Source organism: Thioalkalivibrio denitrificans, from assembly GCF_002000365.1.
Lineage (GTDB): Bacteria > Pseudomonadota > Gammaproteobacteria > Ectothiorhodospirales > Ectothiorhodospiraceae > Thioalkalivibrio_A > Thioalkalivibrio_A denitrificans.
Map to the genome: position 1 here is coordinate 1 of NZ_MVBK01000028.1, position 50,604 is coordinate 50,604.

Sequence of the window (50,604 nt, forward strand, 5' to 3'; positions counted from 1 at the left end):
TCGCGATCCTTGGTGCAATGTCCGGGTTAACGGCCCGTCACACTTGCTTCATAGGGCGGCCCATGGCCGCCGCCGGGTGCCGGGGGATGCCGCCGGATCGGCGGGCACGGCCCGCCCTATAACCGCCGGGTGCGATCCCACAGGACGGATGGCAGCCTGTGGTGCTCAGACTGGTAGAATGCACGACCTATGAGTGTCAGCGAGACATCTGCGATGAACGAGTTGCCCCGTTCGCCCGAGGCCGCGGCGGGCCTGAGCCTGTCGCTGGTGGTGCCCATGTACAACGAGGAGGAGAACGTGCCTCCCCTGCTCGAACGGGTGCACGAGGTGCTCGGCGACTACCCGTATCCCTGGGAGATCGTCCTGGTGGACGACGGCAGCGCGGACGCCACCAACGAACGCATGCAGGAACAGCGTGAGCGCTTTGGCCGCCACGTGCGCGTGCTGACCCTGCAGCGCAATTTCGGCCAGACCGCGGCCATGCAGGCGGGCATCGACTGTGCCCGCGGCAGCGTGGTCGCGCTCATGGACGGCGACCTGCAGAACGATCCCGCCGACATCCCGGCCATGGTCAGCCGCCTGATCGACGAGGATCTGGACATGGTGGCCGGCTGGCGCAAGAACCGCCAGGACGACTTCTGGCGGCGCAAGATCCCCTCGCGTATCGCCAACAAGCTGATCCGCTCCATTACCGGCGTGAACCTGCATGACTACGGCTGCAGCCTGAAGGTGTTTCGCGCCCACGTACTCAAGGGCGTGCGCCTCTACGGCGAGATGCACCGCTTCATTCCGGCATGGTTCGCGACCCAGACGGCACCGCGGCGCATCCGCGAGCACGTGGTCCAGCATCATGCACGCTCGCGGGGGACCTCCAAGTACGGGATCTCGCGTACCTTCCGCGTGATCCTCGACCTGCTCTCCGTCTACTTCTTCATGCGTTTCAAGGCGCGCCCGGGTCACTTTTTCGGTTCCATCGGTCTCGTGTTCGGCGGTCTCGGCGCCTTGATCCTCGGCTACCTGTTCGTGCTCAAGGTGTTCATGGGCATGGACATCGGCACGCGTCCGTTGATGTTCGTGGGTGTGATGTGCGTGCTGGTCTCTGTGCAGTTGCTCACCACCGGTGTGCTCAGCGAACTGATGGCGCGCACCTATTTCGAGTCGGGCGAAGCGCGCTCCTACGTCGTGCGCATGGGCGCCCTCGAGGAGGTCGGGGAGGCCGACTGGTATCGGCGTGATGTCTGAGGCGCAAGCGCGGCGCAGGGAGCGCCGCTACTGGGCAGCGGCACTGGCGGTGACCGCCCTGTATACCGCGTACCGCCTGATTCTGCTGGCCACCTTTCCATACGATCTCTACGGCGACGAGGCCCAGTACTGGACCTGGGCGCAGGCGCCCGACTGGGGCTACTTCTCCAAGCCGCCGGTCATCGCCTGGCTGATCACGTTCACCACGGCCTTCTGCGGCGATTCGCACTTCTGCATCAAGCTCGGCTCGCCGCTGCTTCATGCGGGCACCGGGCTCGTGCTCTTCGCCGTGGCGCGGCGCCTGTTCGATGCGCGTACCGGTTTCTGGGTGGCGGCCCTCTACGGCCTGATGCCCGCCATCTCGCTGTCCACCATGGTGATCAGCACCGATGCCCCGCTGCTCTTCTTCTGGGCCGTGGGGCTGTACGCCCTGCTGCGCGCGCTCGGGGAGGGCGCGTGGCGCTGGTGGCTGCTGGCGGGGCTGGCCCTGGGTCTGGGCATGATGAGCAAGTACAACATGGTCATCTTCTTCGTCTCGGCCCTGTTGTTCGTGCTCGCCACGCCCCGCCACCGGCACTGGATCACCTCGCCGCGGCCGTGGGTCGCGGGCGTGCTGGCGGGTGTGGTCTACCTGCCCAATCTACTTTGGAACGCCGCCACCGGTTTCGTCAGCTATCGGCACACCCAGGACATCTCCCGGGTGGATGAGGCGCGCTGGTCCTTCGACGGCCTGATCGATTTTGTCGTTTCCCAGTTCGGCGTCTTCGGCCCCATCCTGTTCGCCGTGCTGCTCTTCCTGCTGGTGCTCCGGCTGCCGGGCCTGTGGTCCCAGGAGCGCCCCCGCTTCCTGCTGGCCTTTGTCCTGCCGTGGCTCGCCATCGTCGCGGCCATCAGCCTGGCCTCAAGGGTGCACGCCAACTGGGCGGCGCCCATCTATCTCACGGCCCTGATCCTGGTCTGCGCCTGGCTGCTGGAACGGGGTCGTGTGGGACGCCTGCTGCTGGCGGCAACAGTGGCGATTCATCTGCTCATCGCCGGCGGGCTCTACCATTACGACACGCTGGTGCGTGCGGCGGGCGTGGAGCTGACAGGCCGCACCGATCCCTTCAAGCGGGTGCGCGGCTGGTCGGAACTGGGGGCGGCGGTGGAGGCCGTGCAGGCGCACCATCCGGATGCGCTGCTCATGACCCAGGAGCGCTTCCTGACCGCGCAACTGATGTATTACGTCGAGCCGCGCATGCAGACCGTGGTCAAGTGGAACCCGGACGGCGTGGTCCGCGACCACTACGACCTGATCACCAGCCTCGAGGGGCGCGAGGGGCAGGACTTCCTCTTCCTGCGTCGGCCGGGTCCGTTGGCCGGCGACGTGGCGCAGCGGTTCCGGGCCCACGAACGGGTGGCGCAGATACGCATCGACGTGCACCGCGACTGGGGCCACCACTACGACGTGTACCTGCTCGAGGATTACCAAGGGGCGGGTGAGGATTGAACCACGAAGCAACAGAAAGAGCGTTCTCTCGCAAAGACGCGAAGCACGCCAAGGAAGCCAAAATGGATTTCCTGAAGAACAGAGAAATTCGTAGGTTGGGGTGAGCTGCGCGAACCCCAACAGCATTGGCAGGGATGAAGCATCGCATGTTGGGGTTCGTTCCTCACCCCAACCTACCTGATTTCAGATTCTCTTGGCGTGCTTTGCGTCTTCGCGAGAGAAAACGCTTTTTGTCCTTTTTTCTGCGAGCGTGTGGTACCGGACCAACAGAAAAAAGGCGGTACGCCATGGGCGTCCGCCTCGTTCCTGGCGCAGCGATTTTGGCGCCGTGTCAGCGCGGTGCGTCGCGTCCGTAGTGCTCCACCAGATGGTCGATGATCTTTTCGCGCTGCTCGTCGGTGAGCCAGGTCATGCCGTAGTCCTCCATGTCGTCCATGACCCACTCCCAGTCATGGCGCGCAAGGCGCTGGGACTTGGGCAGCGTAATGGAATGGCAGGCGGCACAATGCACCTCGAACAGCTGCTTGGGGGACATCTCGTCCGCCTGCGCTGTCGGGATCAGGGTGCCGGACGGCGCGGAGGATGCCACCAGCCAGCCGGTCACCAGTGTTGGGATCAACAGCCACAGGGAGAGATGGCGTCGCTTGAACATATTGCCGGGTTCCTTGTTCATTGGGGTTGGTCAACAAGACGGCGGCCCGCTGAACGGGCCGCCGTCTTATATGGCTTGAGGCGCTAGTGTCGTGTCCCGCAAATATCTACGGGACACGACACTAGGCCGGTTCCACCATGATCGGTATGCGGTGCACCAGGTTGCCGTCGTAACCGCGCGGGTTCCATGGTTGCGCGATCGGTTGGGTGTTGCCCTTGTTGTCGACGCCGCGGGCCCAGATCTCGTAATAGCCTCGACCGTCGAACTTGACGTCCGTCTCCCACTGCTGCCACGAGTACTTGTTGTGGGGCCTGCCAAGCTTCGCCTTCTTCCAGTTCAGGCCGAAGTCGGTGGATACCCACATTTCCTCGACCACATCTTCCCCTGCCCAGGCCTGGCCGGTGACCTTGATGGTCTGGCCCACGCGGAACTCGCTGTCTGCGGCAGGTCCGGTGATCACCGACTTGATGCGCCACGGGCCGCCGACCACCATGTCCTCTTCCGGCGGACGGGCGCCGGGAGCCACGGGATACTTCGGCACCCGGTAGGAATAACCTGTCATGCCGCGCCCGTCGTGTTCGCGATCGCGGACCACGATCCTGTTGAGCCACTTGTGGGAGGTGCTGCCGTACCAGCCGGGCACCACCAGTCGAACGGGATAACCGTGTACTGCGGGGATGTCCTCGCCGTTCATCTTGAACGCGACCAGGGTGTGCTCCTCCATGGCCTTGTCGATGGGAATACCCCGGGAGAAGGGCGGGCGGTCGCCGAGAATCGGTTCTTCGCCGTAGTGTGCGGTGTACACGGCGGTGTCCTTCAGCCCCGCTGCATTCAGCAGTTCACGCAGGGGAACGCCGGTCCACTCGGAATTGCCGATGGCGCCGTTCTTCCACTGGTTGCCCCGCGGAGCCGGGTCGAAATAGGCGCGTCCGTTGCCGCCACATTCGATAGGCAGGCGGTAGGTGACAGTGTTCATGGCCTGGAGTTCGTCCAGGGTAAAGGAGACAGGATTGTTGACCTCACCCTCGATTTCCAGCTTGTAGCCCTGGGGGTTCTTGCGCAGGGCACGCTCGGAGACCAGGTCGTTGTTGCGAATGAAGTGGCGTTTGATCGGGGTGACCGCGTCACCCATCAGGTGCGGGGGTGTTTCGGCGTTCAGGGGGCGCTCGTTGTGGACGATTAGGCCTTCCTTCGAAGCCTCGCCGAGTACCTGCTTGGCCTGCTCGTCGGCAACGCCTTCCGCGTCGCTGGCCCAGGCCATGGGAATCATGCCCCGGCCGAACAGGCCCTGCAGGGCGGCCTCGGTTCCGGCCCCGAAGCCCAGCAGCGCCAGCGCGGCGCCGCTCTTGCCGACCTTGCCGAAGAACTGACGGCGCGAGGATACCTCGTCAAAGATATCCAGATCCTGGGGGCTCGCGCCGTGGTCGCGGGTATAGCCCCGCAGCCAGTCCCAGGTCTGATGATCCGTTTTTTTCATGTGAATAACCCTCCAGCATCGTTAACGATGTTTTTCTCACCTTTGGTGGGCCGGGCGACAGCGGAGTCGCCCGGATTCCTGGACTCGAGATGCTTAAGCATTTGCTGATGGACGGTTTGGATTTGGACCAATTCCAAGTCCCGACCATTGAATGATGCTGGAAGGAAGCGGTTTATTCCTCTGGAGGACCGGATTTCTGTGAACTGCTCGACATGTCAGGGCGTAAGGCGTCCTCGAGTGCGGCGACCCTGGCCTCCAGTTCCGCCAGTCGCTCCCGGCTCCGGGCGAGCAGCTTTGCCTGCACCTCGTACTCCTCCCGGGTGACCAGCTCCATGCGCTGCAGCGCACCGGCGAGTCCTGCCTTGAGGTTTCTTTCGATGTCGCCCTGCATGTGGCGCACGGATTCGGGCATGAGTTCGGAGAGTTTTCGAATGAGTTCGTCCAGGGGCTGCGTGTCACGCATGATGTGATTCCTCGCAACGGGTTTTTCGACGGGGCTGTGTGTTTCCTGCCTCCAGACTAACAGCACGCATCAAAAAAAGGGTACGACCCGGACCGGACGCGATCGCGTCCAGGGGGAGTGCCCGCAGCCGGTGCGTTTCCACCGTTGCGCGCACCCCTTTGATGCATGCGGCCCTGTGAAACCGCAACAGGGGTAACGAAAACGCAACAGATCGAGGCTTCATTCAATGTGGGCACGATAAATGCAATGGCCTGATCCAGTGATTGATCACCGATCACACCCGTAACCTCACGAGACTGGAGATTGGCCATGCATTCCAAGTTCAAGAAGACTCTGATCAATTCCGCCGTGACCGGCGCCCTGATGATGGGCGCCGCCGGCATGACCACGGCCAAGGCCGAAGTCACCTTCAACGCCGGCGTGTTCAGCGACTACATCCTGTGGGGCACGACCGCTTCCGGCAACAACGCGGTGGTCCAGGGTGGCATCGACTACGAGGATGCCTCCGGCTTCTATGTGGGTTCCTGGATTTCCACCCTCGGTGACGGCGAGGGTCAGGAGGTTGATCTGTACCTGGGCTACGAATTCGAGGCCGGCGGTCTGGAGTTCGATGTGGGCTATGTGTACTACTACTATCCGGGGCTGGATGATGCCGACTACGGGGACATATACGCCTCCGTCGGCTTCGGCCCCGTCTATGCCTCTGTGAACTACGCAATCCACGCGGACGACAGTGATTACGAGGGCAGTACCGTCTACGCCATCGGCGGCGGCTTCGAGATCATGCCCAGCATCTCCCTGGATGCGGAACTCGGTTATACGGAGCAGAAGGGTGAAGATGGCAGTGACAAGTGGACCTTCTGGACCATCGGCCTGACCAAGTCCACCAATATGGGCGATATCTCCATCACCTACGCCCAGACCGACGAGAGTGATCTCGATCCGCTGTTCGTGGTCGGCTACAGCATCAGCTTCTGAGCGAAACCGGACAGTTCTGTTCGAAAAAGGGCGGCGCCAAAGGCGCCGCCCTTTTTTTGTTCCGCTCACGCAGCGGGTGGACTTGCGCCACACGTTGCGATCCCGTCCGCGCCATTTAAGGGCGACCGCACCAGAACGGGGCAGCGTGGGCCTGTACGCCTCATCGCCTGATCCCGCCGAGACGCCGCAAACCGGCATGGCATCAAGCGTTTCAGCCAATGGCACACGCCTTGCTTTGACTCGATTGCGAGGGGGGTCTTCCCCATCCGGTTTGAGCAACGCTCAGGAGCAAACCCAATGAAACTAGTCACTGCAATCATCAAGCCGTTCAAGCTCGACGATGTGCGCGAAGCCCTCTCGGAGATCGGAGTCCAGGGCATCACCGTCACGGAGGTCAAGGGCTTCGGCCGGCAGAAGGGCCACACCGAACTCTATCGGGGTGCCGAGTACGTCGTGGATTTCCTCCCCAAGGTGAAGCTGGAGGTGGCCGTGGACGACCCCATGGTCGACCAGGTCATCGAGGCGGTCAGCAAGTCGGCCAACACCGGCAAGATCGGTGACGGCAAGATCTTCGTCTTTCCGCTGGAGCAGGCGATCCGCATCCGTACCGGCGAAACCGGCACCGACGCACTGTAAATCACAAGGCTAACAACAGTTAGCGGAGGACGCACAAGTGGAAAGTCAAGTCATAGAAGTTGCCTACGCACTGGATACCTTCTACTTCCTGGTATCCGGCGCGCTGGTCATGTGGATGGCCGCCGGTTTCTCCATGCTGGAGGCCGGTCTCGTCCGCAGCAAGAGCACGGTGGAGATTCTCACCAAGAACATCGCGCTCTATTCGCTCGCCTGCATCATGTACATGTTCATCGGCTACAACATCATGTACGGCGACGGCCTGAACTCGGTGATTCCCGGCCTGAGCTTCTTCATCGGCGGTGACAACACCGTGGAAGAGGTTCTGGCCAGCGACGGCGAGATCTACTACTCCGGCATGTCCGATTTCTTCTTCCAGGTGGTGTTCGTGGCCACCGCCATGTCCATCGTCTCAGGCGCCGTGGCGGAGCGTATGAAGCTCTGGGCCTTCCTCGCCTTCGCGGTGTTCATGACCGGCGTCATCTATCCCTTCCAGGGTTACTGGAGCTGGGGCGAAGGCTGGCTGGACGAGCTGGGCTACCTGGACTACGCCGGTTCCGGCATCGTGCACATGACCGGCGCCGTTGCGGCACTGGCCGGTGTCATCCTGCTCGGCGCGCGCAAGGGCAAGTACGGCCCGAACGGTGAGGTGAACGCCATCCCCGGCGCCAACCTGCCGCTCGCCACCCTGGGTACCTTTATCCTCTGGATGGGCTGGTTCGGCTTCAACGGCGGTTCCGAGCTCAAGGTCTCCGACATCGAGTCCGCCAACGCCGTGGCCCAGGTGTTCACCAACACCAACCTCGCCGCCGCCGGTGGCGTGCTGACCGCGATGATCGTCACCCGTCTCGTCTACGGCAAGACCGATCTCACCATGGGTCTGAACGGTGCCCTGGCGGGCCTGGTGTCCATCACCGCCGAGCCGCTCATGCCCTCACCGCTGCTTGCCGTGATCATCGGCGCCATCGGCGGTGCCATCGTGGTGTTCTCCATCATCGGTCTGGACAAGCTGCGGATCGACGATCCGGTGGGTGCCATCTCCGTGCACGGCACGGCCGGCATCTGGGGCGTGTTCGCCGTGTTGCTCTCCAACCCGGACGCCACGTTCATGAACCAGCTGATCGGCATCGTGGCCATCTTCGCCTTCGTGTTCATCGCCAGCCTCATCGTCTGGGCCATCCTCAAGGCGCTGATGGGCATCCGCATCAGCGAGGAAGAGGAATACGAAGGAGTCGACCAGTCCGAATGCGGTCTGGAGGCCTATCCCGAGTTCACCGTGAAGTAACTCTCCTGCCCCTCTCACACAGGGTGTGCTGTTTGGCGGGTGCTTCGGCGCCCGCTTTTTTATTGGGAGTTGGCATAGAGCAGCTCAGTTGCGTCCATGTGACAAGGCGCCGGACTCCTACAGGGCGAATCCAAGCGGTGTGATCGGGAAACAAGGTCAGGTGAGTCAGTGAGGGAGTCGGACGAACAGCCGGCCTTCCGCGTCCAGGCTGAAGCGGGGCATGTCGCGATGACTTTCGCGGTTGAGCAGGTCCAGCAGCCAGCGGGTGTCGTCCGCGTCGGCCCGGTGCAACGAAAAGCGGGCCATGCGCAGCGGGGTCATCCACATCTCCGGGGGTGCGTCCGTGCCGGGCGCGAAACGCAGGAAGTACATGAGCGTCAGCTCCGGGCGGAACTCCTCGTGCCCGCCGATACCCTCGTAGTCGTTGATGAAGTCGCCGCAGCCGTAAAGGATGGGCCGGCCGCGATAGAGCTCCATGCCGCGGGGATGATGCGATGAATGTCCGTGGATCAGATCGGCCCCGGCCTCCACCAGGCGGCGCGCGAATGCCCGGTGCCCGTTCGGGATGCGGTAGCCCCAGTTGCCGCCCCAGTGGATCGACACCACGGCCAGGTCACCGGGGCGCTTCTCGGCCCCGATGCGCTCGGCCAGTACTTCGGCACCGCGCGCCGACGCCTTGCGCGCCAGCCAGACGCCGGGTCGTTTCGGTCCCGCAGCCCAGTCGGCGGGGATACCGCTGTCTGTAGACCCGATGCTCCAGACGAGTACGCGGTTGCCCGGCACCGGTTCCAGACAGGCCGGGCGCATGGCCTCCGATTCGTCTTGGCCGGCGCCGCAACGGGCGATGCCGAGGCGGTCCAGCACGCGACAGGTATCGTCAAGCCCCTCCCGGCCCCAGTCCAGCACGTGGTTGTTGGCGAGCGCACAGCAGTTGATGCCTGCCGCCTTCAGGCAGGGCGCATTGTCCGGGTGCATGCGGTAGTTGATACCCTTCGTCGGCCAGGGCGCGTCATGACGGGTGATGGCGGTTTCCAGGTTGACGAGACGCACCTCGGGCGCGAAGCGGGTCAGCTCTTCCAGCGCAGCGCCCCAGATATAGGGGAATTCCACGGGTCGCGGGATCGCGCCGTTTGCCGCCTCGGCAAGGGAGACGTAGTCCCGCGCGTCATGCACGTACGACTCGTAGAGTTCCGGGCTGCAGGGATGCGGCAGCGCCTGGTCGATGCCCCGTCCGGTCATGACGTCGCCGCAGACGAACAGCGTCACCGCGCCGCTGGCGCCTCGCGCGTGGCCCATGTTGGTCATGCCAGTTCCCCCGGCCGCGTCAACTCTCTTCCAGTCTAGCTCGGGCATTGCATCAAGGATCGCGGATGATTGTGGCCTCCGGGCCTGTCTCCCTTGCTCATAGGGCGGCCCGTGGCCGCCAGTTGACGGCGGGCACGGCTGACGGCGGGCACGGCCCGCCCTATGCTTCTCCTTCCAGAGACAACGCGAGGCAGGCCGGGAAATCCCGTTCAGTCGTGGTCCCCGGCGGGATGCGCGGGTTGGACCACCGGGCGAGGGGCTGAACGTGAAGGATGCGGAATGTGTCGCTTTTCTCCAGTGGGCGTTGCCCCGGCTGAAGCTGCGCTGGCCGGGATTCCGCCGTGTACGCCGGCAGGCGTGCAAGCGCATTCAGCGGCGCATGACGGCCCTGTCCTGTCCGGACGTGGCGGCCTATCGGCTGTATCTGGACGAACATCCCGAGGAATGGGCCAGGCTGGATGCGTATTGCCGGATCACCGTCACCCGGTTCTACCGCGACAAGCGCGTATTCCAGACGCTCATGGACGACGTCCTGCCGGAACTTGCCCGGGCGGCGCTGACGCGTTCCGCCCGGACGCTTCGGGTCTGGTCCGCCGGATGCGGCTCCGGTGAGGAGCCGTACACGCTGGCCATCGGATGGCAGCTCCAGCTCGCCCAACGATTTCCCGACCTCGCCCTGGATATCCTCGCCACGGATGCCGATGACGGCCTGCTGTCGCGGGCGTCCGAGGCGTGCTACGCGTGGAGTGCCGTGCGCAACCTTCCGTCGGGTTGGCGATCCGAAGCCTTTCAGGCGCGTGACGGGCGCTACTGCCTCAGGCCCGCATTCAGGACCGCGGTTCGTTTCCGGTGCCACGACCTGCGTACGCCGCTGCACGAGGGTGGATTCGACCTGATCTGTTGCCGCAACCTGGCCTTCACCTATTTCGACCACGATCTGCAGCTTCGCGCTGCGCAGACGCTCCATGAGCGCCTGTTGCCCGGCGGCGTGCTTGTGCTGGGCGTGCATGAGCGGCTCCCGGAAGGCGGGCCCGATTTTTCCGTCATCTCGGAACGCCTCGGCCTCTACCGCAAACCTGTTGTTTGAACCACGAAGCGCACGAAGGGCACGAAGAAAGAATGATGGGCCATCGGGTCCGCAATTTCTCTGATATCGCTGGCCCGCACTGCCGTTCGGCTGCTTCGTTGGCGCAGGAGAAATGTCTCTCGCGAAGCCGCGAAGCCCGCAAAGAAAAGATCAGTTCATAATTCTTTTGTTTTCTTGGCGAGCTTCGCGGCTTTGCGAGAGTCCCTGCATTTATTGTCAACGAAGCCACCAAACGGAAAGGCGGATCGGCAACATCAACCGGAGCCCGGATCTCCACACCCCATCATCCTTCCTTCGTGCCCTTCGTGTGCTTCGTGGTTAAGCGCCTATGTCGAACCCAAGGTTGCGGGTGCCAAGGCGAAGGTGGATATTGAGTGCGGGGTACATGAACCCCGCCTCCGGGTTTCGGACGGTGTCCATGACGCAGGAAGTTCACATCGACGGCACCATGGGCGAGGGCGGTGGCCAGGTGCTGCGCAGTTCACTGACACTCGCGCTGCTGACCGGTCGTCCGGTTCGCCTCACCCGCATTCGTGCCCGCCGGGATCGGCCCGGACTGGGTTTTCAGCATCGCATGGCGGTACATGCCGCGGCGCGCATCAGCCGTGCGCGAGTGGACGGCGACCGGGTCGGCTCACAGGACCTCGAATTCGTCCCCGGCCCCGTGGTCCCCGGAGACTATCACTTCGATATCGGCACGGCCGGCAACACCTCCCTGGTGTTGCAGACTGTGCTGCTTCCTCTGGCGCTGGCGCCGGGCGCGTCGACCGTCGGCGTGACGGGCGGCACCCATGTGCCCCTGAGCCCGTGCTTTCACTATCTGGACTGGCACTGGCGGACCATGCTCTCGCGTCTGGGCCTCGGTTTCGACCTTCGCATGACCATGGCCGGGTTCTATCCCCAGGGCGGCGGTGAGATCCATGCCGCGATACGCGGTGACGCACGCATCGACGCGCTGGATCTGCGCGACCGGGGGAGGCTGCTCGAAGTGCACGGTCTCTCCGCGGTGGCCAACCTGCCGGAGGAGATCGCCCAGCGCCAGCGCGGCCGTGCGCTTCGAGGGCTGGCGGCGATTGACTGTCCCGTGCACATTGCCATTGAAAGCCTGCCTGCCCGTTCACAGGGGACGGTGCTGGTGTTGCTGGCCCGTTTCGAACACAGCCAGGCCTGTTTCTTTGCGCTGGGTGCGCGGGGGAAACGCGCGGAGCGGGTGGCTGACGAAGCCGTGGAGGAACTGCTCGCGTTTCTTGCCACCGACGGAGCCGTGGACCGCTGGCTTGCGGACCAGCTGCTCTTGCCCCTTGCGTGCGCCGGCGGGCCATCTGTATTCCGCACCGGTGAGGTCACCCTGCATCTGTTGACCCACGCGGAGGTCATCCGAAGATTCCTGCCGGTGACAATCCGCATCGATGGCGAGCCGGGAGCGCCAGGCACGGTGCATGTGAACTCGTGATTCCCCGCCATGAAGCCGCTCTTTCACACCCAGCTTGTCAACGGCACTCGCGGAGATCCCGCGCTGTATATCGACTTCCAGTTCCGCCGCCGCGCCCTGATGTTTGATCTGGGTGACGTTAGCCGCCTGGAGCCGCGGCGCATCCTGCGCCTGAGCGATGTGTTCGTCTCGCACGCCCACATGGATCACTTCATGGGCCTGGACCGCCTCGTGCGCCTGATGCTCGGGCGCGGCAAGCATCTGAGGCTCTACGGGCCGCCGGGGTTCATCGACCGGGTGAGGCACCGGCTGCACGGCTACACGTGGAACCTCGTGCGCAACTATGCGGAACCGTTCATCGTCGAGGCCCTTGAACAGGACGCCGACGGCGGGCTGCGGCGAAGCCTCTTTCACGCCCGTGAGGCGTTCCGGCAGGAGGACCGGCCCGCGCCGTCCATGCCCCCGGGGACACTGCTCGACGAGGAGGAATTTCGCGTGCGCGCCGTCCCGATCGACCATCACATTCCCTGTCTGGCATTTGCACTGGAGGAGAAGGCGCATCTCAACGTCTGGAAGAACCGGCTGGAAGACATGGGCCTGCCCACCGGGCCCTGGCTCAACCATCTCAAGCACCTGGTGCGCCGTGGCGCCCCGGACGACACACCGGTGGAGATCGCATGGCATGACCGCGCCGGTGAGCATCGGGTGGTCCATGCCCTCGGCAGGCTGCGGCAGGAAGTGCTTCAGGAGGTGCGCGGGCGCAAGCTGGTCTACGTGGTGGACGCCGCCTTCCATGAGGCCAACCGTCGGCGAATCGTCGAACTCGCCCGGGAGGCGGACCTGTTCTACGTGGAGGCGCCGTTTCTGAACGAGTCGGCGGAACGTGCTTCCGACACGGCCCATCTGACGGCCGCCCAGGCGGGTCTCCTGGCCCGGGAGGCGGGGGTGAAGCGCGTCATCCCCTTTCATTTCTCCGCCCGCCACACGGGCGACGAGGCGAGGATCCGGGCACAGGTGATGGCGGCGTTCAGAGAGCGTCCCGCCGGCTGAAGCCCAGCCCGCATATCTCACCACCCTTCTACTGTGGCCGCCGATCTGCGCGCTGTGACGGGGCGTGCTCCCTCCGGCCGGCTCGACGTAGTGTCGACTACGCCCGCGCCGTCCTCCAGTCCGCGCACCCCGTCACAGCGGCATCTCGGCGCCCTCGCTACGAACGGTGGTGAGATATCCGGGCTAGCCGTGCCGGCGCCTGGGTGAGCACCGGGAGTTGTCACAACCGGGCACCCCGGAACGATGGATGCCCCCCAATGCTCGCTTGACAAGGTCATTCGGATAATTCCTAATGAGAAACAAAGTTTCCCCTTGAGAATTCCTGTGAGCCAGCACACGTACCGCCTCATCGTGTCCTGCCCCGACCGGGTGGGTATCGTCGCCGCTGTCAGCGGTTTTCTCTCCCGACATGGCGGCTGGATCATCGAGGCCAGCCAGCACGCGGACCAGGGCCTGGGCTGGTTCTTCATGCGCTACGAGATCCGTGCCGACTCGCTGCCCTTCGACGACAAGGGCCTGCGCGAGGCCTTCGCGCCCATCGCCGAAGACTTCGGCATGCAGTGGCAGGTGACCGACGCGCAGGTGCCGAAGCGCGTGGTGGTCATGGTCAGCAGGCTCGACCACTGCCTCACGGACCTGCTCTACCGCTGGCGCAGCCAGGAGATGTTCTTCGACATCCCCTGCGTGATCTCCAACCACGAAGACATGCGCGACTACGTGGAGTGGCACGGCATCCCCTTCCACCACGTGCCCGTGGACCGGAACGACAAGGCGCCGGCCTTCGCCGAGGTGACGCGCCTGGTGGAGGCATGCGAGGCGGATGCCGTGGTGCTGGCCCGCTACATGCAGATCCTGCCGCCCGACATGTGCGCGCGCTATGCGGGGCGCATCATCAATATCCACCACAGCTTCCTGCCGTCCTTTGTCGGCGCCAAGCCGTACCACAAGGCCTTCCAGCGCGGCGTGAAACTGATCGGCGCCACGAGTCACTACGTCACCGAGGAGCTGGACGCCGGTCCAATCATCGAGCAGGACGTCATCCGGGTGCGCCACGACGATTCCATCGAGGAGCTGATCCGCCTCGGGCGCGACGTGGAGAAGGCAGTGCTGGCGCGGGGCCTTCGCTATCACCTGGAAGACCGGGTGCTGGTTCACGGCAACAAGACGGTGGTCTTCGACTGATGCCGTTGCGCCTGCTGAAAAACGCGTTCAGCGACGCGCCGGACCCGCGTTTCTTCACGACGCCCGGCACCCTTCGCGACAGCTACGACGTGGTGATCATCGGCGGCGGCGGGCACGGCCTGGCCTGCGCGTACTATCTCGCCCGGGACCACGGCATCACCAACGTGGCGGTGCTGGAGCAGGGCTACATCGGCGGTGGCAACACGGGGCGCAACACCACCATCGTGCGCTCCAACTATCTCACCCCCGAAGGCGTGAAGTTCTACGACGAGAGCATCCGCCTGTTCAGGGATCTGGCCGAGGATTTCGACCTCAATATCTTCTATTCGGAGCGCGGCCACTTCACCCTCGCCCACACGGATGCCGCCGTGCGCACCATGCGCTGGCGCGCCGAGGTGAACAAGCACTTCGGCATCGACAGCGAGCTGGTGGACCGCGACTTCATCGCCGACGCCGTGCCCATGCTGGACCTGGACTGCGGCGGCGAGCATCCGGTGCTGGGTGCGCTCTACCACGTGCCCGGCGCGGTGGTGCGCCACGACGCCGTGGCCTGGGGCTACGGGCGCGGTGCCGACCGGCGCGGCGTGGAGATCCACCAGAAGACCCGTGTCACCGGCATCCGCGTGGAGCAGGGCAAGGTCACCGGTGTCGAGACCGACAAGGGCTTGGTGAAGACGGGCCGGGTGATCTCCATGGTGGCCGGCTCCACGCCCCGCATCACCGACATGGTGGGCATCACCACGCCCATCGTCATCCACCCCCTGCAGGCCTGCGTCACCGAGCCCATGAAGCCGTGGCTCGACACCATCATCGTCTCCGGCAGCCTGCACGTGTATGTCTCGCAGTCATCGCGCGGCGAACTGGTCATGGGCGCGGCGCTGGACCCCGCCATCCTGCATTCCACGCGCTCCACGCTGGACTTCGTGGAGGGCCTCGCTGACCAGATGCTGGATCTCTTCCCCTTCCTGTCGCGCGCCAAGGTGATGCGCCAGTGGGCGGGCATGGCGGACATGACGCCGGACTTCGCGCCCATCATGGGCAGAACGGCCATCGACGGTTTCTACATCGACGCCGGCTGGGGCACCTGGGGATTCAAGGCCACGCCCATCTCCGGCAAGACCATGGCCTGGACCGTAGCCAACGACCGCGACCACGAACTCATCGAACCCTTCAGCCTCGCCCGCTTCGACCGCTTCGAACTGGTCGGGGAACGGGGGGCGGCTTCGGTTGGGCATTGAGGGTTTTAAAACCATTCGACGCAAAGGCGCAAAGTCGCAAAGGGACGCAAAGTAGATGAATAGTTGTTTGAGCACTGGAGCCACGGTTCGCTACACCTGCGGCCAAAGCAGCGTGTCATCTCTCGCTTTTACCCCGTATTCACTTTGCGTCCCTTTGCGTCATAGCGCCTTTGCGTCGCGGTAGGTTTGTGGTTTTGAAAAACAAAGCACTTGACGCAAAGACGCCATGACGCAAAGGGACGCAAAGTTAATGAACGTTTGTTCGTGTGCTGTGGCCATATTTTGTTGCTGTGGCCGTTGTAGCCCTATGCCATCTTCTGCTTTTACACCGATCATCTTTGCGTCCCTTCGCGCCTTTGCGTCTTTGCGTCGCGGTGAACAACGATGAAACTCATCCACTGCCCCAAAGTCGGCACCCGCCCCGCGTCCGAGTTCGTCTACGGCGGCCTGTGGCGTCCCATGCCGGATCCGGACGCGTGTTCGGATACCGAGTGGTGCCACTACGTCTTCCATCGCGACGGTGCCCCCGGGGTGCAGCGGGAATGGTGGTGCCATGCGCCCACGGGTATGTGGTTCGTGGCCGAGCGCGACACGATGAAGGACGAGTTTCTGCGCACCATGACCGTGGCCGAGGCCATGCGGGAGGCGACCGATGGCTAGGCGCCTTCCGCCCCAGCCGGGGGAATGGATCGACCGCGAGCACACGGTGCGCTTTACCTTCGAGGGGCGCGAGTACCCGGCCTTCGCGGGCGACACCATCTCGTCGGCGCTGCTCGCCAACGGCGTGCGCGTGCTCGGACGCAGTTTCAAGTACCACCGACCCCGGGGCGTGTTCTCCGCCGCCAACCACGACACCAACGTGCTGTTCCAGTCGGAGACCGACTTCAACATCCGGGGTGATGTCACCGCCGTCGAGGACGGCATGAAGCTCGCCGCCGTCAACACGGCCGGCGGGGTGAAAAGGGACCGCGGGCGCATCATGGACAGCCTCTCGCCCATGCTGCCGGTGGGCTTCTACTACAAGACCTTCCACCGTCCCCGCGCCCTGTTCCCGTTCTGGGAGAAGCGCATCCGCAGCATGGCGGGTCTGGGCCGTGTGGATACGGCATGGAACGGCGGACGCGTGCCGAAGCGCCATGCCTTCTGCGATCTGCTGGTGGTGGGCGCCGGGCCGTCCGGGTTGTCCGCGGCAGTCGCCGCGGCCGAGGCCGGCGTCAACGTCTGGCTGGTGGACGAGAACGCGCGCCCCGGCGGCAGCTTCAACGACCAGGAAGCCAATCTGCAGCGCGACGAACTGCTCCACCGGGCGCATGAACTCCATAACCTCACGATCCTGACCGACACCGTCGCCGCCGGCTGGTACGCGGACCATTACATCCCGCTGGTGACCCCCGAAGCGCTGATCCGTCTGCGTGCCCGCGCGGTCATCGTCGCCGCGGGTGTGTACGAGCAGCCCGCCGTGTTTCGCAACAACGATCTTCCGGGCGTGATGCTTGGAAATGCGGCCCGACGCCTCGTGCATCGCTACGGCGTCGCCCCCTGCGAGTCCACGGTGATCCTGGCCGGCAACAGCGATGCCTATCGCAGCGCGCTGGAGTTGCAGGCCGCCGGCGTCGCCATTCGCGCACTGCTGGATCTGGAGGATCCCGGGACGCGGGCCGATCTGTTCGCCGACGTGCAGGCGGCGGACATCCCGGTCTACGGGCGCTGCGCCGTCCACAGCGCCGAGGGCAACGGCATCCTGGAGGCGGTGACGGTCTGCGAACTGGACGGCGAGGGCCGCGCGAAACCGGACACCGCCCGGCGCATCGACTGCGATGGCCTGCTCATGTCCGTGGGCTATGCACCCGCCGCCGCCCTGCTGTATCAGTCCGGGGCGGGCATGACATTCGCCGGGACGCCCGGCCAGTTCGTGCCGGAGTCGCTGCCGCCCGGTGTGTTTGCCTGCGGGCGGGTCAATGGCGTGTTCGGTCTTCAGGCGCGCCTTGACGACGGCCTCGCCGCGGCAGGCGAGGCACTCGCGTATCTGGGCAGGAGCGGCGTGCAGCACGCGCGCCCCGGCCGTGGCCGCGAACGCATGTCCCACCCCTGGCCCGTGTTCCCGCATCCGAAGGGCAAGGTGTTCGTGGATCTCGACGAGGACCTGCAGCTCAAGGACCTGGAGCGTGCCGCCGCCGAGGGCTTCGACAACATCGAACTGCTCAAGCGCTACTCCACCGTGGGCATGGGCCCGAGCCAGGGCAAGCATGCCAACATGAACGCGGTGCGCATCCTCGCGCGCCTGACCGGCCGCACCATCGACAGGACCGGCACCACCACCGCACGCCCGTTTCATCATCCGGTACCCGTGGGCCATCTCGCGGGACGCCGCCTGCGCCCCGAGCGGCGCACCGCCATGCACGGCTGGCACAAGGCACACGGCGCCGTGTTCATGCCCGCTGGACACTGGCTGCGGCCGAAGTATTACGGTCCCGGTCCGGAGGAGGAGGCCATCCGCGCCGAGGTGCTCGCGGTACGCGAGGGCGTGGCCATGGTGGATGTCTCCACGCTGGGCAAGGTGGAGGTCATCGGACCCGACGCCGCCCGCTTCATGGATCAGCTCTACACGCTGAAGCTGTCCACCGTGAAGATCGGCCGGACCCGTTATGCGCTCATGGTGGACGAGGCCGGCGTGATCATCGACGACGGCGTGTGCGCCCGCTGGGCGGACGACCACTTCTACGTCACCACCACCACCACCGGCGCCGAGATCATCTTCCGCCACATGCAGCGCCTGATCGGTGAGTGGCAGCTGAACGTGGACGTGATCAACCGCACCCACCAGATGGCCTCCATGAACATCGCGGGCCCGCTGACGCGCGAGGTCCTCCAGCCGCTCACCGATCTGGATCTTTCGCAGGAGGCCTTTCCCTATCTGGGCGCGCGCCAGGCGTTGGTGGCCGGTGTGCCCGCCTGGCTGTTCCGCGTCGGCTTCGTGGGCGAACTGGGCTACGAGATCCACGTGCCTTCGGCCCAGGCCCGCCACGTGTGGGTGTCGCTCATGGCGGCGGGCGAGGCCTACGGCATCCGGCCCTTCGGCGTGGAGGCCCAGCGTCAGCTGCGTCTGGAGAAGGCGCACCTGATCGTGGGGCAGGACACCGACGGCACCTCCAGCCCCTTCGACGCCAACATGAACTGGGCGGTGAAGTTCGACAAGCCGTTCTTCCAGGGCAAGCGCAGCCTGGAAATCCTCAAGGAACGCGCGTCCAACCGGTTGCTGGGTTTCAGGCTGCCGGGCAATCACCCGGGTCCGGTCCCGGAGGAATGCCATCTCGTGATCCACGACGGCGACATCGCCGGGCGTGTCACCAGCATCGGCTACAGCCCGTCGCTGGATGCCTGGGTGGGTCTCGCCATGGTGGATCGTGCCCTCGAGGATGCCGACACGCTTTCCATCCGCGCGGCCGGTGCGGTGATGGTCGACGCGCCCGTGGTGCCCACGCCCTTCTACGACCCGGAGGGCCTGCGCCAGAAACTGGAAACGGCGCATGAACCGGTCGCGAGAGAGGCGAGCGCATGAACCGCCTGAGTCCGGCCCACGACATCCTGCCGCGCGAGCGCTTCGACTGGGGTGAGGTACGCGGCATGGCGGTGCCGCTCAAGGCACCGCAGCGGCCTGCCACCTGGGTAGCTGATCTCAGCCCCCTCACGCGGGTGCTGGTCAAGGGCGGCGATGCCGCCGGCTGGCTGGCCGCGCGGGGCCTTCCGGTGCCCGAGGACTGGTTCGTGTGCCGCGATCTGGCGGAACTGGGCGACGATGTCTTTATGGCGCGCACCGGCAGCGGGGAGTTCCTGCTCCACGACGGCCCGGGCGGCGCACTGGCCGAACGGCTCGGTCCGCTGCCGGAAGGCCTGGAGAACGGCACCCGCGTGCTCGCGCGCGACGACCAGGAAGTCGCCCTGGGCGGCGAACACGCCGCCATGCTCATGGCGGAATTCTGCGCCCTGGATCTCTCCACCACGGGCGATGCACTGCTCTACACCCGCGTGGCCGGCGTGGGCGTCTGGCTGCGCGTCGAAGCGGGGCCTGTCTACCGCATGGGCTGCGAACCCAGTTACGGCGAATTTCTGTTCGAGACCCTGATGCACGGGGTCCGTGAAATGCAGGGGGAAGTCATCGGCTTTTCCGATTTCTACACCATCCGGGAGGATCCAAAATGACACCACAGGAAGCGAAGACCTACCTCGAGAGTCACCAGGTGAAATACATCCTGGCCCAGTTCGTGGACATCCACGGCGTGGCCAAGACCAAGTCCGTGCCCGTGAGCCACCTGGAAGACGTGCTCACCGACGGCGCCGGGTTTGCCGGCTTTGCCGTATGGGGCCTGCGCATGGGGCCGCACGAGGCGGACTACATGGCGCGCGGCGATCTGAGCACGCTGTCCATCGTGCCCTGGCAGCCGGGCTATGCGCGCATCGTGTGCGACGGCTTCGTCAACGGCAAGCCGTACATGATGGACACGCGCAACATTCTCGCGGCGCAGGTCAAGCGCCTGAAGGAACGCGGCTGGACCATGAACACCGGCCTCGAGCCCGAGTTCAGTCTGCTGCGCCGCGACGGTAACGGCGGCGTGGTGCCCGCCGATGACTCCGACCGCCTGGACAAGCCCTGCTACGACTACAAGGGCCTGTCCCGCTCCCGCGAGTTCCTGGAGCGCCTGGTGGAGTCGCTGCAGGCGGTGGACTTCGACGTCTACCAGGTGGACCATGAGGACGCCAACGGCCAGTTCGAGATCAACTACACCTACTCGGACTGCATGACCTCCGCGGACCGCTACGTGTTCTTCCGCATGGCCGCCGGGGAGATCGCCAACCAGCTGGGGCTCATCTGCTCCTTCATGCCCAAGCCCTTCTCCAACCGCACGGGCAACGGCATGCACATGCACATCTCCATCGCCGACGAGACCAACCCCAACCTCTTCGAGGAGCCGTCCGATCCGCGCGGCCTGTCCCTTTCAAAGACCGCCTATCACTTCATGGCAGGCCTGATGGACCACGCCCCGGCGCTCACCGCGCTCATGGCCCCCAGCGTCAATTCCTACAAGCGCCTCGTGGTGGGCCGCGCGCTCTCCGGCGCCACCTGGGCCCCGGCGTTCATCTCCTACGGCGACAACAACCGGACCTCCATGGTGCGCGTGCCCCAGGGTCGTCTGGAACTGCGCCTGGGTGACGGTGCCTGCAACCCGTACCTGGCGGCCGCCGCCGTCATCGTCGCGGGTCTGGATGGCGTGGACCGCAAGCTGGATCCGGGCGAACCGCAGAACTTCAACTTCTATGACTTCAGCCCCACGGAGCTGGCCGAGAAGGGCATCGAGACCCTGCCGCAGAGTCTGCACGAGGCCATCGAGGCCCTGCGCAAGGACACGCTGTTTGCCGAGCAGCTCGGCCAGGCGTTCATCGACGAGTTCGTCGGGCTGAAGAACATGGAGTGGGTGGAGTATTCCCGTCACGTGTCCGACTGGGAACTCAGCCGCTACGTGGAATTTTACTGATCGAGGAGATTGTCCCCATGTGCGGGATCGTAGGACTGTTGCTCAAGAATGCGGCGCTCAACGAGAACCTGGGCCGGTTTGTCACGCCCATGCTGGTGAGCATGGCGGAACGCGGTCCGGACTCCGCGGGCCTTGCCGTGTTCACGGACCGGGACCTGGGCGAGAAGTACAGCCTGTTCGCGCAGGATGCGCAGTTCGACTGGGACGCCCTGGAACGCGTCCTGGACGAGGCCCTGGTGCCCACGCCGCGTATCGAGGCGAAAGGGCGCTACGCGCGCCTGTCTCTGGACGTGGAGCCGGACACTTTGCGGCGCTGGATGGCGGAACACTTTCCCCATCTGCACGTGCTCAGCGCCGGGCACTTTATGGACATCTACAAGGACGCCGGCCATCCGGCGGAGATCGCCGGGCGCTATGACTTCCCCGCGCTCACCGGCAGCCACGCCGTGGGCCACACGCGCATGGCCACGGAGTCCGCCATCACCCCGGCCCACGCCCATCCCTTCACCGCGGGCGAGGACTTCTGCCTGGTGCACAACGGCTCGCTGTCCAACCCCTACAAGATCCGCCGCAGGCTGGAGCGCAAGGGCATCCGCTTCGAGACCGACAACGACACCGAGGCCGCCTGCCGATTTCTCGAGTGGCGCCTGCGCGAGGGCGATGGCCTTGAGACCGCGCTCGCGGAGGGCTTCTCCGTGCTGGACGGTTTCTACACCCTGCTCATGGCCACCCGCGACGAACTGGCCCTGGTACGCGACTCGTTCGCCTGCAAGCCCGCCGTGGTGGCCGAGACCGACGACTACGTGGCCATCGGTTCCGAGTACCGCGCGCTTGCCCACCTGCCCGGGGTGAAGGAGGCGTCGTTGTTCGAACCCCGGCCCGAGGAGATCTACACGTGGAGACGATAACCGACACCGACAAGACCGTGCGCGTGGACCTGGACGAGTCCAGCGTGCGCGACCTGAACCAGTTCCTGCACCACGATCTCGCCGCAAGCGGCGTCAAACACATCGAGGTGCTCAACCCCAACGGCCGCCACAACATCGCCGTGGGCGTGGACGCGCCGGTGTCCGTGGACATCCGCGGCCATGCCGGCTACTTCATCGGCGGCATGAACAAGCAGGCGCGCATCACGGTGCACGGCAACGTGGGCTGGAGCGTGGGCGAGAACATCATGTCCGGCAGCATCCGCGTGAAGGGCAACGCCTCCGAGTGCGCGGGCGCCTCGGGCCATGGCGGACTGGTGGTCATCGAGGGCGATGCCTCCTCGCGCTGCGGCATCTCCATGAAGGGCTGCGACATCGTGGTGGGCGGCAGCGTCGGGCACATGTCCGCGTTCATGGCCCAGCTCGGCACGCTGGTGGTCTGCGGTGACGCGGACGCGGGGCTTGGGGATTCACTCTACGAGGCCGTGATCTACGTGCGCGGCACCATCAAGGGCCTCGGCGCCGATGCGCGGGAGGAGCCCATGGGCGAGGAGGACTACGCCCGCGTGGCGGCCCTGCTGGACAAGGCCGGTTTCGATCACGACCCGAAGGCGTTCAAGCGCGTCGCCTCCGCGCGCACCCTGTACCACTGGAACGCCGATCATCACCAGGAGTACTGATCCCATGTCCAAGCCCACCGACAAGCCCGTCTACATCGAGCCCAACTACACCTACGGCGACGCCACGCTGCACTACATCCAGCAGGCCGCCGAGCACGGGCTCTACGAGATCCGCGGGCTGGGCGCCAAGCGCCGCGTGCCCACCTTCGACGATCTCACCTTCCTCACCGCGTCGGCCTCGCGCTACCCGCTGGAGGGTTACCGGGAAAAGTGCGAGACGAAGACGGTGCTCGGCACCCGCTTCGCGAAGAAGCCCATCGAACTGGGCATCCCCATCACCATCGCCGGCATGAGCTTCGGCGCGCTCACCGCCCAGGCCAAGGACGCCCTCGGCCGCGCCGCGGGCGAGCTGGGTACCTCCACCACCACCGGAGACGGTGGCATGACCCCGGAAGAGCGCCGCTCGTCAAAGACACTGGTCTACCAGTGCCTGCCGTCGCGCTACGGCTTCAACCCCGACGACCTGCGCCAGGCGGACGCCATCGAGCTGGTGGTCGGGCAGGGCGCCAAGCCCGGTGGCGGGGGCATGCTGTTGGGCCAGAAGATCAGCCCGCGCGTGGCCGGCATGCGCACGCTGCCCGAAGGCATCGACCAGCGCTCCGCCTGCCGCCATCCCGACTGGACCGGCTCCGACGATCTCGCCATCAAGCTCTCCGAGCTTCGCGAACTCACCGACTGGCAGCTGCCCGTGTACGTGAAGATCGGCGCCACGCGCGTGAAGAACGACGTGAAGCTGGCCGTGGCCGCCGGCGCCGACGTGGTGGTGGTGGACGGCATGCAGGGCGGCACCGCCGCCACGCAGCAGGTGTTCATCGAACACGCCGGCATCCCCACGCTCGCCGCCCTGCGCCAGGCCGTGGAGGCGCTGGAGGAGATCGACAAGGTGGGCGAGGTGCAGCTCATCATCTCCGGCGGTATCCGCAGCGGCGCGGATGTGGCCAAGGCGCTTGCCATGGGCGCCGACGCCGTGTCCATCGGGCAGGCCGCCATGATGGCGCTGGGCTGCAACGCCCGGCACTACCACATGAACGGCCGGCTGGTGGACGCCACGGATGATTACGCCGCCATCGGCACGGCCCCCGGCTACTGCCATCACTGCCACACGGGCCTGTGCCCGGTGGGCATCGCCACCCAGACCCCGGAACTTGAGAAGCGCCTGGACGTGGACTGGGGCGCGCGCCGCGTGAAGAACTACCTGCAGACGCTCACCATGGAACTCACCACGCTGGCGCGCGCCTGCGGCAAGTCCAACGTGCACAACCTGGAGCGCGAGGACCTCGCCGCACTCACCATCGAGGCGGCCGCCATGGCGAAGATCCCGCTGGCCGGCACCGACTGGATCCCCGGACACAACGGCTACTGAGCGCAGAACCGTGACCCGCGCCAAACGCAAGGTCGATGTCGTGCAACCGGTGACGGTGCCGCCCGAAGTCCCCCAGGCCGGGGACAGCGGCCTCGACCGCTACATCGGTCTCGTGCTGCGCGAAAGGCGTCAGGCCCAGTCGCTCACCATCGCCGACGTGGCGGGGCTTGCCGGTGTCAGCCGCGGCATGCTCTCGAAGATCGAGAACGGCCAGGTCTCCCCCAGCCTCGATACCCTGCGCCGCCTTGCCGCCGCACTCGGCATGACGCTGGCACAGCTGTTCAAGAACCTGGACGTCCCCGAGGGTGGCGCCCAGCACGTCAAGGCCGGCGAGGGCCTCGAAGTCGTACGCCGCGGCACCCGCCGCGGCCACACGTATCATCTGCTCGCCTACGACCAGGGCCCCCGCAAGCAGGTGGAGCCCTTCCTCATCACCATGGACGACGCCAGCGAGGTCTTCCCCACCTTCACGCATCCCGGCGTGGAGTTCATCTACATGCTGGAGGGTCGCATCGAGTACAGGCACGGGCGCAACACCTACCTGCTGGAACCGGGCGACTCGCTCACCTTCAAGGGCAGCATCCCCCACGGCCCCGAGCGCCTGATCAAGGTCCCGATTCGCTTCCTCGCCGTGATCAACTACGGGGAGGAGGACTGACCCTGGGCGCCCCCCTCTCCAGCAAACTTGGCACAAAACCACACCGGTAGGAGCCCAGCCCCCTGGGCGAACAGATCTCCTCGGTAGTCCCACCATTCGCCTAGCCCGGACATTGCACCAAGGATCGCGAATGGATGTGGTCTCTCGGCCTGCGTCGCGCCGTCTCTGGAAGGANNGGTTCGACTGAAGAGCAAGCGAGGCAGGCCGAGAGACCGCAAACATCGCGATAGGCCGGCGGCGAGGTACAGATTGTCACCGCGGCTTTTCGGTCAAATATGCCAATTGATGCGCCTCTTTCAGAAGGTTACATAAAGCCGCCGGCCGCCTTGGTGCAATGTCCGGGCTAGGGGCTGGGCTCCTACACGGCTTGCAGGCAGAACCTGGATATCCACGCCTGGCCTCCTTGGCCTTGCTTCGATTCTGTTCCCCGTTCGAAAGACAAACTCCTTCGTCCTCCTTGCCGCCCGCACAACTTGTAACCCGTAACGTGATAGGTTACGCTCGGCCGTATGATACGGAGCTTCAAGAGCAAAGGGCTTGAGAAATTCTTCCTGAAGGGAACGAAATCGGGAATTCAAGCCAAGCACGCTGATCGATTGCGGCTGATTCTAGGCCGTCTGAATGCCGCCACCGACCCAAGAGATATGGATCTGCCCGGGCTGAAGTTACATGAACTCCAGGGTCGTCGCAGCGGGGTATGGTCCGTCTGGGTCAGCGGTAACTGGCGTATAACATTTCGCTTCGATGGAAGGGATGCAGAAGCGGTTGATTATGAAGATTATCATTGAGGTGTAATGATGAAGATGCACAACCCACCCCACCCCGGCGAAGTGTTAAGGGAATTATGCATCGGGCCGATGGGGTTAAGCATTACCGAGGCTGCGGAAGCGCTTGGCGTTAGCAGAAAGACGCTATCCGCCATTCTGAACGGCCATGCCGGCATTAGCCCTGAAATGGCAATTCGCCTTTCCCTGGCCTTCGGCACGTCTGCTGAGAGTTGGTTGAATCAGCAGGCCCAGTATGACTTGTGGGAGGCGGAGAAGAAGCGTAGCTCATTAAGGGTTAGAAGATTATCCGCAGCATGACGAAGTTGCGCCGAGGACATCATGGTCTGGTTCTATCAGGCCCGGGAAAGATGCTTGGCTTTGCAGGAGTTCAAGAAATCAAGGACAGCGCCGGAACCCAAAAGATCGACGAATGGTCCGAAGTGGATCAGTATTATGTCAGCAGCGCGCCTAGGCTGCCCCTTGGCGGTTGCCACGGAGACGAAGATGGACACGTGTTTGAGGAACTTGGACGGATCGTTGAAGAGGTCACTGGGCTGAATCGAAAGGATGGCAAGCCCTTGTCGCTGGCGACATCAGGGTGCGATATAGAGAGCCGGTTGCATAGCGTCGCATTGCTCCGTTGCACAATAACTACATAACGGCGAGTCTCGCCGTGCGCAAGCAGGAATCGGGTATGTTGGAATCTGAGAAGTCACCTGAGGCGCCAGGTTCAGAGGGTGGGCATGATTAAGGGTGCGTCCCTGCCGATATCGCCGACCCGGTGAGGGTGTTGCTATGCGAGACCTGACCTCCAAGCCGCCTTATCTATTCAAGCGCGTTGCGCCGGAGTTCGGGCTAAGGCTGATGCCAGCTTTGTTAGCTCACCGTTATTTGCATCTGCTTGGCGCTATCGCTGCGGGTGGAGGATGAGATCCCCCGAGGTCCCATAATGAATCACTCGACTAACCCCTATCGCTCCTACCTTGAATCGTGGTCTGCTGAGCTTAGATCTAGAGCCGACCGCGTTCGAGACCTTATTGGCAGCGCCCACTGGCTTTCGGTGGGGAGTCACAAGGAGAGCATTGTTAGAGAGTTCTTTTCTAGGTATGTGCCCGGTGAGGTCACTGTTGGCCATGGCTTCGTTCGTACTAGTGACGGGCAATGTTCCCATGAAATCGACGTGTTAGTCGGCGGGGGAGCGAAGCATCCACCATACTTCAATGAGGGTGGGCTTCAGATCTTGCCCCCAGAGGACGTGCTGGCCGCGATGGAAATCAAGACGAGATTCGGGGCTACGGAACTGCGCGAGGCCTTAGAGCGCCATGCCAGGAACCACACTATATTTCTCCAGTCCAGAGTTGATGTGATTCCATGGCAGGGCGCGTTCTTCTTTGAGTGTCGATCACCTTTTGATGCGAACCGTGTTCTGGATACGGTGGAAAAGGAAGTGAGGGTCATCCTCTCTTCCTACGGACCAAAGATCGACCAGTCCTCGGTAAGACGGAATTCCCTGCACTTTCCCCTTCCCACCTTCCTCGTTTTATTTGAAACCTGTTTGATCATGTTCCGCACTTGTGATGACCCAAGTATTGTGCACATCGACCTATTTGAATCCGAAAGTCTCAGTTTTGGTTTGGCAGCCATCGATTTTTTTTCCTATGCGGCATCGAGATTGTCCGGCTCCACTCTTCCCACTTCCCTTGAGCTCAGCCGAGAATACGTGGAACGTTATCATTGGCATAGGCGTACTTTGAGCATAGAGACTGAGAAATGAAGGAGATCGTATCTCTTCAACAGCTACTCAGTGAGCTGCGTCGATTTCCCGCCCTTGTGGTGGGCCCCGGCGTCACTTCGAATAGCGGAATTTCCAACGACATCGTGGACGCAATCCTGCGTGAGTTTGCAGACGAGTTCGAAAAGGACGCGAGTGTTTCTAACTACTTGGACTTGGTCGATTCGGTCGCCGACCCGGAATCTAGTGAGATTCCTCATATTGATGAGTGTATCCGAAAGCACGTCTTATCCATTCCCGGTGCTCCGCAGATCCGGCAGTTACTCCGAGTTGACTGGTCTACTATCGTTTCTCTCACCCCTGATGTTTGCCTAGAAGATGCGCTAAGAGAGCGCTTAGAGGGAACAGCTACATCGAGAACGCTCACCCTTGTCGACTGCGCAAGAGTGCTTCCGCAGTTTCGCACCACACCCATCTACCGGCTTTTGGGCAATCCGAGGAGCAAGAACGCGGAGAGCGGGCTTGTGACCCGTCAGTCTGATCTTCTAATACGCCAGCAATCGTGGCCCGATATGCTCAGAAGTTTTGCGGACTTTACGAAAGAAGCGCCAGTTCTAATCGTTGGTAATGAGGTCAACCAGGACCTTGTGGAGCGATTCTTCGCGGCGCTAGTCTCCCTGCCCTCGCCGCGCCCAAGGATCTTCGTGCACTTGAAGGGTGATCCCGTAGGGACGAATCGGGTTATCAGCAACTTACTGCGTGGCAAAGCGGACTTGATAGAAGTCGATTGCACCTTGAAGGAGTTTTGTCAAGCAATAGAAGACTATGTTCAGAAGCCCGAACAACTGGTTCTCCGGCTCTCGGACGAGCTGGCGCCATGCAAAGATCGAGTCTCGAAGGCGCTCACGAAGATTAAGTCCATCGTTTCCGTTGTTCCAGGTGACTTACCGGAACAATTTGATGTGGCGAGTCGACACCATCAGTTATTGGACGGCCTGTTTAGGCCAACGTCGCTTGACTGGAGCCCCTTCTTGGCAGACCTCCACTTACCAAGAACGCAATCGCACGAGCTAGCTCAATCGATACATCTCCGCCTCGGTGTTACGGATCTTACGCGCATGCATTGTTTTATTCTTCGGGGCGAAGCTGGCACAGGAAAGACCTGTGTGATGAAGGAAGTGGCGGTCATTCTTGCAAGGAAGGGGTACTTGGTACTTTGGATAAACAGGCTGCCCATCGATTCGGCACCCCAACTCGTGCGAGATCTAGCGAGAACTCTTGCCGACATCACATCAAAGGGACGAAAGGAAGCAGCTCCAAAGATTGTCGTCCTCTGCGATGAGCCTTTGTCCTCCAGAATCACGCCTTTCGACTTGGCCTATGAAATTAACGCATCTGGCGCGCCGGTCGCCCTTGTTTTTTCCTGTAGGAATACCGATTTCATTTCCGAGTCCGGTGTTTCGATTCCCCTCCCCGTGGTCCCCGATGAGGAAGTGGAACTGTCCGTGGAACTGGACCAGGGAGAACAGGAAAGACTGCCAGACGTGCTGATTAAGATAGGTGCTGCGTCGGACCGAGAGTCGGCAATCAAGAGTATGCGAGAGCTGTCCACTCGGAACTCCGCGGACATTCTTTGTCAGCTCTGGTTTCTCATTCCAGTCACTCGTTCTGCTATCACGATGTCTCTTGAAGATGAGTATATTGGTCTTGCAGAGGTCGAGCGGGGAATTGCAGCGCTAGCGGAGGATGGGGGACGGATTAGTGCGCAGGCGCGCCTTGCGTATGAATGTGCTGCGGTGTGCAGCGATTTCAAGCTAGGAATCCCAACAGAAGTGCTTGTCCGAGCACTGGAGATTTCGTTCTCAGAATGGATTGATATGTGTCTCGATGGCAAGCCTCTTTGGGGGCTTTTGTATCCTGAAGAACATGTGAATACTGGAGAAACGGTGTACTGGACGCGAAACGATGTCGTAACCGCGGTGCTCATGCGGGTTTTGAACGGCGGGTTAGGGCACACCGGTGAAGTTCGGGTCCTGCGGCAGTTGATCAAGGCATGCTCCACAGGAACAGATGTGTACAGAACGTTTCTGGTGGACTTGCTGGTCAGAAACAGAAAGAAGCTCGGGGAAAGGTATAGTCTAGAGCAAGGAATTGAATTGTTTGAGCTTGCGCGCAAGAGTCTCCCGTTTCCCGATCGCACCATTGAGCATCAGTATGGCCTTTGGCTAAAGGATAAGGGCGCAGATCTTAGTTCGGCATACGATCAGCTTCAGAAGGCACTGGTGGCACCTGACTATCCGGCAGCGGCAAGCTCAGAACGACTGGAGCATATTCATACCTCTCTTGCGGCTACAGTGGTCAGTCAGGCGCGGGACGGGCACCGACCGTTGGAGTCGGCTTTCGCGGAGGTGCAGGAGCACCTCCGGCACGCGCAATCGCCTTCGTTCTTTAATCCCCATACCACTCATGTTTTTGGCACGCTGCTACTCGATCTGGCGCAGATGCACGCGGATGAAACAGAAACCGAGACTCAACTTCAAGCTGTTGCGGAAGCGCTGCCAGCTATAGAGAGGACTTTTCAGATCATTGGTGCCATTGGAAAGAAGGCCCGGCGCTTCGATAAGGATATCGAGATGCTGAGTGTTCTGCAGCAGCGCCTACTTGATTCTATGGACACCGATCGGGTCAAAGGCATCGCGGTGGAAATATTTGAGAGCAATAGAAACCAGATCGGATTTGCGGTAGTTGCTCGAAAGCTGCTTCTTGAGGCCTCAAAGAGAGGGAAAGGTAAAGATTATCGCGCTGCGAAGGAGTATTTGGATGAATGTGTCGAGCGCCTAACAACCGCCGGAGTCAAACCGAGCGACAGGTTGTTGGCTGCACGAGTCGATCTATACATCCGTTGGCAGCTTCAAGGGCAGGGTGGTAGCGTCGATTGGCAGAACATTCTGTCGGACCTAGAAACGATCTGTGCCTCACCGTTGTTCAGGGATGATGTGATAAAGCTGTTCTATTACGGTGTGGTGTTATTTCACCTAGACCGAATACCTGAAGCTAACGTGATCTTCTCGCGCTTGCGGAATACGGCAAGTCTTCCGAAGCTAAAGGGAGATGCGCGAAGCTACCTGCTTGGAGGGGGCGGATCGCCAAAACGCCTCCAAGGAGTCTTGAGAAAATCCCACGATCGATGGTACGTGGAGGTTCCAGAGCTGGGAACAGATCTTCCCCTGCGAAACGGCGAGGGCGCCCTCGTGAACGGACGAGATATTCATTGCTACGTAGGGTTTTCTTTCCTAGGCCCGTTCGCGATACAGCAGCGGCCAGATCCGAATGACCTATTGTTGCCCGCATGAAGCGAGGGGACAAAGGAAAAGAAGGACGTATATTGACGCCTCCCTTGTTTCAACCAGGAAGAGAAGTGGGGGGCCCTCGCAGAACAAGGCAATCAAAGTCAAGAGGACATATATGGACGCCTCCCTTGTTTCAAGGGCTGGACTGAACCGCTTGTGCGATCGCCGCCCGCGCTGAAATGCGGTTCGCGGACATATATCCGAGAGGAACAAGAAGAACAAAGGAAGAGGACACCCATCTTCCTGTTGACACCCCCACCCGAGCCGCCTAGCCTCTGATCCGTCAATCCGATCAAGGAATAAGGAGCATTCCTATGACCCGAGCCAGAAGGGAACTCGTTCATCCGGAGACCACCCCCTACTACCACTGCATCGCGCGCTGCGTGCGCCGGGCGTAACTGTGCGGCCAGGATTCGTTCTCGGGCGAGAGCCAAGGAGCCAAAGGGTATGGAAGAGCAGAAGGTCAAGGAGATCGTCAACGCGATCTACGAAGCGGCTGGTGTGCAGCGGCAGTTTTCGGGTTCAGTTAATGATCGCGTAGCCGAAGTTGTCGGAATAATGCTGCACGAGCTTGGGAGGTGCTCTGATGTATTTGCATGGGTGCCGAGGCCCCCAGCGGGAAAGGCCACCATTACGTGGATTGCTAGAAATATCTCAAGAAGCATGGTGGATAGGTTGAGAGACAGCGATTCACTCACGTGTTTGCGGGGCGTTGTCCACCGTTGGGGTGGTCAACTCCAACGCGCAGGGATGGGCTTATAAATGATCAAGAGATTCCTGCTTCTGTGTTTGTTTCTAGGCGCGATGAGCGTTTTTTCCGCTCATTCGGGAGATACGGATATTGGTGCGGAGTCGTGGCCGCCCACAAGTTGTAGTGATGATGATTACTGGATGTTCTTCGCCGAGCTCGCGTTGTGCGTGTCGAAAGCGGATGTACTGCGTGTTGAGCATCTGAATTTGAGCGATCCATCGATATCCATAACCATGCGAGTTAACGAGAGAGCGCTTGAGGTGGGTCTGTTGTGGTTCGAAAAGAGTGCCGCTGTGGCAGGGATTCATGATTATCTTGATGTTGCGCCGGAGGAGGTCTTCAGTGTCCTCACAGGTGAATTGCCGCATGAGCACCGGAATGTGGTTGAGGAAATACTTTATGTGAACGATAAGACTCGCATAACAGTGTACGAGGGCAAAGGAATCATTGCCTATGCGTTGATTCGGCCCGTGGCCGAGCATAGTTCGATCTATGTCTTTCGTCCGGAGCAAGAAGGCGTAATCAAGGTGACGGGTCCATTGGAGAGCGAGGACGTGGAAATATTGTTGTCCTTCATCCGATGGTGATCTCTACCCCGCTTCGATGAAGGCTCAGGAACAGATTGAATCTGACCGGCTTCGCCATTTCCCGATTCCATAACTGGACGCCTGTACTCGATGCTTATCACTTCGAATAAGATCAGAGTACTTCGCTTGTTTGTGTGGGCCTTGTCAATAGGTATTTCCATATTGTATATGGTGACGGTCCTCTATCTTGGGTCCCAGGCAATTCCTGTACTCTCGTCCAGCGGTCCGCGTGGTGGCATGATGGATTTCTTCTTGTTGATATTTCTAGTGCCTCTAGCAATTGCATGGGTAATGATTTGGAAGCTGATTGAGTACCTCCGTTTTCTGGAGTTGGCCAAGGAAGTGGAGAAGGGCAGGGTTAAATCGTCACTATGAATCGTTTCTGTACGACAAAGAGGACATCCATCATTTGGTGGACACCCCCACTCGAGCCGCCTAGCCTCGGATTCGTCAATCCAATCAAGGAAGAAGGAGCATTCCTATGACCCGAGCCAGAAGGGAACTCGTTCATCCGGAGACCACCCCCTACAAGGAGAAAAGGGGACGGAGGAATTAGTTTTCCCTGGCGCTCCCAGGAGCAGAGAAGTGGGGTGTGCTCGTTTGTTCGCCAACTCCTTTGAAGATCATGATTTCGGTGTCGGCTGGTCAGAGAATGACGAACACGCAGTGTTTCGGCGGCAACTCGCGGCGCAGCAGAGGGAGAGTCAGGAGTACATGCAGCGCCTGCTCGCGCTATACGGTGAAGAGTGACAAGACACTTTGGTGGAGCCGACGCGCTAAAGAGCGCGCGGCTCACCTCGGTGTTATAGAAGCAGGACTCTATGAGATGCCCTGACTGTGCAAGTGAATACCACCTCACCTGGTCTCGCTACTTTCGGGCGTGGCGAGGCAGAATGACATGTCCGCTTTGCGGGGTCCATTTGAAGGGTCGCCATCGCTGGTTCTACTGGGCATTTCTGCTCCTGGGTTCGCTGCTCGTGTTCGCATCGGTGATACCAATAGCGGGGCCGCGGGTTGGTATTTTTCCCGCCTTGGTCATAGCGGCCGCTGCAGCCTTTGTGGTCCTCATGCCGCTCGATAAGTATATGGAGTCAAAGTATGGCATTCTGAAAAGAGTGGACGGCGAGAAAAGGGAACGGAGGAATTAATTCTTCCGAATGATGACGATGTGAGACCTAAGAGAAGTGGGGTGTCCTCGCCTCTCCTTTTGCGATGATTCCCCCTGCGGAGCGTGGACATCAGGGTCAAGATCGCTTCTTGAAACACTTGGATAGAGAGATGCAATCATGAGAATGGCAATTGCCCTGGTTCTGACAGCGACGCTGGCGATGGGAGCGCTTTCCACGCAGGCGGATCCATTGACGGACAAGAAGGCCCTTGAAGGCGTCGAGCAGGGACGCGTGGTGTTTGACCTGAACAACAACCACCCGCGGGTGCTGGCGCTATACCTGGCGGTGATCCGTGAGACATACGAGGATCTGGTGGGGCAGGGAGTGGAACCGGATATCGTCCTGGCATTCCGGGGGCGGGCCGTCACTATGATCGCCTTCTCAGAGGAGCGGGAGCGTTTCGATCTCCTGGAATTCGACTACCTTGATGAGATCGAGGAGCATATCGCGGCACTGAAGGACAAGGGTGTCCGGATGGAGTCCTGCGGCGTGGCCACTCGCCTGTTCAATGTGGATCACGGGGAGTTGCTGCCCGGCATCGAGCCCGTTCGCAATACTTTCGTCTCACTGACCGGCTACCAGGCCCAGGGCTATGCCATCATCCCCATCTATTGAGCAGCTCCGGTGGGCAACTTCACGTGCCTGCTCGAGTCGAGACCTATAGAGGGTCAGGTCCCGCGCGAACCCCAGGAGGCAAAGTAGTAGAGCACAGTTTGCCGTCTCCGTAGCCTCGGCCTGTCTGTTGCCGCCCTTTACGTTGTGGAGAGATGGGAACGGGGCATTGGTTTCTCAGGATGACGCCGATGTAACACCGGAGACAGGTGGAGTGTCGTCGCTTGTCCTTACCGCTACAAGTCGTCTTGATTCCATCAGGAAATAGCGAGTGCAAACAGTGGGCGCGAGTACAGCTTTCGTGGTGCTGGCGGCTCTTTTCTGGGGCTTGTCAGGCGGGATCGGCGGAATTCTTATGGCCGATGGCTGGGATGCGTTCGTGGTGTCGTTCTACCGCGGTGCAATCGGGCTGCTGTTCGTTCTCGTATGGCTGGCGCTTCGCCCGCAGGGCAGCGGGCTGTCAAGTGGCCGGTTATGGTTCTGGTCAGCCATCGCCGGTGTCGGCGTGGCAGGCAACTTCTCGTTCTATTTCGTGAGCATCGCACACGGAAGCGTTGCCGTGGCGGCGACGTTGATGTACTGCGCGCCGGTGTTCGTATATCTCATTTCGTTTTCACTGAAGCTTGAAAGCTCCACCGCGTTCAAGTGGGTGGCGATAGCGGTGGTGATGCTCGGTATCGTGTTGCTCACACAGATTTACAATGTCGGTGCGAGCGGCATCACGCCGATCGCCATGGGCGCCGGTCTACTCGCCGGACTGTCCTACGCGATATTCATTTTCGGCTTCAAGTACGCCGCGCCGCACGGCAGCCCCCAGGCGATTCTCTCAATAGCGTTTGCGGTGCTCATCGCTATTCTTATCTGGCCGAGCAGTAACGACCAGATCGTTGCAGCGCTGGGCACGCCGGACTGGCCACTGTTCGCAGCACTGGGTGTGTTCGGCGCGGGACTGTCGTTCGTTTTTTATATTATCGGCCTGAAACATACTGCACCGGCCGTGGCCTCCATTGTGGCAATGGTCGAACCGGTCACCGCGTCGCTGTTCGGCGTCATTGTTTTGAATCAATACCTGGTAGGTCCGCAAATCCTGGGTATGGCGCTGATACTGGTCACGGTCACGGCGTTGAGTGTGCATTCGAGATCCGCGCGACCACCTACCGATTTGTCCACCCGTTGATTGATGTTCGAACCCGGATTCCAGAAGGGAACAGATAAGGAACGTGGTAAAGGGATATAGGGGACGGAGGGATTTTCTCAGAGGGATTCTCTCAGGCGAGCCAGGCGCCCATGAATCTCCGGACTTGCTTTGGCTACCCGCGAGGTAACGATCTGGCGCCCTGTCGGGGCATGTCCCGCAGAGTGCCGACGAGGATCAGGCGGTCCTGGTTAGCCGGCGAGAGTTGAGCCGACGTCAGGCGACAGACGGTACTTGCCAGGTACGAAAACCCGGGCTAAAGGATTGTCTACACCTCCGAAGACAGACGCGGTCCCTTGCCGACGAATCTGCGATTCGGAACCGGGAGTGCAGGATGGACGGATCCTGTTGCCATGTGCCGGGTTCCCGGCCGTGGGTCACGTTTGTGACGTTGCTTCTCGCTGCTCCGATACTGGGTGCTTGCGTGGGCGGCACGACCACGCCCACCGAAACGCAGGTCGCCGCCGTCATGGTGAGTACCGCACCCATTCAGCTGCAGGGTGGGGCCCTCGAACTCAATCCTAGACTTCACGGAGCGCTCTCCGTGGTATCCGAGGCCGACCCGCTGCCGGGTGTGATCAGCAGCGGAACCTGCCCGTCGGGGGAGACCGGTGACTGCGGGTATCTTGGACACCTGTACCCGGATCCGTACCTGCGCGGTTTCAACCGGTTGCCCCGCAGCGAATACCTCTGGGTCGACAGCGACACGAGGCTTCGACTGTCCTATGAATGGGTCTTTCGTGGCATCCAGGTCAGGAATAATGACGGTGAGCTTCAATATCCCCAGCCAATCAATCTGGGGACCTGCTTGCCCGGCACCCCGCCAAGGGGTACATGGCATGACGCCGCCACACGGGCAGAGCTGCGGGATATTCACGGTAGACGTGCCCTGCTCCCATGGAGCCATATGGAGACCATTTTCCGGTTCAGGCAGGTGACCTGTCGCCGACCGGCGACGAGCGTGGCGCCTGGTGTGGACCCCGCTCCAGTGACTACCGGGTGCATCATGCGAGGGGTCAACGACGTTTTCAAGCCGGCGCGGCTGAGCATGGAGAACCCTCCCTTCTGCGTCATGCACTACCCACTGTTCGATGCCGGGATGTTTGATATCTCGCAACGACTCTTTGCCGAACCGGTGCCCGAGCGGTTCGATCCTGCCTGGGCGAATGCGGATCTGAGGCAGGAAACCGTATTGCCGCACCTGTTCACGGTGCGTGCCGGGGGAACACGTCACTACATGCGACGACTCACCCTGAAAGAGAGTCGGCCGCTGGACGCGGAGCGCGGAGAGGATTACGACTTCGAGTACCGGGTGCCTCTGACGGCGGATGGCGCGCGATGGCTTGAGAATTTCAGCCCCACGTTGCTGGTGGACGGGGTGAGGGTGCTGCGGGTGCGTGGCAACGTGCCCCTTCCCATCCAGCGCCTGACTGTCGACACGATCAACTGCAGAAGCCACAACGAGGATCGAACACGTTACGCAATCAAGAACTGCGGGGCGGGCTACTACTCGACCACGCCCGCCTACACGCAGGATGTACTGGATCTCGCCGAACGCCACCGGCGCAGAGTTGGCGATCAAGAGCGTGCCCGATGGGATATTCGTGTCCGGGTGCCCCCCGGATCTGATCTCCTGCGGCCGGATGATGAAGCTCTGATCGAATTCGAACTGAGATCGGTGAGTCTGACTGAAACAACGGCGCAAGGGCTCCAGCCGTTGACCCGGCTCGACATCCGGCCGGCACGGCGTCACCTCGGCTTCCTGCCGCCGGTGGAGGACTTGCCGGGCATGCAGGCCTTCGAACTGGAGAACAGGGGAGCGAGTGAGCTCCGGGTGGAAGGCATTGCCGTCGTTGGTTTGGATGCGTCGCAGTTTCATGTCGGCAGTATCGTGCACAACAAACTGCAGGGCGACCTCATCATCCCGCAGCGGGATGTCCCGACACCCTTCACGTTACAGCCATCGGAGACCGCTTCCGTCGAAATCCAGCCGCGCCTGCAGGGGGAGGGCGATCGACACGGCCTGTTCACCGTCGTCTACCGGGATCGGCGCAACACGGTAAGTGTGGCGACGAGCGAGTTGTTGGCCAGGGCCGGCGCCTCACTCTCGGCGCAGCCGCGCGTCCGGACGTTCATCCTCAACCAACCCGCGCTTGTCCCGCGAATCTCGGCCACGGTGCTGTTGACTAACGACGGCCAGCTGCCATTTGAACGCAGGTCCTATTCCGTGTCCGGCCCGGATTCCGACCTCTTCCGGCTTGTGAGGGCAGGCATGGAGTCCGAAGGCTGGTTTGCCCCGGACGTACCCCGGTCCATCGCACCGGGCGGATTCGAAATCCTGTGGATTGAGTACATGCCAAGGGCACAGGGCAGGCATGAAGCCGTATTGCACGTCGACACGAGTGCGGGGCGGGACGAGGTCGAGCTGATCGGTTCATGCTACGACGGGTGCAGGCCGCCGGTCATGCTGGAACCTGTTCGGCCCGTCGATCCGGAGACGAGGGAATTGCGCCTGATGGAGTGAAAGCCCGTTTGGCCATGTCGGATCAATGCCATCCCATGAAGTCTTGAGACCAAGAGTCGTCGGGGCCGCTGCTGAACCAAACGGGATCATTACGAGGGCACACTCACTCCCGGAAAACGGCCCGCAAGGGCTCCTCGACAGATTTCCACACGCCCGCCTCCACGCTGCGGCCATCGGCGTCCTGCACCAGGTAGCTCCGGTGCCCGTGATGGCGCAACGCACCCACCAGGTTGCGCAGGCCTTCCATGTCGTCGGCGCTGAGTACCAGCAGGCGTGTGCCCGGCACGGTCCACGCCCGCGCGCGGCCTCGTCTCGCCATGGATTCGGGGGGCTCGGGCACGTCCTCTGCTGCTAGCCAGTCGGCGACATCCCCTGTCTCGCCCACCAGCAGCAGGGATGCATCCGGTGCGAAGGAATCCGCAGACTCCGGCCTGCGGCCCAGCACGGCGGGCCCGACGCCTTCCAGTCCGGGTTGCGTGGTCACCAGACGGGTATCGGGGTGCAGGGTCGCCATGCGCACGATGGGCGGCGCATCCGCCAGTTGGCGCAGCACGTCGTAGTCGGGGTCTGTTGCGATCGCGACGGGCGGATCGGTGACACGCACGGAGAATGAGGCACGCCTTTCATCCATGGAAACCGTGTGACGCACCGGCCCGTTTCCCGTCTCCACTACAAGCGGCACGGCCAGCGGCCAGGGGTCCGCTTCTTGCACCTGTTCCAGTACGCCCCGGATCTCCCAGGCGTCTCCGTCGCGGATGCGCTCAACGTCGTGCAGGGCCAGTTCGGGCAGTCCCGGGCGTTGCAGCCAGGCGTTGAAGAAACTACTCAGGTCTTCATCTGCTGCCTCGCTGAAGGCGGCCTGCAGGTCTGCCCAGTCGGCCACCCGGAACATGTGGCGTTCACTGAACAGGCGTGCGCCCGCATCGAAGGCCTGCGCACCGATACGCCGGTTCAGCATGTGAAACATCATGGCGCCGCGGTTGTAGCCGATGATGCGGTCGGCCCCCTGGTTGCCGCCGCGAAAGGTTACCAGCGGGCGGTCCATTTCGGGGGGCAGCGCCGCCAGATCCAGCAGCCAGCGATGACGGGTCTCGCGGCCCTCGCCGCGCAGGTCGGCCAGGTGGTAGTCCGCCATGTAGGTGGTCAGTGCCTCCGACCAGTTGCCCGAGGCGTAGTCCACACGCACGCCGGTGCCCCACCAGCTGTGCAGCAGCTCGTGGGCAAGCGAGGTGCGGGGGATGAACGGCAGGGGAATGACGCGCTCGCCGAGGACGGTGAAACCGGGGAAGGCTACGCCCACCGGTGCCGGCGAGGCGGCGATGGTGAAGCTCTCGTAGGGGTAGGCTCCGGCACGCTCGGCGAACATGCCCAGGTAGCGCGCGGTGTGTTCCAGGTAGCTCTCCGCGTAATTGGCATTTAGGGCCTCGGGGAACAGTGTGCGCACATGCACACCGTCCACCTCGACGCTACGCTCCAGCCAGGGCCCGGTGACCAGCACCACGCCATCGATGCGGGGATGGGCGTGACGGGCGGTGTAGTGGGTGCCGTCGTCCGTGGCTTCGCCCACCAGGGATCCGGTCGCAACAAAGCGTTGCCCGGAGGGCACCCGCGCATGCAGTCTCAGCGCAAAGGAATGCGCCGGCTCGAACACCGGATACCAGCCGCCTTCAGGCGACAGGAAACCGCCGTCACGGGCCATGAACATTCCCGCCACACCGTCACCCGGGGCCGGCAGGGCCCCGCTCCAGGTGATGACCACCGGCGCTGCCGCCTCGGGCACCTGGATCCGGTACCGACCGCCCGGCGCAGGTGTAGCCCGAAGCGTCTCTTCCCCGGCGCGCACCTCATGCACGCGCAGGCCGTCCCAGAGGCGGAACTCCGATGTGCCGGGCGGACGATGCATGCGCAGCTCACCCCGGATGGTGCGCTCCGCAGGGTCGATGGTCAGTTCGAGGAACTTCTCAGGGACATCCGGCGATCCCGGTCCGGGGCCCGCGATGGCCGACGCGGCCATGAGCGCGGCAAGGAGCGTGACCAGCAGGTGGATTGGCGTCATGTTCGCTCAATCGGAATGCACGGGGAAACGGGCGAGTATCTCGGTCTCCCGTTCGTCGCGCAGGACGGTCAACGGCAACACGGTGCCCGGCATCTGGCGGCGCACCAGCGACACCAGGTCACCGGTTTCCCGAAGCCGTTGGCCGGCCGCATGGGTGATCACGTCGCCGGACTCCAGGCCCGCGCGCTCGGCCACGGAGTCAGACGCGATGTCGAGCACGAGCACGCCGGCCTCACTCGCCTCGATGAACACGCCGAGCAGCGTGGGCCGTGGCGGCTCGTGCTGTTCACCGGCGGCGATGCCGAATACCGCATGCGCCACGCCTTCCTGCAGCGTCCTGCAGTCCTCGTTCGCATCCCACGGCAGCAGCATGCGGCTGTCCGTGATGCCCAGATCCGCCAGTTGGTGGGGCACGCCGTGGCCGTACTCCACGTGCCCGCGTCCCATGAGTCCCACCACCAGTGCGCCGTCGGAAGCGGCCTCTGCCAGGCCCGCCGCGAGGACACGGTCCCAGACCAGTTGCCCCGCGATAAAACGCTCGAAGTGATGGTCCGCGTGCGAGGCGCTGGGATGCGCCGCGTAGACCGCCCTCAGCCTGGCACGGTAGGCATCGGGGGCGGGCACGGGCGCAGTGATCCGGTAGCGCTGCCCCTCGGACACCGCGTCCCAGCCCTCGACGGTCAGGCGGCTGTGCAGGGCACGGTCGATGTTGACGGCGAGCACCGGGACCCGGTGCATGCGCGCAAAATGCAGGATGGGCATGTAGGCCTCGTAATCATGACCCCAGGACCCCCGCCAGTCGCTTCTCTTCAGGAACGTCGCCTCGTCCAGCTCGCCGGCCACCCAGGCGTTCAGGGCCGGTTGCGCCTGTCGGGGCAGCATCTCCAGGGCGATCACCATGTCCGGACGGCGGGCGTGAAGGCCGGCCAGCGTGTGCAGCTGCCAGCGCTGGTGTTCCCAGCGCGCGTGCTGCTCGCCGAGCAGCACGACCTTGCTGTCGGCCAGTTCCGAAAACAGTTCGTCCACGCCCCGTTCGGCGCCCTCGGGCGTGATCCACTGGCCGGGTGCGGGGCAGGACGCCGTGGCGGGTGCGGACGCCAATGCAATGGCCATGGTCAGGAAAACAAACATGCAAAAGCCGGTAATGGACTGCGATGATCGCATCAAGGACTCCGGACTGAGGGGGCGGGGGATAACCATCCGAGTGTCGCGCATGAAGGGAAGTTCCGGCAAATGGCATGGATCCGGCGCACCCGGAGCCTTTGCGTGTCATCACGACGCTTCCGCGACAACCGGAACCGCGATCAAATCCCTGCACTCCTCTGGTTCTAGCCCGGACATTGCACCNNGGTTCGACTGAAGAGCAAGCGAGACAGGCCCAGAGGCCGCAAGCATCGCGATAGGCCGGCGGCGATGTACAAACTGTTACCGCGGCTTTTCGGCCAGATGCGTCGCTTTATGCCAATCATTCAGAAGGTTGCACAAAGCCGCCGGCCGCCTTGGTGCAATGTCCGGGCTAGACGCGATCCACCTTCAAGGTCAATCCATCATGTCCGATCACCTCGACGCGCGTGCCCGCAGGTATGGTTTCACCGCTCAGGGATTCGGCATTCCAAAGTTCGCCACGAACGCGAATCCTGCCCCTGGGCGCGAGCGGTTCCACCACCTCGCCGACCTGGTAGAGCATGCCTTCCTCACCGGACCAGGTCCGGGTGTCATAGTGGTAGTGGATCGGCCCGTGCTTGCGTTCATGGAGGAGGATACAGACGGCCAGGACCAGGGCGGCGCTCAGGCCGAAACCGCCAATCACCAGACTCCACCAACGCCCCGTGAACCAGTCTACGGTCAGGCCGATCAGTGCCACGGCCACGATAGCGATCAGCAGGTAATGGCTGTACGCCGCGGCCTGCAGTACGACTTCGAAGGGCGAAATGAACCGGACGAAAATCTTGTTGCGCTCGAAGCGCCGGTCCTGGCGGGCGATGCGCTTGCGCAGGCGATACCAGTAGGCGAGACCGTAGATCCCACCGAAGGCGGCACTCCATGCGAGCGCCCCCAGGTTGTCGAGCATGCCGCCCCGTGCCGCCCACAGCAGGAGCCCGCACAGCCCGCCCATGATGAGGGTGTTGTGGAGTACGCGTGTCTGCCGGATCTTCATGATCGATACGGGGGTTTCCCGAGAATGAGGACACCCATCATCCCAGGCGAGAATGAGGACACCCATCATCCCATGAAGAACAAACGACAGGCGAGAATGAGGACACCCATCATCCCATGAAGAACAAACGAGGAAGAACGCGGATGCTCATCGAGGCTTCGATGTGACGAACCTGCCTTTGCCAGAAAGGTGCTGGGTGTCCCAACACAGAGCGGTCCTGCGTTGAGCGAGAGTAAGACTTCTCGGTCTGGCATCGACAGGCAGGTGTGCGCGGTGAGGCAAAATGGGGGGATCTCCAACCGGCGGATCCCATCCCGGACCGGCTTGAACCGCCCCTCTGCGAAGCACCATACTGGCCTGGAGGTGGTCGGAAGTTGCCACCATTGCGTCCACAGCGGGTCGACAGGAGCCTTCGCGCATGCGGGATGCCATCCCTGTGCTGGTGCTGGGAACCGGTCAGATGGGTTGCGGCATCGCCCGTCTGGTCCTCGAGAAGCCGGGGCTTGCGCTGGCCGGGGCCTGGGACCGTCGCGCTGAACTCCACGGCCTCGACCTGGGCCGTGTCATCGGGATCGAGCGCGACCTTGGCATCACCGTGGGCGCCGACCTCGCCTTCGTCATCGCCGAGTGCCGGCCACGGGTCGCGATACAGGCCACCTGCTCGCGGCTGGACGAGGCCGCCCCCCAGATCCTCACCCTCCTGCAGCACGGCGTTCACGTGATCTCCATCGCCGAAGAGATGGCCTGTCCGCACCACAGCTCCCCGAAACTCGCCCGGGAGATGGACGTGCTCGCGCGGTCGCGGGGCGTCGCAGTGGCAGGCACCGGCATCAATCCCGGATTCGTCCTCGACAGGCTCATCATTACGCTGACGGGTGTCTGCGCGGACATCCGCTCCATCACTGCCAGGCGCGTGAACGACCTCTCGCCTTACGGGCCGTCGGTCATGGCGGCCCAGGGGGTGGGCCTGAGTCCCGAGGCCTTTCGCGAAGGCGTGGCCGACGGCAGCGTGGTGGGCCACGTGGGCTTCCCCGAATCGATCCACCTGATCGCCGATGCGGTCGGCTGGGAAGTGGAGCGCATCGAGGAGCGCCGGGAGCCGATCATCGCCCGGGTCCGGCGCGAGACACCGCGCATCACGGTGGAGCCCGGGCAGGCCGCCGGCTGTCTGCACACCGCCGTCGCCTACCGCGACGGTGAGGCTGTGATCAACCTCATCCATCCGCAGCAGGTACTGCCGTCGGCGGAAGGCATCGAGACCGGGGACAGCATCGAGATCCGTGGCACGCCGGACGTGCGGCTTTCCGGCAGCCCGGAGATCCCCGGCGGGACGGGCACCATGGCGCTTGCAGTCAACACCATTCCTGTGATCCTCACCGCTCCACCCGGCCTGCACACGCTTACGGACCTGCCCGCTCCTGCCGCCATGCTCGGCGGCGCGCGGGGGCTCCACACGGAGGGACATCCATGACGGAGTTGACTCCCAAGGGGACCTGGGTGGAGATCTACCGGGTGATCCTGCCCGCCGGGGAAAGGGCGCCGCAGGTGCCCGAGGACACCGCGGGCGTGCCGCTGGTGATGCGTGTGAAGGGGTGGCTCGCCGCGCCCGCCGCGCCCGGCGCGGAGGCGGAGATCGTGACGCCCGCCGGCCGCCGGCTGCGGGGCACCCTGGTGGCGGTCAACCCGGCCTATACCCACGGCTTCGGGCCGCCCATCCCGGAGCTCTCCGGCGTCGGGCCTGAGGTGCGGGCAATCCTTGGCGGCGAGGCGGGCGATGAATAGCCCGCCTGTTTCACGAAGGCATGTGCTTGGCCTGTATCGCCCCCCTGTAGGTCGGCCTTCAGGCCGACATCGGCTGTGTCGGGAGGCGCCGGGCTGTCGGCCTGAAGGCCGACCTACGGGGGCGCGGCTCTGGCTGAATCAGCTCGATGCGTTGCGAATCCGGGTGAAGCATGCCTGCTGACCACAGCTACGCGGCGGTCATGGCCGAGCGTGCCGGGATCATGCGCGCCTCGGTGGGCATCGACTACGCGCGCTACGAGACCGGCGTGCTGGCCTTCGACTACGAACGCATGCTGGCCGACACGGGTTATGACATTGCGGCGGCTCAGGCGGTGCAGCGGGAGACGGCCGTGGGCGACACGCCGCTCGTGGAGTTGCACAACATCACGGCGCTGGTGCGCCGTCTCGCATCGCCGGGCAAGGGGGCACGGATCTTTGTCAAGGACGAGGCCGCCAATCCTTCCGGCTCCTTCAAGGACCGGCGCGCGTCGCTCTCTGTCCACGAGGCCCGGCGGCGCGGGTACCCGGGCGTGGCGGCGGCGACCAGCGGCAACTACGGCGCCGCGGTGGCCTCCCAGGCGGCCAAGGCCGGGCTGCGCTGCATCGTGGTCCAGGAGGCCTTCGACAGCCGCGGTGTCGCCCAGCCGGAGATCGAGGAGAAGACCCGCGCCTGCGAGGCCTACGGCGCGGAGGTGATCCGCCTCTCGGTGGGGCCCGAGCTCTTCTATGTCTTCCTGATGGTTCTGCGGGAGACGGGCTACTTCAACGCCTCGCTCTACACCCCCTACTCGGTGCTCGGCATCGAGACACTGGGCCACGAACTCGCGGTGCAGACGAAGGAGCGCACGGGCCGCTTTCCGGACGTGGTGATCGCCACCCACGCGGGCGGCGGCAACGTCACCGGCACCGCCCGCGGCCTGCGCAAGGCCGGGGCGACGGACACGCAGGTGATCGCCGCCAGCGTCGACCTCGCCGGGCTGCACATGGCCTCGGACCACGACTTCAACCGCAAGTCCTTCACCACCGGGCACACGGGCTTCTCAATGCCCTTCACCACCTGGCCGGATCGCGCCGACGTGCCACGCAACGCCGCCCGGCCGCTGCGCTACCTGGACCGCTTCGTCACCGTGACCCAGGGCGAGGTCTTCTACGCGACCCAGGTGCTGGCGGAACTGGAGGGCCTGGAGCGCGGCCCGGCCGGCAACACGTCCCTGGCCGCCGCCTTCGCCATCGCCCGCGAACTGGACGAGGCGCAGGTGGTGGTGGTCCAGGAGACCGAGTACACGGGCGCAGGCAAGCACCCCATCGCCCAGTTGAACCTGGCCCGGCGCATGGGGATCGAGGTGGCGCGCGGCGACCCGCGCGACAGCCGGCCCGGCGAGCGCATCCTGATCCCCACCCATCCCGCGCAGATCCGCGTGGTGGACGTGGACCTGGACCGTGTGCGGCGCTCCTACCTGCGCCATGCGCTGGAGGGGCTTGCCCCTGGCACGCGCCCGGGCGAGGCGGACGTGCGCTTCCTGGCCGAGGAGACGCGCAGCAGCGAGGACTTCGTAGCGGAGGTGATCCATGAGCAGGCTGGAACGACCGGATGACTTCGAGCAGCGCCGCGCCCCTCTGCGCGCGCTTTCCGACGAGGCGCTGCACGCGCGCTTCTGGGAGCTGGTGGAGGGGGTGGTGGCGCCCCTCATCGAGGAGGCCCGCACCCACACCACCCCCTCCATCGAACGCTCCGTGCTGCTGCGCATGGGGTTCTCGAGCATCGAGGCGAAGGCGCTGGTGGAGCAGATGCACGAGCGCGCCCTGCTCGGTCACGGGGCGGGCGCGCTGGTCCTGAAGCTCTCAAGACACCGGGGCATCCCGGTGCGCGAGGCCGGGCTCGCGCTGCTGGCCGGTGAAGGCTGGGAGGTGCTCGCACCATGAAGCTCTCGCCGGACCAACCCATCGACCTGCGCGAGGTGCTGCGCGATCTCGAGCGCTACCGGCCCCGGCGCAAGGGCTGGCACTGGCGCGAGAAGGTCTCGGAGCACAAGCTCGGGCCGTTCGTGTTCAAGGACACCTCCCGGGAGCTTACGCACTCGGTGCCGCTCATGGCGGCCCATGCCTTCGGCGGCATCGATCCCCAGTGCGACCGCACCCTCACCACCGAGATCGCTTCGGGGCGCTTCGAGGACGACCTGCGCCGCATGCGCATGGCGGCCTGGCATGGCGCCGACCACATCATGGTGATCCGCACCACCGGCCAGTCCCACTTCGACGGCCTGATCGAGGGCACGCCGGAGGGGGTGGGCGGTGTGCCCATCTCCCGCAAGCAGATCCGCGCGACGCGCAAGGCGCTGGACGCCATCGAGGACGAGGTGGGCCGGCCCATCAACTTCCACTCCTACGTGAGCGGCGTCGCCGGGCCGGAGATCGCCGTGGTGTTCGCGGAGGAAGGGGTCAACGGCTGTCACCAGGACCCCCAGTACAACGTCCTCTACCGGGACGTGAACATGCACCGTGCCTACGTCGACGCGGCCGAGGCCAAGCGCATCCTCGCCGACGGCGGCATCCTGCAGCTCGACGGCGCCCACAACGCCAACGCCACCGCCAAGGAGGCCTGGAAGGTGACGCCGGAGCTGCTGGTGCAGCACGCGATCAACTGCGCGTATTCACGCGCGGCGGGGATGCCCCAAGATCTGATCGCGCTGTCCACGGTGCCGCCCACCGCGCCGCCGGCGCCCAAGCTGCGCCTCGACCTGCCCTATGCGGTGGCCCTGCGCGAGCTGTTCCGGGGCTACTGCTTTCGCGCCCAGCAGAACACCCGCTACATGGAGTCCGACACCCGGGAGGCCACCATCACCCATGTGCTGGACACCCTGATCTCGCGCCTGACCTCCGCCGACATCCAGAGCACCATCACCCCCGACGAGGGACGCAACATCCCCTGGCACTACAACAACGTCGCCGGGGTGAACACCGCGCGCCAGACCTTTATGGGCCTGGACGGGCTCGATGAGCTGGTGGACCTGAAGCAGGAGGGCGTGCTGCGCGAAGACGCCCGCGCCATCAAGGAGCGCGCCGTGCTCTTCCTGGAGGAGATCCTGGAAAGCGGCGGCTACTACGCGGCGGTGGCCGCCGGACAGTTCGTGGACTCGGGTCACTATCCGGAACGCAAAGGCGACGGGATCGTGCGCGACCCGGGCAAGGGCGACGGCGCGGGCTCGGTCATCCGCCGCGAGCCGGACTACGGCGCGCCCGTGTGCAGCCACTTCGGCCACAATGCCCTGGCGCCGGCGCACGGCAAGGCCTGCGACGCCATCGGCGGCTGCACCCTCTGCAACCCGGAGAAGATCCGCTACATCGACGAACTGGACCCCGAGGACTGCGTGGACAGGCGCCTGGAAACCCCGCTGGCCGAGCGCGCTGCCGGCCTGCTGCGCCCCGAGGTGGAGAAACAAGGCGACGGCGTGGTGTGCCTCACCGTCTTCGTGCCCGCCGCGGAGGCCGTCGCCGAGGCCGCGGCGCTGGAGATGGCGCGCCACATGAACCTCAAGGATCCGCAGGTCATCAGCCGCCGCGTCATGCACCCCGCCGAGGGCAGCGTGTTCGAGATCAAGGGCGTGCTGGACATGGCGGTCGACATCGCCCGGCTGCCGCAGGAGGCGCGCGAGACGCCGCTGCCGGATGCCGAGATCGAGGCCTGGGTGCGCCCCCGCGACATCCACGTGGTGGCGGCCACCGTGGGCGAGGACGAGCACTCGGTGGGCCTGCACGAGATCCTCGACATCAAGCACGGCGGCATCGAGAAGTACGGCTTTCACTGCCACGATCTCGGCACCTCGGTGCCGGTGGAGCGGCTCCTGGACGCGGCCGAGGAGACCGGCGCACGGGCCGTGCTCGTCTCCACCATCGTGACCCACGGGGAGGTGCACAAGGGGCACATGCAGCGCCTCGATGCCCTGGCGAGGGAACGCGGCATGCGCGACCGCCTGCTGCTCATCGCCGGCGGCCCGCAGGTGACCGCGGAGCTTGCGCAGGCCTGCGGCATGGACGCGGGATTCGGGCGCGGCACGACGGGGCGCGAGGTGGCGAGCTTCATCGTGCGCAGCCTTCGCCAGAGGGAAAAGGAATAGCAGGCGTAGCCCGGATGGAGCGCAGCGCAATCCGGGGGCTGGCTTTTCGGCCGGGCATGGACCCCGGATTTCGCGATGCTTCATCCGGGCTACGCGCTGACCGGACCCGCAAATGAGTATGGTTTCACCTGACGGACACCGGACGCGAAAAGAGACAGAGGCGCAGATGGCTTCCCCCACGCTCACCATCGACCTGGACAAGATCGAGCACAACGCCCGCACCGTCACGGACCTGTGCGCGCGCCACGGGATCGAGGTGGCGGGCGTGACCAAGGCCGTCTGCGGCGAGCCCCAGGTGGCGATGGCCATGCTGCGCGGGGGCGTCGCCGGGATTGCCGACTCGCGCCTGGAGAGCATCCACCGGCTCGCCGCGGCGGGTGTTCCGGGGCACAGGCTGCTGCTGCGGCTGCCGGCGCTCTCCGCCGTGGATGAGGTGGTGGGGTCGGTGGACGCGAGCCTCAATTCCGAACTCTCCGTGCTCACCGCCCTGTCCGATGCGGCGCGCGGCCGCGGACGCGTGCACGAGGTGATCCTCATGGTGGACCTGGGCGACCTGCGCGAGGGGGTGTGGCCGGATGAACTCGTCGCGCTGGCCCGAGCGGTGCGCGATCTGCCCGGCATCGCCATTCGGGGTGTGGGCGCGAACCTCGCGTGTCTCGGGGGCGTGGTGCCCGACGAGGCCAACATGAACCGGCTGGTGGAACTGGCGGAGGCGGTGGAGGCGGCGATCGGCGAGCGGCTGCGCTGGATATCGGGGCTCAATTCCAGCGGGCTCGCGCTGCTGGCCTCCGGCAGGCTGCCAGGGGGCATCAACCACGCCCGGATCGGCGAGGCAATCCTGCTGGGGCGCGAGACCATCCACCGCAACCCCTGGCCGGGGACCTTTCAGGATGCGTTCGCGCTGCACGCCGAGGTGCTGGAGCTGAAACGCAAGCCTTCGCGGCCCGTGGGCGAGCGCAGCCAGGACGCCTTCGGTCACCTGCCCGCCTTCGAGGACCGCGGCGAGCGGGATCGCGCCCTGGTGGGCATTGGCCGCGAGGACATGGACCTGGAAGGCCTTACGCCCCACGACGAACGCCTCGACATCGTCGGCGGCACCAGCGGCTACCTGGTGGTGGATGTCACGGAGGCCGCCGGCGAGATCCGCGTGGGCGACACGCTGGGTTTTACCCCGAACTACAGCGCACTGGTCGGGGCCATGACCTCGGGTTATGTGGGCAAGCGCCTGCTAGCCCGCATATCTCACCACCGTTCGTAGCGAGGGCGTCGAGGCGCCGNNCGGCGCAGGCGTAGCCGACACTACGTCAAGCCGGCTGGAGGGAACACGTCCCGTCACAGCGAGCGGATCGGCGGCCGCAGTAGAAGGGTGGTGAGATATGCGGGCTAAGGGACAGTGTGCCGAAGGGGTCGCCGCGACCGGCCTGAAACTGCCGGTGGCCGCTATCCGGGCGAGGGGATCGGTGGCTCAGCCCCGCGTCTTCAGGAACGCCTCGATCAGGCTGCCGAGGCGCGGCTCCCCCGCCTCGGCGAACTCGTAGCGGGCCCGCACGACGGGCTTGTCGATGTGGATCAGCGCCGTCAGATCGCAGGGCGTCGCGGCCACCACCACGTCGGCCGAGACCGCATTGATCGTCTCCTGGAGTGCACGAAGCTGTGCCGGGTGATAGCCCACCGCCGGCAGAACCGGGCCGATGTGGGGATACTGCGCATACACGGCGGTGATCTCCGGCGCGGCGGCCGGGCGCGGATCGACGAGGGACGCGGCCTGCGCCCGGGTCGCCGCCACGTAGCCCGCCCCATAGGGCATGCCACCGTGAGTCACCGTGGGCCCGTCCTCCACCACCAGCACGCGCTTGCCCGCGACACGCGCCGGGTCATCCAGTTGCACGGGCGATGCGCCGCGCACGATCCGGGCGCCGGGGTTGATGCGGCGGGCGGTGTCGGTCACTCGCTGGATATCGGCATCGGACGCGGAGTCTGTCTTGGCGACGAGCACGATGTCCGCCATGCGCAGCACCGCTTCCCCCGGGTGGTGGGTCGTCTCGCTCCCGGCGCGCAGAGGGTCCACCAGGACAATGTGCAGATCGGGCCGGATGAACGGGAAATCGTTGTTGCCGCCATCCCACAGGATGATGTCGGACTCGGCCGCTGCGAGCGCAACGATTTCAGCATAGTCGACACCCGCGTAGACCACGTTCCCGAGCGCGAGATGCGGCTCGTATTCCTCCCGTTCCTCCACCGTGCACTCGGCCGCGTCCAGATCGGCCACGCCGGCAAAACGCTGCACCGCCTGCCGCTCCAGGTCGCCGTAGGGCATGGGATGTCGGATCACCGCAACCCGCAGGCCCCTGCCCTTGAGCAGGCGGGAGAGCCAGCGCGTGACCTGGGACTTGCCGCAGCCGGTGCGCACCGCACAGGTGGCGATCACCGGCACCTTCGCGGACAGCATGGTGCGATCTGGACCCAGCAGCATGAAGTCGGCGCCCGTGGCCAGCGCCGCGGAGGCCTTGTGCATCACCAGGGCATGGTCGACATCGCTGTAGGCAAAGATCACCTGGTCCACGCGTTCCCTCCGGCACAGATCCTCCATATCGTCCTCCGGCAGGATCGGGATGCCCTCGGGGTAGTGCGGCCCGGCAAGGGAGGGGGGATAGCGCCGGCCGGCGATCTCCGGGATCTGGGTCGCCGTGAAGGCGACGACCTCGGTCGCGGGGTCATCGCGGTAGACCATGTTGAAGTTGTGAAAGTCGCGCCCCGCCGCGCCCATGATCACGACCCGGGTACGGGTTCGAACCTGTTGCATGACCGTCTCCTGCCGAAGGTCCGTCCTGGTGCGGATATTTCATCAGGGATCGCAAATGATTGCGACGTCCTGGTTTGTCTCGTTCGCAGAGGGCGTCTTGCGGCCGCCTGTTGACGGCCGGCGCGGCCCGTCCTGGGACTACAGTTCTCCTGTTGAGGCGACGGGGGTGAAGTATACGGGCTGGGACGTTGACATCCATTGTCTCATTGACAACCAAGGGCTGAGGATCTAGCCCGCATATTTCACCAAGGCGGCCGGCGGCTTCGTGTAACCTTCGGAATGAGTGGCATAAATTGGCGTATCTGGCGGAAATGCCGCGGTGACGGTTTGTA

General features: G+C 63.8%; 40 protein-coding genes and 1 pseudogene. 33 read left to right on the forward strand and 8 right to left on the reverse strand.

The annotated features are described in order from the left end of the window. Positions 1-213 precede the first annotated feature (213 nt). Positions 214-1,242 (forward strand): glycosyltransferase family 2 protein, encoded by a 1,029-nt coding sequence (locus B1C78_RS04805; RefSeq protein ID WP_077278016.1) that lies wholly within the window; start codon positions 214-216, stop codon positions 1,240-1,242. Next, positions 1,235-2,731, forward strand: coding sequence for an ArnT family glycosyltransferase (locus B1C78_RS04810; RefSeq protein WP_077278017.1), 1,497 nt, complete (start codon positions 1,235-1,237; stop codon positions 2,729-2,731). The genes B1C78_RS04805 and B1C78_RS04810 overlap by 8 nt, the downstream gene beginning before the upstream one ends. Before the next feature lie 331 nt (positions 2,732-3,062). On the opposite strand, the gene B1C78_RS04815 is transcribed toward B1C78_RS04810, so the two are convergent. The 3 genes from B1C78_RS04815 to B1C78_RS04825 form a co-directional block, all read right to left on the reverse strand. Next, positions 3,063-3,383, reverse strand: a complete 321-nt coding sequence (locus B1C78_RS04815) for a c-type cytochrome (protein WP_077278056.1) — start codon at positions 3,381-3,383, stop codon at positions 3,063-3,065. A 121-nt stretch (positions 3,384-3,504) separates the two neighbouring features. Then, complete coding sequence (locus B1C78_RS04820) at positions 3,505-4,860, reverse strand: sulfite oxidase (RefSeq protein ID WP_077278018.1); 1,356 nt, start codon at positions 4,858-4,860, stop codon at positions 3,505-3,507. Positions 4,861-5,032: 172 nt separating this feature from the next. Next, on the reverse strand, positions 5,033-5,323 hold the full coding sequence (locus tag B1C78_RS04825) for an accessory factor UbiK family protein (RefSeq protein WP_077278019.1): 291 nt from the start codon (positions 5,321-5,323) through the stop codon (positions 5,033-5,035). Positions 5,324-5,632: 309 nt separating this feature from the next. Between B1C78_RS04825 and B1C78_RS04830 the strand changes: the two genes are divergently transcribed. From B1C78_RS04830 to B1C78_RS04840, 3 genes are all read left to right on the forward strand, one after another. Next, a complete protein-coding gene (locus tag B1C78_RS04830; RefSeq protein ID WP_077278020.1) occupies positions 5,633-6,301 on the forward strand; it encodes a TorF family putative porin in 669 nt (222 codons plus the stop codon). A 297-nt stretch (positions 6,302-6,598) separates the two neighbouring features. After that, positions 6,599-6,937 (forward strand): P-II family nitrogen regulator, encoded by a 339-nt coding sequence (gene glnK / locus B1C78_RS04835; RefSeq protein ID WP_077278021.1) that lies wholly within the window; start codon positions 6,599-6,601, stop codon positions 6,935-6,937. A 37-nt stretch (positions 6,938-6,974) separates the two neighbouring features. Further along, the gene (locus B1C78_RS04840) at positions 6,975-8,219 is read left to right on the forward strand and encodes an ammonium transporter (RefSeq protein WP_077278022.1); all 1,245 of its coding nucleotides are present in this window, start codon (positions 6,975-6,977) and stop codon (positions 8,217-8,219) included. 165 nt (positions 8,220-8,384) lie between these two features. On the opposite strand, the gene B1C78_RS04845 is transcribed toward B1C78_RS04840, so the two are convergent. Beyond that, positions 8,385-9,524 carry a CapA family protein gene (locus B1C78_RS04845; RefSeq protein WP_139349808.1) on the reverse strand — a complete coding sequence of 380 codons (1,140 nt, stop codon included), beginning with the start codon at positions 9,522-9,524 and terminating at the stop codon, positions 8,385-8,387. A 265-nt stretch (positions 9,525-9,789) separates the two neighbouring features. On the opposite strand from B1C78_RS04845, the gene B1C78_RS04850 reads away from it, so the two are divergent. The 22 genes and pseudogenes from B1C78_RS04850 to B1C78_RS04980 all read left to right on the forward strand — a co-directional run bounded on the left by B1C78_RS04850 (position 9,790) and on the right by B1C78_RS04980 (position 37,358). Further along, positions 9,790-10,611 carry a CheR family methyltransferase gene (locus B1C78_RS04850; RefSeq protein ID WP_077278024.1) on the forward strand — a complete coding sequence of 274 codons (822 nt, stop codon included), beginning with the start codon at positions 9,790-9,792 and terminating at the stop codon, positions 10,609-10,611. A 418-nt stretch (positions 10,612-11,029) separates the two neighbouring features. Further along, the gene (gene rtcA, locus B1C78_RS04855) at positions 11,030-12,064 is read left to right on the forward strand and encodes an RNA 3'-terminal phosphate cyclase (RefSeq protein ID WP_077278025.1); all 1,035 of its coding nucleotides are present in this window, start codon (positions 11,030-11,032) and stop codon (positions 12,062-12,064) included. A 9-nt stretch (positions 12,065-12,073) separates the two neighbouring features. Then, the gene (locus B1C78_RS04860; protein WP_077278026.1) at positions 12,074-13,093 is read left to right on the forward strand and encodes a ribonuclease Z; all 1,020 of its coding nucleotides are present in this window, start codon (positions 12,074-12,076) and stop codon (positions 13,091-13,093) included. Between the two features lie 324 nt (positions 13,094-13,417). Beyond that, positions 13,418-14,275: a formyltetrahydrofolate deformylase gene (gene purU / locus B1C78_RS04870; RefSeq protein WP_077278027.1), complete on the forward strand. Its 858-nt coding sequence runs from the start codon at positions 13,418-13,420 to the stop codon at positions 14,273-14,275. Then, a complete protein-coding gene (locus tag B1C78_RS04875) occupies positions 14,275-15,513 on the forward strand; it encodes an FAD-dependent oxidoreductase (protein WP_077278028.1) in 1,239 nt (412 codons plus the stop codon). The genes purU and B1C78_RS04875 overlap by 1 nt, the downstream gene beginning before the upstream one ends. Positions 15,514-15,897: 384 nt before the next feature. Further along, positions 15,898-16,173 carry a sarcosine oxidase subunit delta gene (locus tag B1C78_RS04880; protein WP_077278029.1) on the forward strand — a complete coding sequence of 92 codons (276 nt, stop codon included), beginning with the start codon at positions 15,898-15,900 and terminating at the stop codon, positions 16,171-16,173. Further along, positions 16,166-19,072 (forward strand): 2Fe-2S iron-sulfur cluster-binding protein, encoded by a 2,907-nt coding sequence (locus B1C78_RS04885; RefSeq protein WP_077278030.1) that lies wholly within the window; start codon positions 16,166-16,168, stop codon positions 19,070-19,072. The genes B1C78_RS04880 and B1C78_RS04885 overlap by 8 nt, the downstream gene beginning before the upstream one ends. After that, entirely contained in the window at positions 19,069-19,713 is a 645-nt protein-coding gene (locus B1C78_RS04890) for a hypothetical protein (RefSeq protein ID WP_077278031.1), read from the forward strand. The genes B1C78_RS04885 and B1C78_RS04890 overlap by 4 nt, the downstream gene beginning before the upstream one ends. Further along, on the forward strand, positions 19,710-21,044 hold the full coding sequence (glnT, locus tag B1C78_RS04895; protein ID WP_077278032.1) for a type III glutamate--ammonia ligase: 1,335 nt from the start codon (positions 19,710-19,712) through the stop codon (positions 21,042-21,044). The genes B1C78_RS04890 and glnT overlap by 4 nt, the downstream gene beginning before the upstream one ends. 17 nt (positions 21,045-21,061) lie before the next feature. Continuing rightward, a complete protein-coding gene (locus B1C78_RS04900) occupies positions 21,062-21,952 on the forward strand; it encodes a class II glutamine amidotransferase domain-containing protein (RefSeq protein ID WP_077278033.1) in 891 nt (296 codons plus the stop codon). Continuing rightward, positions 21,940-22,650, forward strand: a complete 711-nt coding sequence (locus B1C78_RS04905) for a GltB/FmdC/FwdC-like GXGXG domain-containing protein (protein WP_077278034.1) — start codon at positions 21,940-21,942, stop codon at positions 22,648-22,650. The genes B1C78_RS04900 and B1C78_RS04905 overlap by 13 nt, the downstream gene beginning before the upstream one ends. Before the next feature lie 4 nt (positions 22,651-22,654). Next, positions 22,655-24,013, forward strand: coding sequence for an FMN-binding glutamate synthase family protein (locus B1C78_RS04910; RefSeq protein WP_077278035.1), 1,359 nt, complete (start codon positions 22,655-22,657; stop codon positions 24,011-24,013). Positions 24,014-24,023: 10 nt separating this feature from the next. Continuing rightward, positions 24,024-24,671, forward strand: a complete 648-nt coding sequence (locus B1C78_RS04915) for a helix-turn-helix domain-containing protein (protein WP_139349810.1) — start codon at positions 24,024-24,026, stop codon at positions 24,669-24,671. Between the two features lie 509 nt (positions 24,672-25,180). Further along, on the forward strand, positions 25,181-25,459 hold the full coding sequence (locus B1C78_RS04920) for a type II toxin-antitoxin system RelE/ParE family toxin (protein WP_077278036.1): 279 nt from the start codon (positions 25,181-25,183) through the stop codon (positions 25,457-25,459). Between the two features lie 9 nt (positions 25,460-25,468). After that, positions 25,469-25,756 (forward strand): HigA family addiction module antitoxin, encoded by a 288-nt coding sequence (locus tag B1C78_RS04925; protein ID WP_077278058.1) that lies wholly within the window; start codon positions 25,469-25,471, stop codon positions 25,754-25,756. A 631-nt stretch (positions 25,757-26,387) separates the two neighbouring features. Next, on the forward strand, positions 26,388-27,212 hold the full coding sequence (locus tag B1C78_RS04935) for a DUF6602 domain-containing protein (protein ID WP_139349811.1): 825 nt from the start codon (positions 26,388-26,390) through the stop codon (positions 27,210-27,212). Then, positions 27,209-30,523 (forward strand): P-loop NTPase, encoded by a 3,315-nt coding sequence (locus tag B1C78_RS04940; protein ID WP_077278038.1) that lies wholly within the window; start codon positions 27,209-27,211, stop codon positions 30,521-30,523. The genes B1C78_RS04935 and B1C78_RS04940 overlap by 4 nt, the downstream gene beginning before the upstream one ends. 311 nt (positions 30,524-30,834) lie before the next feature. Then, a pseudogene (locus tag B1C78_RS04945) lies at positions 30,835-30,915 on the forward strand (transposase); the annotation flags it as partial. A 367-nt stretch (positions 30,916-31,282) separates the two neighbouring features. Then, the gene (locus tag B1C78_RS04955; RefSeq protein ID WP_077278040.1) at positions 31,283-31,858 is read left to right on the forward strand and encodes a hypothetical protein; all 576 of its coding nucleotides are present in this window, start codon (positions 31,283-31,285) and stop codon (positions 31,856-31,858) included. A gap of 1,292 nt (positions 31,859-33,150) precedes the next feature. Beyond that, positions 33,151-33,642 (forward strand): DsrE family protein, encoded by a 492-nt coding sequence (locus B1C78_RS04970; protein ID WP_425443957.1) that lies wholly within the window; start codon positions 33,151-33,153, stop codon positions 33,640-33,642. Between the two features lie 277 nt (positions 33,643-33,919). Then, complete coding sequence (locus B1C78_RS04975) at positions 33,920-34,816, forward strand: DMT family transporter (protein ID WP_077278060.1); 897 nt, start codon at positions 33,920-33,922, stop codon at positions 34,814-34,816. Positions 34,817-35,168: 352 nt separating this feature from the next. Beyond that, positions 35,169-37,358, forward strand: coding sequence for a hypothetical protein (locus B1C78_RS04980; RefSeq protein WP_139349812.1), 2,190 nt, complete (start codon positions 35,169-35,171; stop codon positions 37,356-37,358). Between the two features lie 103 nt (positions 37,359-37,461). Here B1C78_RS04980 and B1C78_RS04985 read toward each other — a convergent pair whose 3' ends face one another. The 3 genes from B1C78_RS04985 to B1C78_RS04995 all read right to left on the reverse strand — a co-directional run bounded on the left by B1C78_RS04985 (position 37,462) and on the right by B1C78_RS04995 (position 41,572). Further along, positions 37,462-39,414: a M1 family metallopeptidase gene (locus B1C78_RS04985; protein WP_077278045.1), complete on the reverse strand. Its 1,953-nt coding sequence runs from the start codon at positions 39,412-39,414 to the stop codon at positions 37,462-37,464. A gap of 6 nt (positions 39,415-39,420) precedes the next feature. Next, on the reverse strand, positions 39,421-40,545 hold the full coding sequence (locus tag B1C78_RS04990) for a ChaN family lipoprotein (protein WP_425443958.1): 1,125 nt from the start codon (positions 40,543-40,545) through the stop codon (positions 39,421-39,423). 385 nt (positions 40,546-40,930) lie between these two features. Next, entirely contained in the window at positions 40,931-41,572 is a 642-nt protein-coding gene (locus tag B1C78_RS04995; protein ID WP_217698000.1) for an NfeD family protein, read from the reverse strand. A gap of 418 nt (positions 41,573-41,990) precedes the next feature. On the opposite strand from B1C78_RS04995, the gene ord reads away from it, so the two are divergent. The 6 genes from ord (at position 41,991) to B1C78_RS05025 (ending at position 48,727) form a co-directional block, all read left to right on the forward strand. Further along, complete coding sequence (ord, locus tag B1C78_RS05000) at positions 41,991-43,043, forward strand: 2,4-diaminopentanoate dehydrogenase (RefSeq protein ID WP_077278047.1); 1,053 nt, start codon at positions 41,991-41,993, stop codon at positions 43,041-43,043. After that, positions 43,040-43,354, forward strand: coding sequence for a 2-amino-4-oxopentanoate thiolase subunit OrtA (gene ortA, locus B1C78_RS05005; RefSeq protein ID WP_077278048.1), 315 nt, complete (start codon positions 43,040-43,042; stop codon positions 43,352-43,354). Before ord ends, ortA begins: the two co-directional genes overlap by 4 nt. 170 nt (positions 43,355-43,524) lie before the next feature. Continuing rightward, positions 43,525-44,949: a 2-amino-4-oxopentanoate thiolase subunit OrtB gene (gene ortB, locus B1C78_RS05010; protein ID WP_077278049.1), complete on the forward strand. Its 1,425-nt coding sequence runs from the start codon at positions 43,525-43,527 to the stop codon at positions 44,947-44,949. Then, positions 44,924-45,277 carry an ornithine aminomutase subunit alpha gene (locus B1C78_RS05015; RefSeq protein ID WP_217698001.1) on the forward strand — a complete coding sequence of 118 codons (354 nt, stop codon included), beginning with the start codon at positions 44,924-44,926 and terminating at the stop codon, positions 45,275-45,277. Before ortB ends, B1C78_RS05015 begins: the two co-directional genes overlap by 26 nt. After that, the gene (oraE, locus tag B1C78_RS05020; protein WP_077278050.1) at positions 45,274-47,469 is read left to right on the forward strand and encodes a D-ornithine 4,5-aminomutase subunit OraE; all 2,196 of its coding nucleotides are present in this window, start codon (positions 45,274-45,276) and stop codon (positions 47,467-47,469) included. Before B1C78_RS05015 ends, oraE begins: the two co-directional genes overlap by 4 nt. Before the next feature lie 166 nt (positions 47,470-47,635). Further along, entirely contained in the window at positions 47,636-48,727 is a 1,092-nt protein-coding gene (locus B1C78_RS05025) for an alanine/ornithine racemase family PLP-dependent enzyme (protein ID WP_077278051.1), read from the forward strand. Positions 48,728-48,934: 207 nt separating this feature from the next. Here B1C78_RS05025 and B1C78_RS05030 read toward each other — a convergent pair whose 3' ends face one another. Beyond that, complete coding sequence (locus B1C78_RS05030; protein WP_077278052.1) at positions 48,935-50,272, reverse strand: cyclic 2,3-diphosphoglycerate synthase; 1,338 nt, start codon at positions 50,270-50,272, stop codon at positions 48,935-48,937. Between the last annotated feature and the right edge of the window lie 332 nt (positions 50,273-50,604).

What these genes read in the sequence shown, in the direction of transcription:
- B1C78_RS04805 (WP_077278016.1), top strand. Translation starts at nt 214, where the DNA reads ATGAACGAGTTGCCCCGTTCGCCCGAGGCCGCGGCGGGCCTGAGCCTG.
- B1C78_RS04810 (WP_077278017.1), top strand. Translation starts at nt 1,235, where the DNA reads ATGTCTGAGGCGCAAGCGCGGCGCAGGGAGCGCCGCTACTGGGCAGCG.
- B1C78_RS04815 (WP_077278056.1), bottom strand. Translation starts at nt 3,383, where the DNA reads ATGTTCAAGCGACGCCATCTCTCCCTGTGGCTGTTGATCCCAACACTG.
- B1C78_RS04820 (WP_077278018.1), bottom strand. Translation starts at nt 4,860, where the DNA reads ATGAAAAAAACGGATCATCAGACCTGGGACTGGCTGCGGGGCTATACC.
- B1C78_RS04825 (WP_077278019.1), bottom strand. Translation starts at nt 5,323, where the DNA reads ATGCGTGACACGCAGCCCCTGGACGAACTCATTCGAAAACTCTCCGAA.
- B1C78_RS04830 (WP_077278020.1), top strand. Translation starts at nt 5,633, where the DNA reads ATGCATTCCAAGTTCAAGAAGACTCTGATCAATTCCGCCGTGACCGGC.
- glnK (WP_077278021.1), top strand. Translation starts at nt 6,599, where the DNA reads ATGAAACTAGTCACTGCAATCATCAAGCCGTTCAAGCTCGACGATGTG.
- B1C78_RS04845 (WP_139349808.1), bottom strand. Translation starts at nt 9,524, where the DNA reads ATGACCAACATGGGCCACGCGCGAGGCGCCAGCGGCGCGGTGACGCTG.
- rtcA (WP_077278025.1), top strand. Translation starts at nt 11,030, where the DNA reads ATGACGCAGGAAGTTCACATCGACGGCACCATGGGCGAGGGCGGTGGC.
- B1C78_RS04860 (WP_077278026.1), top strand. Translation starts at nt 12,074, where the DNA reads ATGAAGCCGCTCTTTCACACCCAGCTTGTCAACGGCACTCGCGGAGAT.
- B1C78_RS04875 (WP_077278028.1), top strand. Translation starts at nt 14,275, where the DNA reads ATGCCGTTGCGCCTGCTGAAAAACGCGTTCAGCGACGCGCCGGACCCG.
- B1C78_RS04880 (WP_077278029.1), top strand. Translation starts at nt 15,898, where the DNA reads ATGAAACTCATCCACTGCCCCAAAGTCGGCACCCGCCCCGCGTCCGAG.
- B1C78_RS04885 (WP_077278030.1), top strand. Translation starts at nt 16,166, where the DNA reads ATGGCTAGGCGCCTTCCGCCCCAGCCGGGGGAATGGATCGACCGCGAG.
- B1C78_RS04890 (WP_077278031.1), top strand. Translation starts at nt 19,069, where the DNA reads ATGAACCGCCTGAGTCCGGCCCACGACATCCTGCCGCGCGAGCGCTTC.
- glnT (WP_077278032.1), top strand. Translation starts at nt 19,710, where the DNA reads ATGACACCACAGGAAGCGAAGACCTACCTCGAGAGTCACCAGGTGAAA.
- B1C78_RS04900 (WP_077278033.1), top strand. Translation starts at nt 21,062, where the DNA reads ATGTGCGGGATCGTAGGACTGTTGCTCAAGAATGCGGCGCTCAACGAG.
- B1C78_RS04910 (WP_077278035.1), top strand. Translation starts at nt 22,655, where the DNA reads ATGTCCAAGCCCACCGACAAGCCCGTCTACATCGAGCCCAACTACACC.
- B1C78_RS04920 (WP_077278036.1), top strand. Translation starts at nt 25,181, where the DNA reads ATGATACGGAGCTTCAAGAGCAAAGGGCTTGAGAAATTCTTCCTGAAG.
- B1C78_RS04925 (WP_077278058.1), top strand. Translation starts at nt 25,469, where the DNA reads ATGAAGATGCACAACCCACCCCACCCCGGCGAAGTGTTAAGGGAATTA.
- B1C78_RS04935 (WP_139349811.1), top strand. Translation starts at nt 26,388, where the DNA reads ATGAATCACTCGACTAACCCCTATCGCTCCTACCTTGAATCGTGGTCT.
- B1C78_RS04940 (WP_077278038.1), top strand. Translation starts at nt 27,209, where the DNA reads ATGAAGGAGATCGTATCTCTTCAACAGCTACTCAGTGAGCTGCGTCGA.
- B1C78_RS04955 (WP_077278040.1), top strand. Translation starts at nt 31,283, where the DNA reads ATGATCAAGAGATTCCTGCTTCTGTGTTTGTTTCTAGGCGCGATGAGC.
- B1C78_RS04970 (WP_425443957.1), top strand. Translation starts at nt 33,151, where the DNA reads ATGGCAATTGCCCTGGTTCTGACAGCGACGCTGGCGATGGGAGCGCTT.
- B1C78_RS04980 (WP_139349812.1), top strand. Translation starts at nt 35,169, where the DNA reads ATGGACGGATCCTGTTGCCATGTGCCGGGTTCCCGGCCGTGGGTCACG.
- B1C78_RS04985 (WP_077278045.1), bottom strand. Translation starts at nt 39,414, where the DNA reads ATGACGCCAATCCACCTGCTGGTCACGCTCCTTGCCGCGCTCATGGCC.
- B1C78_RS04990 (WP_425443958.1), bottom strand. Translation starts at nt 40,545, where the DNA reads ATGTTTGTTTTCCTGACCATGGCCATTGCATTGGCGTCCGCACCCGCC.
- B1C78_RS04995 (WP_217698000.1), bottom strand. Translation starts at nt 41,572, where the DNA reads ATGAAGATCCGGCAGACACGCGTACTCCACAACACCCTCATCATGGGC.
- ord (WP_077278047.1), top strand. Translation starts at nt 41,991, where the DNA reads ATGCGGGATGCCATCCCTGTGCTGGTGCTGGGAACCGGTCAGATGGGT.
- ortA (WP_077278048.1), top strand. Translation starts at nt 43,040, where the DNA reads ATGACGGAGTTGACTCCCAAGGGGACCTGGGTGGAGATCTACCGGGTG.
- ortB (WP_077278049.1), top strand. Translation starts at nt 43,525, where the DNA reads ATGCCTGCTGACCACAGCTACGCGGCGGTCATGGCCGAGCGTGCCGGG.
- B1C78_RS05015 (WP_217698001.1), top strand. Translation starts at nt 44,924, where the DNA reads ATGAGCAGGCTGGAACGACCGGATGACTTCGAGCAGCGCCGCGCCCCT.
- oraE (WP_077278050.1), top strand. Translation starts at nt 45,274, where the DNA reads ATGAAGCTCTCGCCGGACCAACCCATCGACCTGCGCGAGGTGCTGCGC.
- B1C78_RS05025 (WP_077278051.1), top strand. Translation starts at nt 47,636, where the DNA reads ATGGCTTCCCCCACGCTCACCATCGACCTGGACAAGATCGAGCACAAC.
- B1C78_RS05030 (WP_077278052.1), bottom strand. Translation starts at nt 50,272, where the DNA reads ATGCAACAGGTTCGAACCCGTACCCGGGTCGTGATCATGGGCGCGGCG.